Source organism: Pseudomonas pichavaramensis, from assembly GCF_050473265.1.
Classification (GTDB): domain Bacteria; phylum Pseudomonadota; class Gammaproteobacteria; order Pseudomonadales; family Pseudomonadaceae; genus Aquipseudomonas.
This window is the reverse complement of sequence record NZ_JBJKFJ010000008.1, coordinates 227853-279776: the sequence shown is the minus strand read 5'-3', so window position 1 is coordinate 279776 and position 51924 is coordinate 227853. Positions and strand designations below refer to the sequence as shown.

Below are 51924 nucleotides of genomic sequence, written 5' to 3'. Positions count from 1 at the left end.
CAGCAGAATGCGCGTCAAGCTTTAATTGCAGTTTTATTACTCGGCTTTAAGCGAGATCCGCGCAAAGGCCTTCTTACCGGCCTGACAGACATGGGCCGCACCTACTTTAAACAGGAAGGTACGATCCACCACCTCGCCATCGACACGCACGCCACCAGAGCCCAGCAGATCACGTGCCACCGCAGCATTCTTCACCAGCCCTGCCTTATTAAGAACAGAAGAGATAGGCATATCTTCTGCCGAAGTCAGTTCGACTTCCGGCAGATCTTCCGGTAGCTCACCATCCTTCATGCGGTTACCGGCGGAGCGGTGCGCATTGGCAGCTGCCTCTTCACCATGGAAGCGCGCGACGAGCTCTTCGGCCAGCTTGATCTTGATGTCGCGCGGATTGGCGCCCTGCTCGACGTCACGCTTGAACTGCTCGATCTCGTCCATGGAGCGGAAGCTCAGCAGCTCGAAATAACGCCACATCAGCGCATCCGGCATGGAGACCAGCTTGTTGTACATCACGCCCGGAGCTTCCTGAATGCCCACATAGTTACCCAGAGACTTGGACATCTTCTTCACGCCGTCGAGCCCTTCGAGCAAGGGCATGGTGACGATGCACTGCGATTCCTGACCGTAGGCACGCTGCAATTCGCGCCCCATCAGCAGATTGAACTTCTGGTCGGTACCGCCAAGCTCCACATCGGCCTTGAGCGCAACGGAGTCGTAGCCCTGCACCAACGGATAGAGGAACTCGTGAATGGCAATCGGCTGATTACTGGTATAGCGCTTGTCGAAATCATCACGCTCGAGCATACGCGCCACGGTGTACTGTGACGCCAGGCGAATGAAGTCGGCCGGCTTGAGCTGATCCATCCAGGTGGAGTTGAACGCCACTTCGGTCTTGGCCGGATCGAGAATCTTGAAGACCTGCTGCTTATAAGTCTCAGCGTTATCCAGAACCTGCTCGCGAGTCAGCGGCGGACGGGTAGCGCTCTTGCCACTGGGATCACCAATCATTCCGGTGAAGTCACCGATCAGGAAGACCACCTGGTGGCCCAGCTCCTGAAACTGGCGCAGCTTATTAATAAGGACGGTATGACCAAGGTGCAGATCCGGCGCAGTTGGGTCGAACCCTGCCTTGATCCGCAGTGGCTGACCACGCTTGAGCTTTTCGATCAGCTCAGCCTCAACCAGAACCTCTTCCGCACCGCGCTTGATCAGCGCCAGCTGCTCTTCGACCGACTTCATGACAGAACCCGCAACCACTGGAAATTGAAAGGGAACCAACCATACAAGATCGCAAACTAATTACAAGTTTTGCCCTAGGTCAGCCCAGCGGTGGCCTGGATGGCATGTCAAGGGTTGCCCCAAGGCGATTTTGGTTATATTTTATACAGTTAATGCACACTTCAAGAAAACGCCTCACGCCATGACGCAAAATATCCCTAAAGCCCCGCCCTACCCGAAGAGCCACATCCTGGCTGCTAGTGGTGTAGCCGCGCTGCTGAGCCTGGCTCTGCTGGTGTTTCCTTCGCGTGAAGTCGAAGCGCAGAAAACCTTCCTCGATCTGGACCTCGTCAGCGAAGCCGAGATGGTGCTAGAGGAAAAGGACGACCTCCGAGCGGGACAGCCAGACACTGGCGCCGCCTCTCCTTTCGCCAAGATCGAGCAGAGTGCGGATAGCGCCGAAAACAGCGCCGGACTCGACGCTGATGAGAAAAGCCCAGAAACAGCCGATACCCTCCCCACCGATCCCAACCATCACAACGTTACCGTCAGCAATGGCGATACGTTGTCCACTGTGTTCGCTAAGGTCGGCCTGAACGCCAACGATCTGCACGAGGCGCTCAACAGCAGCAAGGAGGCCAAACAATTCAGCCGTCTGAAGATTGGTCAGGTACTCGATTTCGAACTGGGTGAAGACGGCAAGCTGAAGACGCTGCAGAGCAAGCTCAGCGAGCTGGAAACCATCCGTCTGAGCCGCACAGACGAAGGCTTCGATTTCCAGCGCGACCAGGTCAAGCCTGAAGTTGTGTCGGCATACAGCCACGGCGTGATCAACAGTTCGCTGTTCCTTTCGGCAAAACGCGCCGGTCTGTCCCATGGACTGACCATGGATCTGGCCAACGTCTTCGGTTACGACATCGACTTCGCCATGGATATTCGCGATGGCGACGAGTTCGAAGTGATCTACGAAGAGAAGGTTGTCAACGGCAAGCGCGTCGGTACCGGCGATATTCTCTCCGCACGTTTCACCAACCGTGGCAAGACCTACACCGCCGTGCGTTACACCAACAAACAAGGCGCAACCAGCTACTACAGCGCCAACGGCGAAAGCATGCGCAAGGCCTTCATCCGTACACCGGTAGACTTCGCCCGCATCAGCTCGCGCTTCTCAAACGGCCGCAAGCACCCGATCCTGAACAAGATTCGCGCGCACAAGGGCGTTGACTACGCCGCCCCGCGCGGCACGCCGATCAAGGCTGCCGGTGACGGCAAGGTGGCTCTGGCAGGTCGCAACGGCGGCTACGGCAACACCGTGATCATCCAACACGGCCAGCGCTATCGCACGCTCTACGCGCACATGCAGGGTTTTGCCAAAGGCGTACGCAACGGTGTGAACGTCAAACAGGGGCAGATCATCGGTTACATCGGCACCACCGGCCTGTCCACCGGACCGCACCTGCACTATGAGTTCCAGGTCAATGGCGTGCACGTCGACCCGCTGAGCCAGAAGCTGCCGATGGCCGATCCTATCGCTGCCAGCGAGAAACAACGCTTCATGCAGCTGAGCAAGCCGTTGATGGCACGCATGGATCAGGAAAAGGCCACCATGCTGGCCAGCAACAAGCAGTAAGCCATGCCCCTCTATATTGGTGTGATGTCCGGTACCAGCCTGGACGGACTGGACATCGCACTGATCGAGCAAGACCACTCCCCTCGCCTACTCGCGACTCTCTACCGGCCAATGCCCGAGACCCTGCGCAGCGATCTGCTGGCACTCTGCGCGCCCGGCGAGAACGAACTGGCACGTGCCGCCATTGCCGAGCAGCATTGGGTCGAACAGGCCGCGCAAGCCATCAATGAACTGCTGCGTCAGCAGAACCTGAAGCCACAGGAAATTCGCGCCATTGGCAGCCACGGCCAGACCGTACGCCATGAGCCAACTCGCGGCTTCACTATCCAGATCGGCAACCCTGCACTGCTCGCCGAGCTGACAGGCATCTGCGTAGTCGCTGACTTTCGTCGCCGCGACGTTGCTGCGGGCGGCCAGGGCGCGCCGTTGGTGCCCGCCTTCCATCAGGACCTGTTCGGTGATACCGGGCGTCAGGTGGCGGTGCTCAACGTCGGCGGCTTCAGCAATCTCAGCCTGCTCTCTGCAGACGGACAAGTGCTGGGCTTCGACAGCGGCCCGGGAAACGTACTCCTCGATGCATGGATTCATCACTGCCAGGGGCTCAACTATGACCGCGACGGAGCCTGGGCAGCCAAAGGCAACGTCCACCCGGAGTTACTGAGCCGACTGCTGAGCGATCCCTTCTTCGTAACGCAAGGCCCCAAGAGCACGGGCCGCGAACTGTTCAACCTCGACTGGCTGCTCGGCCACCTGCAAGCATTGCCAGCGATACCGGAAGAAGATGTCCAGTCGACGCTGGTCGAGCTCACGGCGCGCAGCATCGTCAGCGCCTTGCGCAATGCACAGGCTTACACTGACGAGCTGCTGGTGTGTGGCGGCGGTGCGCACAACAGTTGCCTGATGCAACGACTGGCCACGATGCTGCCGGGAACCGAGGTACAAAGCACCGCGGCCAGAGGGATAGATCCAGACTGGGTCGAAGCCATGGCCTTCGCCTGGCTTGCTCACTGTGCCCTGGAAGGAATTCCCGGCAATCGACCGAGCGTTACCGGCGCTGCGGGGTTACGCGTTCTCGGCGCAATCTATCCGGCCTGAACGAAAACGCCGCGCATCGAGCGCGGCGTTTTTCTATCTTGCGAATGCTCAGATCGAGAAGGACGAACCGCAACCACAAGTAGTGGTGGCATTGGGGTTCTTGATCACGAAGCGCGAACCCTCGAGCCCTTCCTGATAGTCGACCTCGGAACCGACCAGGTACTGGAAGCTCATGGCATCGACCACCAGGCTGACGCCCTCGCGCTCGACGATGGTGTCATCCTCGGCCACATCTTCATCGAAAGTGAAACCATACTGAAAGCCCGAGCAACCACCGCCCGTGACGAACACGCGCAGCTTCAGTCGCGGATTGCCTTCCTCATCGACCAGGGTCTTCACCTTGCTGGCCGCACCCTGGGTAAAGTGCAAAGGGGCAGGGGTGAAGGTTTCGACGCTCATGCTGGACTCCCGGCGCCATGCGCCATACTGCGTAAGGCATGCATTATCCGCTTGCCCTACGAAACTGGTCAACTATTGCTCGGCTTCCACTGAAGCCGGCAACTCAAGAGGTTTGTCGCCGTCCTTGAGATGGTGAAGACGGCCTTCGATCTGCGCGCCCATGGCCATTTCCATCAGGCCGTAGTGCAGATTGCCGCGCACACGCGAGCGCGAACCGAGCTCCAGATGGCCACTGGCGAACACATCGCCGTTCACTTCACCGTCAATGACGATATGGGGGGCGCGTACCTCACCTTCAACCAGGCCGCCAACACTGACACGCACCAGCCCCTCGGTGGCCAAGAGGTTGCCGGTGACCTTACCGTCCACCTGCACCGCGCCCTGAAAGCGCATGTCGCCCACCAACTCAGCACCCGCCGCGATCAGGCTGGTCTTGCCGCTGAAGCGCTGCAGGTCGGGTTTGGCCTTGTCTTTACTCCACATGGGTGGCTATCACTCCTGATTTGATCCATTCGAACGTGCGACTCAGCGGCTTGTCGCCTTTGACTTCCGCCTGCACCTTGACCTGAAGTGGCTCGAAGCCTTCAGGCAGTTGTAATTCGCCAAAGCGACCAGCCTCTGGAAAAGACTGGAAATGCTTGAAGGAGAACGGGATGGGGTTGTCGCTGACATCATCGGAAAGTGCCGATAGCTCCAGTGAGGCAGGCTTGCCGCCCTGCCGCCCCTCGACAGTAACGCGCATCTGCCCCTGCAACGCCTCATCACTGGCGCCGACTCGACTCATCAGCAACTTGTAGCGGAATCGCTGCGGCACGTCCGTGGCTTGCAGCTCAAAGGCACGGATGCGCACACCTTCGCGACGACTGGCAGGCGCCAGTACCCCCTTGTAGAACGCCAGATCCTGCTGCTGCTTGAAGATCTGTTCTTCGAGCAGCTTGATCGTCAGCCGATTCTGCTCAATGGCCTGCTGACTCAACTTGTCGCTGCTGCCCACTACCGCCAGACGCTGACGCAGCAGCTCCAGCTCCTGTTCCTGCTCGGCAAGACGCGTCAATAATGACTGCGTCTGCTCGGTGCTCTGCTGAGGAGTCGCCTGCGGCCAGTACCACCCGAGGGCGAAGGCCGCTGGTACCGCGAGCACCAGCAGCAACAACAACCATCGACGGCGACGCTCTCGTCGCGGGTCGCTGAGGCGAACCTCCCAGCTCGCGGTCACGGCAAGAGAGCCGCGTGCGACAGGCCGAGATGTTCCTCAAGACCGAAGAGGATGTTCATATTCTGCACGGCCTGACCGGAAGCCCCTTTGACCAGATTGTCGATAACCGACAGCACCACCACCAGGTCACCGCCCTGCGGCCGATGCACCGCGATCCGGCAGACGTTGCCGCCACGCACGCTACGGGTTTCCGGATGGCTGCCAGCTGGCATCACATCGACGAACGGCTCGCCCGCATAACGTTCTTCGAACAGCGCCTGCAGATCCACCGAGGTATCGGCTACGCGTGCATAAAGCGTCGCATGGATGCCACGAATCATCGGCGTCAGGTGTGGCACGAAGGTCAGGCCGACGTCGCTACCCGCTGCCTGGCGCAGGCCCTGGCGAATTTCCGGCAGGTGGCGATGACCTTTGACCGAGTAGGCTTTCATGCTTTCGCCAGCCTCGCAGAACAGCGAGCCGACACTGGCACCACGTCCAGCGCCGCTGACACCGCTCTTGCAGTCAGCGATGAGGCTGCCCGTTTCCGCCAGACCGGCCTCGAGCAGCGGTATCAGGCCAAGCTGAGTCGCAGTCGGATAGCAGCCGGGCACGGCAATCAGGCGCGCCGTCTTGATCGCCTCGCGGTTGACCTCGGGCAGACCATATACCGCCTCGCTCAGCAGCTCCGGCGCGCCGTGCGGTTGGCCGTACCACTTGGCCCACTCTTCGGCATCCTGCAGACGGAAGTCGGCAGACAGATCGATCACTCGCGTGCCCGCAGCCAGCAGCTCGCCAGCAAGGGCATGAGCGACGCCGTGAGGCGTAGCGAAGAACACCACATCACAGGCCCCCAGCGTGGCGACGTCCGGCACACTGAATGCCAGGTCCGGGTAATGGCCACGCAGGTTGGGGTACATCTCGTCGACACGCAGGCCGGCTTCGGAACGGGACGTGATAACAGCCACTTCTGCCTGCGGGTGTTGCGCCAGCAGACGCAGCAGTTCGACACCGGTGTAACCCGTGCCGCCGACGATACCGACCTTGATCATCACATGCCCCTTCGCAAAAACCATTGGAAAGTTGCCGATGATAAAGCCGCATTGGCCAAGCTCCAACCGCGGAGGTGACGTAAAGCGTCGCCTGCCTCTACTATCGAGGGCATTTTTCTGCACGAGACACGCAAATGCTCTATCTCTGGCTCAAGGCCCTGCACATAGTCGCTGTGGTCTGCTGGTTCGCCGGTCTGTTCTATCTGCCACGCCTGTTCGTCTACCACGCGATGAGCGACGACAGCCTCAGCCGCGAACGCTTCTGCGTCATGGAGCGCAAGCTCTACCGCGGCATCATGGTGCCATCGATGATCGCCACGCTGGGCCTGGGTATCTGGCTGCTGAGCCTCAACCCCAGCTACTACTTTTCCCAAGGCTGGATGCACGCCAAGCTGACGCTGGTGGTCGCCCTGATCGTCTACCATCACCTGTGCGGCGCCCAGCTCAAGCGCTTCGCGCGAGGTGAGAACACACGCGGCCATGTATTCTATCGCTGGTTCAACGAAGCGCCGGTGCTGGCTCTACTGGGCATCGTCATTCTGGTCGTCGTCCGCCCCTTCTGAGGAAACCACCATGTCTCTGCCTACTCTGCTCGAGCAACGCCTGCGTCTGCCCTTGGTAGCCGCGCCGATGTTCCTGGTCTCCAACCCCGCCCTCGTCAGTGCCTGCTGCAATAGCGGAATCGTTGGCAGCTTTCCGGCGCTCAACCAGCGTGAAAGCAGTGGTTTTGCGGCATGGCTTAACGAAATCAAGACCAGTCTAGAGCCCGACGCGGCACCGTTCGCGGTCAATCTGATCGTGCATCAGAGCAACCCACGACTGCAGGCCGACCTGGCCATCTGCGTCGAGCATCGCGTACCCATCGTCATCACCAGCCTGGGCGCGGTAAAGGAAGTGGTCGATGCCGTGCATGGCTATGGCGGCCTGGTGTTCCACGACGTCACCACGCGTCGCCATGCCGAGAAAGCCGCGGAAGCAGGCGTCGACGGACTGATTGCGGTGGCCGCCGGTGCGGGTGGTCACGCTGGCACCTGGAGCCCATTCGCGCTGCTGGCCGAGATTCGTCAGTTCTTCGACAAGACCGTGCTGCTGTCCGGCTGCCTCAATCATGGCCATGAAATTCTTGCCGCACAGTTGTTGGGGGCAGACCTGGCGTACATGGGCACACGCTTCATCGCCACGACCGAGAACGATGCCTCCATGGCATACAAGGAGATGATCCTTGGCGCCCGCGCCGCCGATATCATCCACACGCCTGCGGTGTCCGGCGTTCCCGCCAGTTTCATGCGCCAGAGCCTGGAGCAAGCTGGCTACGACCTCAAGCAGCTGCAGAACAAGGCAGACGTCAACTACGGAGAGAAGCTCAAGCCCATGGATGACGAGGCCAAGGCATGGAAAACCGTGTGGTCGGCAGGTCAGGGCGTCGGCGGTATCGATGACCTGCCATCTGTATCGCAACTGGTATCGCGGCTCGATGAGGAATACCGCGCCGCACTGAGCCAAAGCCAGCGGCTGGGGCAGCACTGGCCACGATGAAACGCCGGCATCTGCTCGGCCTGGCGGCGCTGGGCCTGATTGGCGGCTGGGCAGTGCGTCCGCAGGACCGGGGTAGAGCGCACGATGCCTACTTCGCGGGGCTCAACAGGCAATTGCAGCGCGATGGAGACGGTATTCCCACCCTGCTGCTGGATCTCGATCGCCTGGACGCCAACGCCGACCTCCTGGCTGCACAGTTGCCGAATCGACTGGCGCTGCGTCTGGTCGCCAAGTCGCTGGCCAGTACCGGCCTGTTGGAGTATCTGGCCAAACGCCTGCAGACTCAGCGCTTCATGGTCTTTCACCAACCGCAGCTGAACCGGCTGGCGAGAAGCTTTCCCGAGGCCGACCTGCTACTGGGTAAACCCATGCCGGTCGAGGCTGCGCTGAACTTCTATCGCCAGCTACCGCAGCAATTGCCTTTCGACCCGAATCACCAGGTGACCTGGCTGATAGACAGCCAACAGCGCCTGCAGCAGTACGCCGAACTCGCCAAGGCGCTGAACCGGCCGCTGCGCATCGCTCTGGAAATCGACATTGGCCTGCAGCGTGGCGGCTTTGCCGATCCGCGAGCGCTCAACCAGGCCATGCAGCAACTCACCCATTACCCAGCTCTGCGGCTGCGGGGAATGATGGGTTACGACGCCCACGTCGCACACAATCCGCCCTGGGCGAGCCAGCAACAGGCGTTCGCTCACGCCGACGCACGCTATCGCGACTTCATAAACAGCGCACGCTCATTCACCGAACAGTGGCCCGGCATACCGCTGCTCAACGGTGGCGGTAGCCTGACCTACCGCCTGCACAGCCAACAGCCCAGCTCACTGAACGAGATTTCCGTAGGTTCTGCGTTGCTCAAACCCTCGGACTTCGACATCCCGATGCTGCAGGAGCTGCAACCGGCACTGTGGATCGCCACGCCGGTGCTCAAGGCTGTCGATGGCGCCCTGCCCTACCTGCAGCCGCTGCAACCCGCGCTCAGTGCCTGGAACCCGAACCGCCAGCATGCCTATTACCTGTATGGAGGCCGCTGGCCGGCGCAGCCTGTCTCGCCAGCGGGCCTTGACTACGACGCACTGTACGGCCGCAGCGCCAATCAGGAGCGCCTGGTGGGCAGCGACAGTACAGGTCTGAGCACGGGCGACTGGATATTTCTGCGCCCAGCCGTTAGCGAAGGCCTGCTGGCTGATTTCGGCGAAATACGTCTACTGCGCCGCGGCCAACTGGTCGGCCGCTGGAGCACAATAAGCGGCGCCTGAAAATTGCCGTACATAGTGCGTCAGGCCGCTTGTATAGTGCCCAGGCGTCACTCTAGGCTTAGCTCACCTCAACTTCCCGCAGACAAGGAAGCTCGCATGAATCAACCGCGCTACAAGATAGTGTTCGATGGCCAACTGATGCCGGAGATGACCCTGGAAACGGTCAAGGACAATCTCGCCCGCCTGTTCAAGAGCGACCCGGCACGCATCGACAGCCTGTTCAGCGGTAACCCGGTCGCACTCAAGCGCGATCTGGAGGAAAACGAGGCGAACCAGTACCTCAACGCCCTGCAGAAAGCGGGGGCCAATGTACGCAAGGAGCTGGACCAGAGCGCCAATCTTAGCCTGGTGCCCACCGAAGAAGAGTCCGAGGCGGGGCCGGTGGATAGCGCCCGCATGAGCTGCCCTAAATGCGGGCACGAGCAAGCCAAGGCGATCGAATGTTCGGCATGCGGCATCATCATCGAAAAGTATCTGGCACGCCAGGCGCAGCTGGCCGAGGCTGAGGTCGCACCTGCATCGGCACCGGCAGTTGCCATCAGCAGCGCATCGCCCTATGCCCCGCCTCAGGCGAACGTCGCCGAAACGCTGCCGGAATTCTCCGAGCTCAAGGTATTCAGCGTCAGCGGTCGGATCGGTCGTGTGCGTTACCTGGGCTGGAGCATGGCCATGTTGCTGTGCAGCATGCCAATACTGATGGTCCCCGCCGGCCTGTCGGCGATGTCCAGCGTACTGGGCGGCTTGCTGCTCATCGTCGCGATAGTCGCCATGCTCGCGGTTAGCGTCTTTATCGGCGTCCAGCGTCTGCACGATATCGGCTGGTCCGGCTGGTTGTGGCTAATCAACTTCGTCCCGGTCGTCGGCGGCGTATTTGCCCTGCTCATGCTGATCATTCCCGGCACTCAGGGAGCCAACCGCTACGGCCCGCCGCCACCACCTAACAGCACTGGCGTGAAAGTCCTGGCCTGGCTGATCCTGCTGGTTCCGGTGATCGGCATCATCGCCGCCATCGCCCTGCCCGCCTACCAGGGTTACCTCGGATAATGCCGACGATACGAGCACATTGACGTCTCTCCATGCGCAGCTATGCATTGATCACCGGCGCGTCCAGCGGTATCGGTCTGGCCATGGCCGAAGCCCTGGCGCGCCGTGGACGCCACCTTATTCTGGTAGCACGGCGGCGTGAGGCTCTGGAAAGCATTGCATGCGAGCTGGCTCAACGCTTTGGCGTCGAGGTGCTGTTCCGACTTTGTGACCTGAGTGAGCCCCTGCAACTGTCCGGGCTGCTGATCGAGCTGGAGCAGGGCCAGTGGCATATCGATCTACTGGTCAACAGCGCCGGGCTAGGCTGCGCAGGCCCGTTCCTCGAACAGGACTGGAGTCGCGAGCAGGAGCAGTTGGAAGTCAATGTGCTGGCATTGACGCGCCTCTGCCACGCTCTCGGCCAGCGCATGGCCGAACAGGGCGGCGGACAGATTCTCAACGTGGCCTCGGTCGCGGCTTTTCAGCCGGGTCCGTGGATGAGCAGCTACTACGCCAGCAAAGCCTACGTATTGCATTTCTCCGAAGGTCTGCGTGAAGAACTGCGCACGCGCGGCGTTCATGTGTCCGTGCTATGCCCTGGGCCGACGCACAGTGCGTTCTTCCGCACCGCGCGGATGGACGTTGGCCGTCTCGCTGGCAGCAAACTGATGATGAGCGCCGAGGAAGTGGCGCTGATCACCGTCCGAGCGCTGCAGAAGAACCGCAGCATCATCATTCCCGGCTGGCGCAACCGCCTGCTGGCGTTGAGCCCGCGCCTGGCACCGCGTTGGCTGGTACGCAAGATCAGTGCTCGACTGACACGTCCGTTCACCGGCGCCTGACTAGGCGCGCATTACCCCGCGTTGACCGTCCGCCCCTCCGCCCAGCTACGCAGGGCCGCCAGCCGCTCGGCCATCACCACCGACAGTGGCGCGGTGCCTTGCAGGACACGCAACACCAACGCCTGATCGACCGCCTGCTGCTGGGCCTGACCGGCATACAGCGCGCTGACAATCGCCTGCTCGATCTCTGCCCCGGAATAGCCGTCGCTGGCTGCGGCCAGTTGCGCCAGGTCGAACCCCGCTGGATCGAGCTCGCGCCGCTGCAGATGGATGCGGAATATCTCGGCGCGAATCTCCGCATTAGGTAGGTCGACGAAGAACAGCTCGTCGAAGCGGCCCTTACGCACCAGCTCGGGCGGCAGGCGATCGATGGCATTGGCCGTGGCCACGACGAACACCGGCGCCTTGCGCTCCGCCATCCAGGTCAGCAGAGTGCCGAACACGCGCTGGCTGACACCACCATCATGATCACCACTGGCCAGGCCCTTCTCCACCTCGTCCATCCATAGCACGCAGGGCGCCATCTGCTCGGCAAGGCGCAACGCTTCGCGCAGGTTGCGTTCGGTCTCGCCGAAAAACTTGTTGTACAGGCAGGCGAAATCCAGGCGCAGCAGTGGCAGCCCCCACAGTCCGGCAACCGCCTTGGCTGCCAGGCTCTTGCCACCACCCTGCACCCCGACCAGCATCACGCCCTTGGGCGCATCGATTTGTTTACCTTCAAGGAAGCCGGCTTGCCGCTCGGCCAGCCAGCGTTTGAGGTTGACCAGCCCGCCGACTTCGGCGAAACGCGCAGTGTCGTACTCGAAGCTCAGCACTCCCTCCAGATCCAGCAGCTGGAACTTGGTCTTGTTCAGCTCAGGGATGTCTTCCTGGGTAATTGCACCGTCATCGCAGATCACGTTACGCGCCAACGCACGTGCCTCGGCATGGCTGAGTCCACGCAGGTTCTTCACCACCTGCTGCAAGGTGCGGTTATCGGTACGCACCCGTGCACCGCGGTTACCCTCGCTCCAGCGCGTTGCCTCGTCGCGTACGATGCTCAGCAGCTCGTCTTCGGATGGCAGCGCCAGGCTGAAGCGCGCGGCATAACGCTGCACCTCGGGCGGTAGCTTGATGGCGTGCGACACCAGAACCAGCGTCGGCTTGTGCGCCCCCTCGCTCATGGCGATTTCCTTGAGCAGGCGCACCAGTCGCGGATTGTCATCGAGGAACGGATGCAGATCGCACATCACGTACAGATTGGGCTGCGGATCGACCTTGATCATGCGCAGCGCGGCATCCGGCTCCAGCGTAGGCGCCTCGTCCACTGCTGCACCGCCGAAACCGAGACGCTGCAGACCTTCGGTCACCGACCAGGTATGCAGCCCCAGACCCCGCTTGATGGCCAGCCCGGTCAGCGTTTCCAGCACGCGCAACTCGTCCCAGGATTCGATGACCACCAGTTTGACCTTGGAATCCAGTACCAGCCCCAGATCGTGAATATCGTTCTTCAACACCAGCTCCTTGTGAGGTTGGGTCTGCCGGGCGAGCAGGGTTAACATCCGCGTTTTGGCAGAATACGGAGGCCGCCGCATGGACCCTATAAACATGCAGATCGTCGCTGGAGGCAACGAACCGTGCAAGTGCTGAACCGCCGCGCTGTGACAGCGAAGCGTTCTCTCCGCCTCGCGGGCCTTATGCTGCTGGGCTTACCCGCCCTGGCCAGCGAGATGATCAGCGATCCGCTCGCCACTGGAGGCGTCGGGCCTGAGCTGGTGGTGATCCCCGCCGGGGAGTTCCTGCTGGGCGATGGCAGTGGCCGGGGCAACGACAACGAACGCCCTCAACGCAGCGTGACCTTCACAGTCCCCTTCGCAATCGGCCGCTACGAAGTCACCTTCGCCGATTGGCAACGATATGCCGAAGCCGCCAGCCTGCCGATGCCCGACAACGAGGGCTGGGGCCTTTCCGCGCAACGCCCGGTGATCCATGTTTCCTGGCGCGATGCCCATGCGTACACCCAGTGGCTGTCACGCCAGACTGGTGCTCGCTACCGCCTGCCCACCGAAGCGGAATGGGAATATGCTGCCCGCGGCGGCAGCCCGAGCTACTACTGGTGGGGCGACGCACTCGACAGCAGCGAGCAGGCGCCACGCGCGCACTGCCGCGGTTGTGCGACATCGCGCCTGTTGCGCAACAAGACGGCCGCCGTGGGCCAGTTTCCGGCCAACGCTTTCGGCCTGCACGATACGGCGGGTAACGTCTGGGAATGGACAGCCTCACGCTTCACCCAACACTTCGACGGCAGCGAAACACAAAGCGCCGGGCTGCTCGACGACAGCCCGCGCGTAGTCCGCGGCGGCGCCTGGAACAGCGGGCCGAGCTACCTGCGCAGCAGCATGCGTGACCTCAAGCAGCCGCATCATCGCGACTATGCCCTGGGCTTTCGCGTGCTGCGCGAACTACCCTGAGCACGGACGCTCAGCTCACTTTGCAGTAGACTAAAGGCGTTGTTCCATCTGGAGGTGCCCCATGGCCAGCGAACGCCAATATTCCCCCGTCGATCGCCTGCTGCTGCAAGCCGACGCCGCCCTGCGTACTCTTCTGCCCTTCAGCGGAGCTTCGGGCCGCCCCTCGCCTGCCGTCGTACAGAACGAAGCCGAGCTGAGCAGCGAGGAGTCGCGCCATGTGGCTGGGCTGATGCGCATCAACCATACCGGCGAAGTCTGCGCCCAGGCCCTCTATCAAGGGCAAGCCCTGACCGCCAAGCTGCCAGAGGTTCGCAGCGCCATGGAACATGCGGCCGACGAGGAAATCGACCACCTGGCCTGGTGCGAGCAGCGCATTCGCGAACTCGGAAGCCACCCCAGTGTGCTTAACCCGTTGTTCTACGGCCTGTCATTTGGCGTAGGCGCCGTCGCTGGTCTGGTCAGTGATCGGGTCAGCCTGGGCTTCGTCGCCGCCACCGAAGATCAGGTATGCAAGCATCTGGACGAACACCTGGAGCAGATACCCGAGCAAGATGCCAAGTCCCGCGCCATTCTTGAGCAGATGCGCATCGACGAGCAGCAGCACGCCAATAGTGCCTTGGCCGCTGGAGGCGTGCGCTTCCCCGCCCCCGTGAAGCTGGGCATGACCCTGCTGTCGAAGGTCATGACCAAGAGCACCTATCGCATCTGAACGAACGAGGGCGCCAATTGGCGCCCTCGTTCCATGCAGCAACGTCGCTTAGCCCAACTCGACGATTTCATAATCGTGGCTGATATCGACGCCGGCGCGGCCCAGCATGATCGAGGCCGAGCAATACTTCTCCGCCGACAGTTCCACCGCTCGCTTGACTTGGGCCTCCTTCAGACCACGCCCCTTGACCACGAAGTGCAGGTGAATCTTGGTGAACACCTTGGGCTCTTCGCCTGCACGCTCGGCATCGAGGAAGACCTCGCAACTTTCTACCGGCTGGCGGCCTTTGCGCAGGATGCTGACCACATCGAAATTACTGCAGCCGCCGAGGCCGATCAGCAACATTTCCATCGGTCGAACGCCAAGGTTGCGGCCGCCAGCATCAGGCGGCCCATCCATTACCACGGCATGACCACTGCCGGATTCCCCCAGGAACAGGGCTTCGCCGGCCCACTGCACGCGCGCTTTCATCTATCCAGGCTCCGTAGCTTTTGCAAAGGCACGCAGGTTAGCACAGCACCGCGACATCCCGGAGTGTGGCCAAAGCGTCAAAGTTCCACTGGGCTGTGTTAGCCAGGTCACAAAAAACACCCTTCACTTTGTGCGTCTGTTAAGCTGGCGCCGGAATGCTGGCACACTTGGCCGGATAACTAATAAGAAATTGCCTGTTGGACAAAGGCCTACTTTTCTATATTCGGGACTCGGGCATGGTCGCTATTACCCTTACACCTAAAATCAAACATCTGGACAAGCTACTCGCGCATTGTCATCGCCGACGTTACACGGCGAAAAGCACCATCATCTATGCGGGTGATCGTTGCGAAACCCTGTTCTTCATCGTCAAAGGCTCGGTCACCATCCTCATCGAAGATGATGACGGCCGCGAAATGATCATCGCCTATCTCAACGCCGGCGACTTCTTCGGCGAAATGGGCCTATTCGAGAAAGAAGGCGCAGAGAAAGAACGCAGCGCCTGGGTTCGTGCCAAGACAGAATGCGAGGTCGCGGAAATCAGCTACGCCAAGTTCCGCGAGCTGACCCAACAGGATCCGGACATTCTCTTCGCCCTCGGCAGCCAGATGGCCGAGCGCCTGCGCAATACCACGCGCAAGGTCGGCGACCTGGCCTTCCTCGACGTGACTGGCCGTGTCGCGCGTACCCTGCTCGACCTGTGCAAGCAGCCCGACGCCATGACTCACCCCGATGGCATGCAGATCAAGATCACCCGTCAGGAAATCGGCCGTATCGTCGGCTGCTCCCGCGAAATGGTCGGCCGCGTGCTCAAGTCCCTGGAAGAACAGGGCCTGGTGCACGTCAAGGGCAAGACCATGGTGGTGTTCGGCACTCGCTGAGCCACCCTGGAATGAAAAAGCCGGCACTCAATGCCGGCTTTTTTATGCGCTTTATTCGGGATCCTGGCCGATTACCGCAGCCCGCCCACGCTCGGGAAAGAACAAGCGCTGCAATTCACTGCCCGGACTTTCCGCACGCATAAAGGCTTCACCCACGAGGAAGGTGTAGACCTCGTTGATCTCCATCAGCTCAACGTCGGCGCGGTTAAGAATGCCGCTCTCGGTCACCACCAGGCGATCACGCGGGATGCGCGGCAGCAGATCCAAGGTGGTTTCCAGGCTGACATCGAAGGTGTGCAGGTTACGGTTGTTGATACCCACCAACGGCGTGTCCAAGGTATTCAGCGCACGATCGAGCTCGTCGCCGTCATGCACTTCCACTAGCACGTCGAGACCGACGTCCTTGGCTACCGAGGCCAGCTCGGCCATGCGCACGTCATCCAGGCAGGAGACGATCAGCAGCACGCAGTCGGCCCCAAGGGCACGGGCCTCAACGATCTGGTACGGGTCGACCATGAAATCCTTGCGAATCACCGGCAGCGCGCAGGCAGCACGCGCCTGCTGCAGGTACTGATCGGCGCCCTGGAAGAAGTCGATATCGGTCAACACCGACAGGCAGGTGGCGCCGCCGGCTTCGTAGCTGCGGGCGATGTCGGCCGGGACGAAATCGGCACGCAGAATGCCCTTGCTCGGCGAAGCCTTCTTTACCTCGGCAATCACTGCCGGCTGCTTGCGCGCGGCCTGTTCCAGCAGGGCACGGGCGAAGCCACGCGGCACATCGGCAGCGCGCGCAGCGGCCTCGACCTCGGCCAGGCTGACCTGCGCACGGCGGGCGGCCACTTCCTCGAACTTACGGGCGACGATCTTCTCCAGTACGGTTGGTACGCTCACCCTTCGTTCTCCTGTTGGAATACCGCAGTAAAGGACACCAGCTCTTCCAGCTTCTCGCGAGCCAGGCCAGTGTGCAGGGCATCATGCGCCAACTGCATGCCCTCGCGCAGGCTGCTGGCATGGTCGGCGGCATACAGTGCAGCGCCGGCGTTGAGCACAATCATCTCGGCGGCCTTCTGGCCGTTGTCGGTCTTGCGCCGACCCAGCGCATCTCGGATCAGCGCCAGCGACTGCTCGGCGTTGTCGACGGTCAGGCCGATCAGGCTCTGGCTCTTGATGCCGAAGTCCTCAGGCTGGATGCGGTACTCGCTGACTACGCCATCTTTCAGTTCGGCGACGAAAGTCGGCGCCGCCAGGCTGATCTCATCCAGGCCATCCTGCGCGTGCACCACCAGTACATGCTGGCTGCCCAGGCGCTGCAGCACTTCGGCCATCGGCCGGCACAGCGCCTGACTGAACACGCCGATGACCTGATGCTTGGCGCCGGCCGGATTGGTCATCGGGCCGAGCATATTGAAGATGGTGCGCAGGCCCAGCTCGCGACGCGGGCCGATGGCATGCTTCATCGCGCCGTGATGGGCCGGCGCGAACATGAAGCCGACGCCGACGCTTTCCACGCAGCGCGCCACTTGCTCGGGCTTGAGGCCGAGATAGACGCCAGCAGCTTCGAGCAGGTCGGCACTGCCGCTCTTGCCCGACACTGCACGGTTGCCGTGCTTGGCCACTTTGCCGCCTGCCGCCGCGACAACGAAGGCCGCGGCAGTGGAGACGTTGAAGATGTTCATGCCATCGCCACCGGTGCCGCAGGTGTCGACCATGCGCTCGGCGTCGATCACCACCGGTGCGGCCAGCTCACGCATGACGCTGGCGGCGCCGACGATCTCGTCGATGGTCTCGCTCTTCATGCGCATGCCCATGAGGAATGCACCGATCTGCGCGTCGGTGCACTGGCCGGTCATGATCTCGCGCATCACCGACTGCATTTCCTCAGTGGTCAGATCGAGCTGGGCGACAATGCGGTTGAGGGCTTCCTTGATGTTCATGCGCGCACGCCTCCGGTCTGCTTGAGGAAGTTGGCGAACAGTTCATGGCCCTGCTCGGTGAGGATGGACTCGGGGTGGAACTGCACACCTTCGATATTCAGAGTCTTGTGGCGCAAGCCCATGATCTCGTCGACCGAACCATCGTCGTGCTGCGTCCAGGCGGTCATTTCCAGGCAATCCGGCAGGGTCTCGCGCTTGACCACCAGAGAATGATAGCGGGTCACGGTCAGCGGCTTGTTGAGGCCAGCGAACACGCCCTTGTCCTCGTGGAACACCGGACTGGTCTTGCCGTGCATCACCTGGCGCGCACGCACGACGTCTCCGCCATAGGCCTGGCCAATGCTCTGGTGGCCCAGGCACACGCCGAGGATCGGCAGCTTGCCAGCGAAATGCAGGATGGCCTCGATGGACACACCCGCTTCGGTCGGCGTGCACGGGCCCGGCGAGACGACGATGCGCTCGGGCTTGAGGGCCTCGATCTCGGCAATGCTCAGCTCGTCGTTGCGGATCACATGAACGTCGGCACCCAGCTCACCCAGGTACTGCACGACGTTGTAGGTAAAGGAGTCGTAGTTATCAATCATCAAAAGCATGGTGCGGCGCCTCTTATTCCTGAGCCTGGGGAGCGGTCTGTTCAGCCAGCGCAACAGCGCGGAACATCGCGCGGCGCTTGTTCAGGGTTTCCTCCCACTCCAGGGCGGGCACCGAGTCGGCGACGATACCGGCGCCGGCCTGCACGTGCAGTTCACCATCCTTGATCACCGCGGTGCGAATGGCGATGGCGGTGTCCATATTGCCGTTCCAGGCGTAGTAACCGACCGCGCCGCCGTAAACGCCACGCTTGACCGGCTCCAGCTCATCGATAATTTCCATGGCGCGGATCTTCGGGGCGCCGGACAGGGTGCCGGCCGGCAGGATCGCGCGCAGCGCATCCATCGCCGACAGCTCGGGTTTGAGCTGGCCGGTGACGTTGGAGACGATGTGCATGACGTTGGAGTAGCGCTCGATGACCATCTTCTCGGTGAGCTTGACCGAGCCGATCTGCGACACGCGGCCGGTGTCGTTGCGGCCCAGGTCGATCAGCATCAGGTGCTCGGCCAGCTCCTTGGTATCGGACAGCAGGTCCTCTTCCAACGCCTTGTCGGCCTCCTCACTGGCACCACGCGGGCGGGTGCCGGCAATCGGGCGCACGGTGACCAGCCCTTCCTCGACGCGTACCAGCACCTCCGGCGAGCTGCCGACCACATGGAAGTCGCCGAAGTTGAAGAAGTACATGTAAGGCGTCGGATTGATGCAGCGCAGCGCGCGATACAGATCGATCGGTGCGGCCTTGAACGGAATCGACATGCGCTGGGAGATCACCACCTGCATGCAGTCACCAGCCAGGATGTATTCCTTGATGGAGCTGACTGCCGCTTCGTAGTCACCCTTGCTGTAGCTGGAGCGGAAGGCCGGCTCCTCACCCAGTTGCGCGGCCAGGTCAACACCAAGGCGTGGCGTGATCGGCTGACGCAGCTTATGCAGAATCTCGCGCAGGTGCGCATGGCCCTGCTCGAAGGCATCGGACTGGGACGGGTCAGCGAGGACGATGGCGTGCATCTTGCCAGCCAGGTTGTCGAACACCACCACGGCGTCGGACACCATCAGCAGGATGTCCGGCGTCCCCAGCGGATCAGGATTAGGGCAATTGGCCAGCTTTTGCTCGACATAACGCACGCTGTCGTAGCCAAAGTAACCAACCAGACCACCATTGAATCGCGGCAGACCGGCAATGGTCGGCACCTTGTAGCGCGCCTTGAACTGCTCGACGAACGCCAGCGGATCACTGCTGGTGTGGCGCTCTACCTCGACGCCATCGGTGGTCACCACGATTTCGTGACCCTGCACGCGCAGCACGGTGCGCGCCGGCAGGCCGATGATCGAGTAACGGCCCCACTTTTCGCCGCCTTGCACGGATTCGAGCAGGTAGGAGTTGGGCGCGTCAGCCAGTTTCAGATAGATGGACAGCGGCGTGTCGAAGTCGGCGATGGTTTCGCAGGCAAGCGGAATGCGGTTGTAGCCTTCAGCGGCTAAACGCAGGAATTCTTCATGGGTCATGATCAGCCTCATGGCTCGGGGAATACGGTCGGGTGCAAACGGGCCGCGCGCAGCGGCAGGACGAAATCAGGCGCGCCAGCGCCAACGGGCCAGAGCCTTGATTACTTTCATCCAGAGTTTGCAGCTAACCACCACGGTGCGATCTCGACAGGCGGGAAATGTACAGAGCGGCCAAGGTAGCGCAGCCGCTCGGGCTAAGCAACCATCAGAGCAGTTCGGCAAGGCTATCCACCACCAGACTCGGCCGCTCTTCGGCGATGGGGCGGCCATGGTTGTAGCCATAGCTCACCGCCACACAGGGTACCTGCGCTGCGCGAGCAGCGAGCACGTCATTACGTGAATCACCGACGAACAGCGCTTGCCCGGCGTCAACACCCGCCAGCTGCATCACCTGCAGCAAGGCCGCCGGATCGGGCTTCTGCTGCGGCAAGGTGTCACCGCCGATGATCCAGCGGAAATAGCCGCCTAGGCCGACCTGCTCCAGCAAGGGCGCGACGAAGCGCTCCGGCTTGTTGGTGACGATGGCCAGCTCCACCGCCGACGTGCTCAGTGCCTCGAGCAACTCGTGCACGCCTGGGTACAGCACGGTGAGGTGATGGCAATCGGCGTAGATCTCGAGAAAACGCGCCAGCGCCTGCTCCGTCTCGCCCTCACCGACGGCCGAATGATCCAGGCCACCGGCCAGCGCGCGCCGTACCAGCACCCGGGCACCGTTGCCGACCCAGTCGCGAACCTGTTCTACGCCTGCCGGCGAACGCCCCAGCTCGACCAGCATGCGGTCGACCGCTTCGGCCAGATCCGGCACCGAGTCGATCAGCGTGCCGTCCAGGTCGAACATCACCAGTCGCGGCAGCTCGCCACCGCACAGCTCGCGCAGTGGTTTCATCCACGCACCTGGGCCAATTCAGCGCGCATGGCGTCGATCACCACCTTGTAGTCCGGCTGATTGAAGATGGCCGAGCCTGCGACGAAGGTGTCGGCGCCCGCCTCGGCGATCTCGCGGATGTTCTGCACATTGACGCCGCCGTCGATCTCCAGGCGGATCTCGCGGCCGCTGGCATCGATCAGCGCACGCGCCTCGCGCAGCTTGTCGAGGGTGCCCGGGATGAACTTCTGCCCGCCGAAGCCCGGGTTGACGCTCATCAGCAGGATCATGTCGACCTTGTCCATCACGTACTTGAGTACGTCCAGCGGGGTGGCCGGGTTGAACACCAGGCCGGCCTTGGCGCCGCCGGCCTTGATCAGCTGCAGCGAGCGGTCGATATGCTCGGAGGCTTCCGGGTGGAAGGTGATGTAGCTGGCGCCAGCTTCGATGAAGTCACCGATGATGCGATCCACCGGCTTGACCATCAGGTGCGCATCAATCGGCGCGGTGATGCCGTACTTGCGCAGCGCACTGCAGACCATCGGGCCGATGGTCAGGTTGGGCACGTAGTGGTTGTCCATGACATCGAAGTGCACGATGTCCGCCCCGGCGGCGAGTACGTTGTCCACTTCCTCACCCAGGCGGGCGAAGTCGGCGGAAAGGATCGACGGAGCGATGGCGAAGGGTTGCATGGCGCACCTCTGAGTGCTTGGTCACGGTGGCGCGCATTGTAGCGGCTCGAACATCATCTGGCAGCGCCGCCTGACGGCGGCGCGCCCAAATGCCTCAGATACCGCCGAGACAGAGGTATTTGATTTCCAGGTACTCATCCAGGCCGTACTTGGAGCCTTCGCGGCCCAGGCCAGAGGCCTTCATGCCGCCGAACGGCGCCACTTCGTTGGAAATCAGGCCGGTGTTGATACCCACCATGCCGTAGTCCAACGCCTCGCCCACGCGGAAGGCGCGGCCCAGGTCACGGGTATAGAAGTAACCTGCCAGGCCGAACTCGGTATCGTTGGCCTGACGCACCACCTCGGCTTCGTCGCTGAAACGGAACAGCGGCGCCAGCGGGCCGAAGGTCTCCTCGCGGGCTACGCGCATCTCGGGCGTCACGCCTACCAGCACGGTCGGTTCGAAGAAGTTGCCGCCCAGCGCCTGGCCACCCTGCAGCACCTTGGCGCCTTTCTCCAAGGCGTCGGCCAGGTGGCTCTGCACCTTGGCCACGGCGTTGCCATCGATCAGCGGGCCGGTGGTCACACCCTCCTCGACACCCTGGCCGACCTTCAGTTTGGCCACTGCGGCGGCGAGCTTCTCGGCAAAAGCGTCATACACACCATCCTGCACGTAGATGCGGTTGGCGCAGACGCAGGTCTGCCCGGCATTGCGGTATTTGGCGACCATCGCGCCCTCGACCGCGGCATCCAGATCGGCATCGTCGAAGACGATGAAGGGGGCATTACCGCCGAGCTCCAGCGACAGTTTCTTCAGCGTCGGCGCGCATTGCTCCATCAGCTTGATGCCGACACCGGTGGAGCCGGTGAACGACAGCTTGCGCACGATCGGGTTGGCGCACAGCTCACCGCCAACCTCGCGGGAACGCTCGGCATCGGCCGGCAGCACGCTGAACAGGCCCGCCGGTATACCGGCACGCTCGGCCAGCACCGCCAGGGCCAATGCGCTGAACGGTGTTTGCGGCGCTGGCTTGAGCACCATGGCGCAGCCGGCCGCCAGTGCCGGGCCTGCCTTGCGGGTGATCATCGCCGCCGGGAAGTTCCACGGCGTGATCGCGGCGGTGACACCAACCGGTTCCTTGGTGACGATCAGGCGCTTGTCGGGCTGATGACCGGGAATGGTATCGCCATAGACGCGCTTGGCTTCCTCGGCGAACCACTCGATGAAGGACGCGGCGTAGAGCACTTCACCACGCGCTTCGGTCAGTGGCTTGCCCTGCTCGGCGGTCATGATCTGCGCCAGGTCTTCCTGGTTGGCCAGCATCAGTTCGTACCACTTGCGCAAACGCGCGGCGCGCTCCTTGGCGGTCAATGCACGCCAGGCCGGCTGTGCAGCCTGCGCCGCCTCGATGGCACGACGGGTTTCCGCTGCGCCCATGTTCGGCACGCGACCCAGCGACTCGCCGTTGGCCGGGTTGAAGATTTCCGTGCTGTCGCCCGCATCGGCATCGCACCACTGGCCATCGACGTAAGCCTGATGGCGCAACAGTTCAGGATCGTTCAGTTTCATGCAGTACTCCTGCAGCCGCAGGCTCACACCTGCGGCTATCGAGTGTGAAAGGAATCACTCTGCCGGCGGCAGATCCTTGGTGAAGGTCTGGTCGTTCTCGCCCCGGAACATGCGCGCGCCGTAGATCAATGCGCACAGACCGACGCCGATGGCAAAAGCCCAACCCGCGCCTTTGATCGCCAGCACCGCGCCGATTACCCCGGCGATGCCGAGGTCGCGCTGGCTGCGGGCCTCCATGATGCCCAGGCGCACACTAACGTAGCCCTGGATCAGCAGGGTCAGCGCCAGCGCTACACCAAGAATCGGCTGCAGCAGGGTCACCACCGGCAGCAGCAGCAGGCCGGTGTTGGTACCCCAGCGGAACGAGCCGACGCCGCCGTAGATGGACTTCATCGCCTGGGCGCCGCCCTTGAAGCGTTCGGTGATCACCACCTGCATGGCCGACCACTGCGGGCCGCACATGGCCACATCCGGGCCGAAGATGCTCATGAAGGCGTTGCGCCCGCCAAAGATCATGTGCGAACGGTTGGGGTTGAAATCGACCTTCTCGTCACTGCGGATATGGTCGGCCTCAGAAAGGATTGCCCTGGCGCCCAGCACGTCGCCGAACACCACCAGGTAGGCGGCGAATACGGTGGGGATGGCGGTGACGAACATCATCAGCGGCGGCATGCCGAGACCGAACACGGTGTACTCGCTCCACAAAGTGGCGAAGTCCGGCTTGCTGATGCCCCATTCGATATTCGGCCACGGTGCCTCACCGAAGATCGGCGCGACGAACACCGCCAGCAGGATGATCGGGAAGATGCCCAGCTTGGCGAAATTCCACCAGAAACGGCTGCGCTTCTTCAGTTCCTGGAAGTGCAGGGAGAACACCAGGTAGAAGGCGATGCCGACCGCGATGGAAATGGTCCAGGGGAACGTATCGAAGCGACCGCCCTCCTTGAACACCGTGACCACTGCACTGAGGCCGGCGCCCATGATGATGCCGGCCTTGAGTGCCGAGGGCACCAGCGACACCACCTTGCGTGCCATGCCCGTCATTCCCAGTCCTATGGAGAAGGCCCCCAGCATCAACTGGAAGGCAATCAATGCATGGATGCGCTCCTGCCCCTCCGGGAACTGACTGCAGTAGGCCATCAGCAGCGGAATCGCCGGGGTGATCCAGCCCGGCACGACCGGGTCACCCAGCAAGTGGTGAGTCAGGTACAGCAAGCCGTTGAGCATGACCACCGCCAGCGCGACCTCGAAGGGCATACCGAGGAATTCGGTCATCAGCGGGATTGCCGCCAGATCCACCGCGCACATGAGCAGCCCCTGCATGTAGTCGGAGGCTTCGAAGCGGTAATGAATGAAAGGCAGACGCACCTTGAATGGCCCCAGCGGCCAGTAAGGGGCTTCCACACCAAGTTCTTGTTGATGCAGTTCGGACATTTGAGTCACCCAGTTTTATTAGAGTTGTAAGCAGCGAGCCCCGGCATGACCGGGGCTGTCCATCGGTTTTGCAGAGTAATCAGTAGGCAGCGCGGTAGATCTGCTCGATGTCGCCGGCAGTCAGGCGACGCGGATTGTTGCGCATCAGGCGGTCGATCTTGCTGGCCTCTTCGGCCATCGCCGGAATGGCATCCTCGGGCACCCCGAAGCTGCGCATGCCTTTGGGAATGTCGACGCTGGCACACAGCTCGGCCATGGCTTCGACCGCCAGATCGGCCGCAGCCTTGTCGCTCAGACCATGGGTTTGCACACCCAGAGCGGTCGCGATCTCGGCCATGCGCTCGACGCAGGCCAGCTTGTTCCAGGCCATCACATACGGCAGCAGCAAGGCATTGCTGACGCCATGGGCGATGTTGAAACGCCCGCCGAGCGGATAGGCCAGCGCATGCACCGCACCGACCCCGGCGTTACCGAATGACATGCCGGCCATCAGGCTGGCGGTGGCCATGTCCTCACGGGCGGTCAGATCGGCCGGGTTGGCATAGGCTTTGGGCAGAGCCTTGGCGATCAGCTTGATGGCACCAATGGCCAGCGCGTCGGTGATCGGCGAGGCATTGACCGACAGATACGACTCCACCGCATGCACCAGCGCGTCGACGCCGCTGGCCGCGGTGACGCCACGTGGGCAGGTCAGGGTCATCACCGGGCTGACCAGGGCGACATCGGGCAGCAGGTAATCGCTGACGATACCCTTCTTCAGTTGCGCCTTCTTGTCGGACAGGATCGACACGTTGGTCACTTCCGAACCGGTGCCGGCAGTGGTCGGAATGGCGATCAGCGGCGGGCCCTTGCGCTTGACCTGATCGACGCCGAACAGCTCTTCCAGCGCGCCTTCATGACCTGCGTAGCCGGCCACGGCCTTGGCGATGTCGATGGCACTGCCACCGCCAACACCGATCAGGCCATCATGGCCGCCATCACGATAGGCCTTGGCACAGGCCTCGACGATGGCGATTTCCGGCTCGGGCTCTACACCGTCGAAAATGCCATAGGGACGCTCGCCCAGGTGCTTGAGCACGTGATCGACCGTACCGGATTTGATCAGGATGGCATCGGTGACGATCAGTGGATTGGTGATATTGAGACGGGGCAGTTCGACCGCCAGTTGCTCGACGGCACCCTGGCCAGTCAGCAGTTTGTTGGCGATCTTGAATGCAGCAATAGTCATCAGCAGGCCCTTTTATGCGTTGTTTTGCTGAACGGGGTTGGGCGCTGCCATAGCGATTCCTGTGCCAGCTCGCGCAAACCTGCGTTGTAGAAGGCTTGCGTCGATTTGTCACAGTGACCGCCGGCGATGTTTTGATCAAAAAGCCAATCAAAAACATCACCTTTGATCCATTTTTCAATCAGCCCTGTTCCCAGCGCTTCATTTTCTGCACCAGGGTCGCCTGGCTCAGGCCGAGCGCCTTGGCCGCCTCTCGCGTGGTCTTGTGCTGCACCAGAGCCTTGCGAATCAGCCGCCGCTCCAGGTTCTCCACCTGCTTGCGCAACGGCAACAGACTGTCGTCGTCGCTCTTGTCGCGCGCGGTACGCATTTCCTCGGGCAGGTCGAACAGCTCGACCGTGTCCGCACTGCAGGTGACCACCAGGCGCTCCACCAGATTGATCAACTCACGGATGTTGCCGGGCCAGCCGTAGTCGGTCAGTGCATCCAGCGCTTCCATCCCCCAGCTCAACTCGCGGCCATAACGCTGATTGAATTCAGCCAGATAGAAGTCCAGCAGCGGCTGGATTTCCTCCGGCCGCTCGCGTAGCGCCGGCACATGAATCGGCACGACGTTGAGGCGGTAATAGAGATCGGCGCGAAACAGCCCCTCGCTGACCATCTTGCGCAGGTCGTGGTGGGTGGCGGTGATGATGCGCACATCCACCTCCTTGAGTTCCAGCCCACCTACCGGGATAAAGCGGCTCTCTTCGATCACCTTGAGCAGCTTGACCTGCAGCGCCAGCGGCAGGTCGCCGATCTCGTCCAGAAACACCGTGCCCTGATGCGCCAGCTCCAACAAGCCGCGCTTGCCCTTGCTACCAGCACCGGTAAAGGCGCCAGCCACGTAACCGAACAGCTCGGCCTCGATCAGGTTCTCAGGCAGCGCGCCACAGTTGAGCGCCAGAAACGGCTGAGCCGCGCGCGGGCTGCTTTTGTGGATGTACTGGGCGATCAAGGTCTTGCCGACCCCGGTTTCACCCTGCAGCAATACCTTCACATCGCTGGCAGCCACCTGACGGGCCAGGCTGAAGACCCGCGCTGAAGCGGGCTGATTGGCCACCGGCGAGGCATCGAGCAGGTCATCGCGCTGGCCGGCATGCAACCTGGCGGTGCTGCTACGCAGCTGACGCAGTTGCTGCAACTCGTCACGCTCATGCTTGATACGCAGCAGCTCGGTCATGTCGCGCACGGTGCTGACCACGTACCGCACACGCCCGTCCTCGGCGAAGATCGGCGTGCCGCTGACCAGCAAGCGCTTGCCCTGGCTGACGCTCTGCATCAACGACAACGCCTTGCCTTCCTTGAGCACGCGCAGGGACACCGATTGCGAGATCACACCCTGCTCTACCAACTCCTGCATGTGCTGACCGACCACATCCTCGCTACGCAGCCCGGTCAGGCGCTCGTAGGCGCTGTTGACCTTGAGGGTAATGCCATCGGCATCGGTGATATAGACACCGTCATGCAGGGCATCGAGCAGCTCGCGAAATCCAGGATCATCGAAGTCCATCAGGGCGCCTCGGTACGACAGGAGAGGCGTCGTATTCTACGCCCAGAAACGAACAAGGCCCCGTAGGTTTCCCGACGGAGCCTGGGCCAGGCAATCAAAGCGCCTATGCGGGCGCCGAGGTACGCAATTTCTCGCTACGTCCGCGCAGCCACTCCAGCGTCAGCAGGAGCAGCACGGAAAAGCCGATCAGCAAGGTGGCAGCCGCCGCGATGGTCGGCGACAGGTTCTCGCGGATGCCGCTGAACATCTGCCGGGGCAGGGTCGCCTGCTCAGGTCCGGCAAGGAACAGCGTCACCACCACTTCATCGAACGAGGTGGCGAAGGCGAACAGCGCACCGGAGATGACGCCAGGTGCGATCAGCGGCAACGTCACGCGGCGGAAGGTGGTAATCGGTGAGGCCCCGAGACTGGCGGCGGCGCGAACCAGGTTGTGGTTGAAACCCTGCAGGGTGGCCGACACGGTAATGATGACGAAGGGCACGCCAAGCACCGCATGCACCAGGATCAGCGACAGGTAGCTGTTACCCAGGCCCAGCGGCGCGAAGAACAGGTAGCTGGCTACGCCGATGATCACCACCGGCACGATCATTGGTGAAATCAGCAGGCTCATGACCAACGCCTTGCCGCGAAACTCGCCACGGGTCAGGCCAATGGCCGCCAGGGTGCCGAAGCTCATAGCCAGGATGGTGGCAGCCGGCGCGATGATCAGGCTGTTCTTCAACGAGCGCATCCAGTCAGCGGACATGAAGAAGTCCTCATACCAACGCAGCGAGAAACCTTGCAGCGGGTAGACCAGGAAGGTGCCGGAGTTGAACGACAGCGGCACGATGACCAGCACCGGCAGAATCAGGAACAGCAGCACCAGGCCGCAGAGAATGCGCAGGCCGTAGTACCAGAGGCGCTCGACGGGTGACATGTAGGGGCTGAGCATGGCGGTGACTCCATTTAGCGTTTAGCTCCCCTCTCCCGCTTGCGGGAGAGGGGTTGGGGGAGAGGGCGCTCTTACTGCACCACTCTCCCGGGTTCGGTTACCGAGAGGCGGTGATGCCAAACTCAGCACCCTCTCCCGCCCTTCGGGCACCCTCTCCCGCAAGCGGGAGAGGGTCATCAGATGGTCTGCTACGCAGACCGGTTTTTAACCAAGCCGCAGCTTGCTCGCGCCGACCAGCCAGCTGTACACCACGTACAGCACCAGGGTCGCGGCCAGCAGCAGACCACCGAGGGCGGTGGCCATGCCCCAGTTGATGGTGGTGTTGGTGTAGAAGGCAACGAAGTAACTGATCATCTGATCATTCGGGCTGCCCAGCAGCGCCGGGGTGATGTAGTAGCCGATCGACAGGATGAACACCAGCAGGCAACCCGCGCCGACGCCGGCCAGGGTCTGCGGGAAGTACACCCGCCAGAAACTGGCGAACGGGTGGCAACCGAGCGACACCGCCGCACGCATGTAGCTGGGCGAGATGCCCTTCATCACGCTGTATATCGGCAGGATCATGAACGGCAGCATGATGTGCACCATGGCCACGTACACCCCACTGCGGTTGAACACCAGTTGCAGCGGTTGCTCGATGATGCCCAGCGACATCAGCGCGCTGTTGATCAGCCCCCCCGATTGCAAAAGCACGATCCAGGCCGCGACCCGCACCAGGATCGACGTCCAGAACGGCAACAGCACCAGAATCATCAGCAAGTTGCCAGAACGGGTCGGCAGGTTGGCCAGCAGATAGGCTAGCGGGTAAGCCAGCACCAGACAGATGGCGGTGATCACCAGGCTCATCCAGAAGGTGCGGACGAAGATGTCCAGATAGATAGCCTGATCCGGCGTGGCCTTGGCCAGCTCACCAAGATCGTCTATGCGGTGATCGAGCGCGGCCAGCAGGTAATACGGCGTGACCGACGAAGCATTACGCCGAATCACCTGCCAATAGGCGGGGTCGCCCCAGCGCTCATCGAGATTGAGGAAGGCCTCCTGATAAGAAGCAGGCTCCTCGCGCAGCGGCAGCTTGCGTGCGGTGCTGCTGACCAGACTGCGAAAGCCCGCCAACTCCATGTTCAGACGTTTGGACAGATCGCCCAGCGCCTGATTGCGGCGCGCTTCGGCGATATCCGTGGCAATCGCGCGATAAACCGCCTCATCCGGCAAGCCTCGACCATCCCATGCGGCAATCGCCTCGACGGTACGCGGCAGGCTGCCGACCACTTCCGGGTTGTCCACACTGCGCAGCAGCAAGGCGCCGATGGGCAGCAGGAAGGTCAGGAAAAGGAACAGCAACAGCGGCAGGATCAGCGCCTTGGATTTCAGGCGATTGAAGCGCTCGGCACGGGCCAGACGCTGCTTCAGGCTCAGCCCGGGCAAATCGTTGGCAGGCAGTACGGCGGCCATGGACAACTCCGCAAGCAAGAAAGAAATTCAGACGGCCCCGCCAGGAGGCGGGGCCGGATCGAGTCGCAGAACCTGTTCACGAGCTGGCGAGCTAGAGCGATGCAAGGCGCTACGTTAGTAACAGCCTTCGGCTGGTCAAAACACGTGAGGAACGGTCGGAGTCGCGGGCGACTTTACGAGCTGTAAATGAGCATTCCGAACGTGTTTTTAACGCAGCAGCGCCGACGCGCAGCAGGTCGTGAATAGGTTCTTAACGCGCGGCCCAGGCGTTGAAACGTTGCTCCAGCTGCTCGCCGTAGTCAGCCCAGAAGGTCACGTCGATGGCCACCTGGTTGGCGATGTTTTCCGGCGTGGTCGGCATCAGGTTCAGACGCTCCGGCGCCAGCAGCTCGATGGCCTGCTTGTTGGCCGGGCCGTAGGCGATGTTTTCCGAATAGGTCTTCTGCGCTTCGGGTTTCACCGCGTAGGCAATAAACTGCTTGGCCACTTCGGCGTTCTTCGCACCGCGCGGAATCGCCCAGGAGTCGAAGTCGTAGATGCCGCCGTTCCACACCACCTGAAGATTGCTCTCGGCCTGCACGGCCGCGATACGGCCGTTGTAGGCCGAACTCATGACCACGTCACCGGAGGCGAGGTACTGCGGCGGTTGAGCACCGGCTTCCCACCACTGGATGCTCGGTTTCAGCTCATCGAGTTTCTTGAACGCGCGATCCTGGCCTTCTTTGCTGGCCAGCACCTTGTACACGTCCTTGACCGGTACACCGTCAGCCATCAGGGCGAATTCCAGGGTGTACTTGGCGCCCTTACGCAGGCCGCGCTTGCCCGGGAATTTCTGCACGTCCCAGAAATCGGCCCAGCTGGTCGGCGCGCTGCTGAGTTTGTCGGCGTTGTAGGCCAGCACCGTGGACCAGACGAAGAAGCCCACGCCGCAAGGCTGAATGGCGCCGTCGATGAAGTTGGACTCGTCACCGAACTGCGCCGGATCGAGTTCCTCGAACAGACCTTCGTCACAGCCACGAGCGAGTTCCGGCGACTCCACCTCGACCAGATCCCAGCTCACGCTGCGGGTGTCGACCATGGCTTTGACCTTGGCCATTTCACCGTTGTATTCGCCACCAATCACCTTGTTGCCGGTGTCCTTCTCGAAGGGTTCGTAGAACGCCTTGACCTGCGCCGCCTTGTTCGCGCCGCCGAAGGAAACCGCGGTCAGATCCACCGCCAGTGCCGGCATGGCACAGCTAACGCCCAGGGCCAACGCCGCGAGCTTCAGGGATTTCGTCATTCTTATCAGCTCCTCTGTGTTACGGGGTAAAGGTGAAGCACTGCACGCAACACTCACTCGGCTTGGAGTGGATCCAGCGCGCGGACATGCTCGACAAACCAGCCGAGCGGAACCAGGTCACCAACCGCCAGGGTCGAGTCCAGCTCGGCCACGGGTTGCTTGACGTAGAAATCGGATTGGCCGCAGACCTCCATGCGGATGCGCACGTGGTCGCCGAGGTAGATGAACTCGGCGATGCGTCCGGAAAAGCGGTTCGGGCAGGCTTCGCTGTGGCCGTTGAGGCGAATGCGCTCGGGGCGAATCGACAGACTCACCGGCTCGCCGACGGCGCCAACATTGACCGCCGTGGCCTTGACCTGCTCGCCACGCGCCAGGCGCACCACGCACTGGTCGCCGTCGCGGCTGACCAGTTGCCCGGCGAGGCGGTTGTTCTCACCGATGAACTGGGCGACGAAGGTGTTCTGCGGGGTTTCGTAGAGTTCGCGCGGCGGGGCGATCTGCTGGATCTCACCCTGGTGGAACACCGCCACGCGGTCGGACATGGTCAGCGCCTCGCCCTGGTCGTGGGTCACGTAGACCACGGTCACGCCCAGGCGTTGATGCAGGTGCTTGATCTCCATCTGCATGAGCTCGCGCAGCTGCTTGTCCAGCGCGCCGAGCGGCTCGTCCATCAGCACCAGCTGTGGTTCGAACACCAGCGCACGGGCCAGCGCCACACGCTGCTGCTGGCCACCGGAAAGCTGGGCCGGATAACGGTTGCGGAAGCTGTCGAGCTGCACCATCGACAGCGCGCGCTTGACCCGCTCGCTGATGTCGGTGCGCGACATGCCGCGCACGCTCAGTGGGAAGGCCAGGTTCTCCGCAACGGTCATATGCGGGAACAGCGCGTAATTCTGGAACACCATGCCAATGTCGCGCTTGTGCGGCGGCAGTTTGTTCAGCGAGCGGCCATCGAGAAGGATCTCGCCGGCGGTCGGCGTCTCGAAGCCGGCCAGCATCATCAGGCTGGTGGTCTTGCCGGAACCGGACGGGCCGAGCAGGGTCAGAAACTCGCCCTTGCGGATATCCAGGTTGAGGTCTTTGACGATCAGCGTTTCGCCGTCGTAGCTCTTCTGCACGCCGCGGAAGCTCACCAGTACATCGTTTGCCATCACACCACACCCTTGTTCTTGTCTCAGGCCGATGACCACAGAGTAGGTCGGCGGGCAAGGGTGAAAAATCGGGCGGGATGACAAGCTGATATCAGGCGCGGGGAGAATTTCGTGTAGGGATCGCCCTACAAATTCCGAGTGATTGCCTCGGCTATCGGACTACAAAGCGTGGGAGCGGCTGCCTCAGACCAGGCGGTGCTCCATGGCGTAGCGCACCAGGTCGGCCACCGAATGCGCACCGAGCTTCTGCATCAGGCGCGCCTTGTGCGTGCTCACGGTCTTGTTGCTCACCGCCAGGTGCAGGGCGATGTCGTTGACCCCCTCACCACGCACCAGGCGCTCGAACACCGAGAACTCACGCTCGGACAATTGCGCATGCGGCGGTCGCGAATCGGTCAGGCCGACTTCGAAGACCATGCGGTCGGCCAGCGCCGGGTCAATGTAGCGCCCACCCGCGGCCACCTTGCGAATGGCGGTGATCAGCAGCGCCGGGTCACTGTCCTTGGTGGCGTAACCGGCCGCGCCAGCCTTGAGTGCGCGTGCCGCCATCTGCGCCTCGTCATGCATCGACAGCACCAGGATGGCCGGGGCGGCGCTAAGCGCACGAATCCGCGGAATGGCTTCCAGGCCGTTGACGCCCGGCATGGAGATATCCAGCAGCACCACGTCGCAGGGTGTACGGCGCAACACCTCGAGCAATTGCTCGCCATTGGTCGCCTCGCCCGCCACCTCGAGATCGCGAGCCATGCCGATCAGTTGTTTGATGCCTTCCCTTACGATGGTGTGGTCTTCGGCCACGAGTACCCGGATCACGCCGTGACCTCCTATTGCAAAGTGATACACGCATAAAGGGTAGTGCCCTCGCCGGGCCGGCTGTCAATCTGCAACTGTCCGCCGAGCATGAGCATGCGCTCCTGCATACCGACCAGGCCGAAGGATTGCCCAGGCTTACGCTGCGCGCAGTCGAAGCCCTTGCCGTCATCGGCCACCGACAGACACAGCTGGCCATCTTGCTCCCAGAGGCGCACCTCGACGCTGTGCGCGCCGGCGTGGCGCATCACGTTGGTCAATGCCTCCTGCAGGATGCGGAACAGACCGATGGCCTGGGCGTCCGGCAAGTGCACCGGATGCTCCGGCACGTCGACCAGACAGGGAATCTGCGTGCGCTCTTCGAACCGGCGTACCTGCCACTCGATGGCTGAGGCGATACCGGCATCGAGAATCGGCGGGCGCAACGCCGTGGCCACGTCGCGCACCAGTTGGAAGAGCTGCGCGATCAGCCGTTTCATGCTGGCCAGGCGCTCGTCCAGCGCGGGAATCTGCCCGGCACAGGCCAGCTCGCACATCGCCGTCTCCAGCTTGAGCACGGTCAGCACCTGGCCCAGTTCGTCATGCACCTCGCGGGCGATGCGTGCCTTTTCTTCTTCGCGTACGCTCTCCAGATGCGCCGACAACTCTCGCAGACGCGCCCGCGAGTCAGCCAGGGCCAGCTCTGCCAACTTGTTCTCGGTGATATCCCAGAGAATCCCATCCCAGACCACCCGGCCACCGCCCAGAGACCGCGCGGTGGTGCGAATGTCGGCCCACAGCACCTCATTCTCGCGAGTCAGGATGCGCCCCTGCCAGTACCAGTCACCCTCGCCCTGCAGCGCCAGGGTCTGACTGTTGAGGTAACTGGGCTGATCCTGCGGATGTACCAGGCTGCGAATGCCGCGGTCCTCGCGCTGCAGTTCGCGCGCCGGCCAACCGACCATGTCCTGACTCGCCTCGCTGATATAGGCGAAGTTGACCACCTGCCCTGGCGCGGCGCGCTCCAGACGAAACACCAACCCCGGAACGTTACCGGCGATCCCCTTGAAGCGCGCCTCGCTCTCTTCCAGTGCTGCCCGCGCACGGCGGCGCTCGGTGACATCGCTGAGAAACACTACCAGGTACTCGGCCTGGCGATAGCGCAGAAAACTCAACGACACATCCGCCGGCATGCGGCTGCCATCGGCGCGCAGACAGTCGACCTCGAACCCGGTCGAACCGCCGCCTTGCTCACGCACCTGCTTCCACAGGTTGAGCCAGCGGTCCATGTCGAGGCTCGGCTCCAGCTGACTGAGCGGCCTGTCCACCAACTCACCGGGACGGTAGCCGAGCATGCGTTCGGCCGCATCGTTGGCATAGCGCAGGTGGCTGTCCCAGTTGACCCAGAGAATGCCGACCGTGCTGTTGTCGATGGAGAACTGACTCAGGCGCAGTGCCTCGGCAGCCTGCTGATGCGAGTCGAGTTCGGCGCGTGCCCCCAGCAGGCCGCGCTCGAGCAGGCGCGTCTGCTGACGCTGGCGGTACAAGGCGGTCGCCACCAGGGTCAGCAGCAGGAAGAGGAACAAGGTGAGCGTCTTCCAGAAGCCAACGAAATCCGTGGACTGTGGATAACGCAGGGGCATCCAGGTTTCCCGCAGCTCTTCCAGCTCACGAGCCGGCAGCGCCTGCAGGGTCAGATCGACGATTGCCGACAGTTGCGGCTGGTCATGACGTGTCGCCAGACGCAGCAGCTGTGGCAAGCCGATGTCACCCACGATGCTCAGGTTGGAAAAGCGCGACTCGCGCAACAACAGACTCAGGCTGGCTTCGTCGAGTACCGCATAGCTGACTTCCTGATTCAGCACCTGTAACAGCGCAGCACGGTCGCTATTGGTGGATTTCATACGCAGGTTGGTGTGCGTACGCTCCAGGTACTCGGCGGCCTGGCTCGGCGCACGCACGGCAACCGTCTGCTCCAGCGGCAACTGATCGAGGTCTACCGAGCCACTGCCGCTACGCTCCCCCACGACCAGGTGCGGCACCCGCAGATAGGGCATGGAGTAGTGCCAGATACGCAGCCCCGCCGGGGTCTGTTGCAGGCCGGGAGCAAGGTCAACTTCACCCGCGGCAGCCGCACGCTCCAGTGCAGGCAAGTCCGGGTACAAATGCCAGTCGGGGGTGACACCCATGCCTTCAAGCAGACGCTTCATCAGGTCGACATTGGCGCCGACCAGCTGCCGATTCTGCACACGCTGCGCCCAGGGCACTTGCTGGATCAGCCCCACCTTCAGCACCGGATGCGCCTGCAGCCAGGCCTGCTGTTCGGCATCGAACGACGGACGCAGCGGCAGGCGCGTCGCATCCGCCGAAGAGCTCGAGGCGAACAGCATCAGCAGCAGGCAAAAGGAAGAGAGAAGGGACTTCATGCGCGGGGACAATCCGATGACGCGATCCCCTACCTTACTCCAGTCTTGCGCCAGTCGCCTGACAAAAGCGGAGCGCGGCATTAGGCTCTGTAGCAGATCATCAGGAACTCGACCGATGCGCCCTACCTCACTTTTTCTGCTCGGACTCTGCCTGTTCTCCAGCCCCGCCATCTGGGCCGAAGAACCCAGCGATGCGGCCGCAAGCGAAAGCGCTGATGGCGCCACGAGCAGCAGCGAGCGTCCGACGCTGCCCGAGCGTAGCGTCAGCGAAGCACTGGCCCTGGAGCAGCGTCTGGACAAACGCGAGCAGCAGATGCTGCAGGCGGGCGACGAGAGCTTTCTGGCACTGTGGCTCCCGGCCAACGTCGGCGACCCCAGTGGCGCCGTGATTCTGCTACCGGGCGACGTGGAGAACGCTGACGGTGCAGCCGCCGTCGGCCCGCTGCGGCGCAAGTTCCCCGATGCCGGCTGGCACAGCCTGAGCCTCACCTTGCCAGATCCGGACGGCGACCCTGTCCCGCTGCGCAATGAATCCTCCGACACGTCCACGCCGGCAGCAGAAGGCTCGGACGCCACACTGGCAACCGACGAAGCAACCGGTGCCGCTGCCGCCGACGGCACTCAGGAGCCGGATGCAAACACGACGAGCGAAATCGGCCCGCAAGAGCGACGCCAGCAGCATGTGGAACGGGTGATGGCGCGCATCGACGCCGCCATTGCATTCGCACAACAGCAGCAGGCCAAGGAAATCGTATTGCTCGGCCACGGCAGCGGTGCTTACTGGGCAGCGCGCTATCTCAACGAGCGCAAGCCGGCCAACGTGCACAACCTGTTGATGGTGTCCGCCGAACTGCCCGCCGGTTTCACACCGCCGCTGGACGAGTTGGTCACACAATTGCCAGTGGCCGCGGGCGATTTCTACTACAAGGACCAGGCCACCGAACGCAGCGCCGCCCTGAAACGTCTGCAAGCCAGCAAGCGCGCCAAACTGCCTACTTATATCCAGGTGGCGATGAAGGCTCTGCCCGGAAACCTTGCGGTACAGGACGAGCAGCTGTACCGCCGCCTGCGCGGCTGGCTGCAACTGCACATCCGCGCCAGCAGCGGCTAACGCAGACCTCGGCGCTGACGAATCAGCGCATAGGCCTGGTGCAGTTGCCGCGTGGTTTCGGTCGCTTCGCGGATGCGCTCGGGCGAAGCGCCGGAACCGGCCAACTTGTCCGGATGGTGGCGGCTGAGCAAACGACGATAAGCTCGCTTGATCTGCTCGGGCTCGCTGCCCTCGTTGACACCGAGCAAGCGCAGCGCCTCCTGATAGCTGCCTCCCGCCGGAGTCGGCTGCTGGCTGCGCCGCGGCGCATATTCCTCGCCCAGACTCTCCAGGCGCGCGCTGTCCCAGCCGAGCCATTTACCCCAGAGCAGGATCAGCTCATGCTCACTGGGCGACACCCGCCCATCGACCCAGGCCATGCGCCAGCAGGCCCGTAGCAACGCGTCGGCGCGCTCGCGCTGACGCTGCAATGGCGAACGCAGGTTGTCCCGCCCGGTCTTGCCCCGGGCGAAGGCCTCGATGGCGCGACGCTGCCCCGCCTCATCCAGCCCCAGGCGCTGCATCTCCGAGCGCGCCTGCTGGATATGACGCTGCACCACCCGGCCGTCGCTCTTGGCCAGGCGCCCGAGCATCAGGAACAGCAGGTCATCATCGGCAGGTGCGGCGCGCCCACCCAGCCGCTCACGCAAGTTATCCCAGCTCTGTAAACGCAAGCGCCGGTCCAGCACCTGGCCAAGCAGTCCGCCCAGCAACGCTCCGGGGATGCTGGCCAGGGCGAATCCGGCAGTCGCGCCCAACAGTGTCGCCGGCCACAACACTTAGCTCGACTCCTGCAAAAGGCGCTCGACCTCGGCCAGGCGCTCGTGCGTGCCAACGTCGACCCAGCGACCCGAATGTCGCTCACCACTGACTCGCCCCTGCGCCATTGCCTGACGCAGCAGCGGCGCCAACTTGAACGCACCCGATTCACAGTCTGCGAACAGCTGTGGACTCAATACTGCCAGTCCGCTGTAGGTGAGGCGCTCACCTGCTCCCTGCGCGTCGGAGACCTGGCCGGCGGCCAGGAGGAAATCGCCCTGCGGGTGATGCGCGGGGTTGTCCACCAGCACCAGATGCGCCAGCCCGGCCAGTGGCTTGCGTAGTTGCGCAAAAGCGTAATCGGTGAAGATATCGCCATTGACCACCAGAAACGGCTCATCGCCCAGCAGCGGCAAGGCCTTGAAGATACCGCCGCCAGTTTCCAGTGGCTCACCTTCCGGCGAATAACGGATGCCTACACCGAAGCGCGAACCATCACCGAGGTAATCCTCGATCTGCTGGCCAAGCCAGGCGTGGTTGATCACCAGTTCGGTGAAGCCAGCAGCCGCCAGCGCACGCACGTGATACTCGATCAAGGGCACGCCGGCTGCACGAACCAGAGGCTTGGGCGTATGCAGGGTCAACGGGCGCAGTCGCTCCCCTTTGCCTGCGGCCAGAATCATCGCCTTCATGCGCCCACGGCCTCTTTGGATTCCAGGCTGGCGAGCAATTCGCCCAACTCGGCCAGTTCCGGTCGACGCGCCAGCACCGCCTGAATGTAAGCAAAGAAGCGCGGCACATCGCCCAGGTATTTGGGCTTGCCATCACGGTGACAGATGCGCGCGAAGATACCGATGACCTTGAGGTGACGCTGCACACCCATCAGGTCGCTGGCGCACAGGAAGTCCTCCAGCGATGCCTGCACCGGGATGCCGGCAGCCCCCGCGCGCTCCCAGTAGCCCCGCAGCCAGGCCTGTACACGCGGCTCGGGCCAGCTGAGGAAGGCATCCTTGAACAGGCAGGTAATGTCGTAGGTCACCGGGCCGTAGACAGCATCCTGAAAATCCAGCACCCCAGGGTTGGGAGTGCTCTGCATCAGGTTGCGCGGCATGAAGTCGCGGTGTACCAGCACCTTGGGCTGCGCAAGGGCACTGTCGATCAGACAGCGGCTGATGCGCTGCCAGGCGGCCTCCTGCTCGGCCGTGAATTCACGCCCCAACTGCCGCTGCACGTACCACTCAGGGAACAGCTGCAACTCCCGACGCAACAAGGCCTCGTCGTAATGCGGCAGATCCTGGTCGAGCGGCAGGCGTTGCTGCAGCAGCAGCGCCTCGATGGCATCGTCGAACAGTGCATCGGCATTGTCCTGATCGATCACATCCAGATAAGTCTGGCGTCCCAGATCATCGAGGATCAGGAAGCCTTGCTCGATATCCGCCGCCAGGACCTGCGGCACATGCACGCCGGCGCCGGCCAGCAGCGCGGCGATGCGGACGAAAGGCGCGCAGTTCTCCTGCGGCGGTGGCGCATCCATCAGAATCAGGCTGCGTTCACCTGCCTGCCAGCGGAAGTAACGGCGGAAACTGGCGTCGCTACTCGCCGGGCTCAACTCGGCGACAGGCACCGTCCCCCAGCCTTTGGCGGCGAACAGAATGGGCAATTGCTCGGCGAGCCAGCTTTGCAGTTGTTGCAGACGTACATCGTGTTCAGACATCAAGGGGTCTCCGACGGCGCTAGCCGTTGCGCGGGTCATGCTTTATTATCCAGCATCTTTTTCAGCCCATCGAGAGGCGTGCGGCCCCTGGGCCGATAGCGCGCAGGAAGCCCGGACTAACAAGATGGCAGTAAAACATCCCGCGTTCCGCAAGAAATTCCCACTGCTGGTTACCGGCAGTTTTCTGGCCTTACAGCCCGTATTCAGCCTACAGTCCTTTGCCGCCGAGCAATACGATTGCCAGGTCTCGCCTTCGGGTGGCTGGGCCTGTGCGCCGAAGACGGCAGCCGGCGCCCTGCCCCCACGCCCCGTGCACAGCGGCAGCGCTGTCAGCGTTACGCCGGGCGCGAGCAGCGAGACCGTAGTCAAGCAGGATGCCGCTCCGGTGCTGGTCACCGAGAGCAAGGGCCGTGCACTCGCCTCACGCAGTGCCGACTACAGCCACTTGGACTGGGTGCCGCGCGATAAGTTGACCGCAGCGCAGATTGCCGAGGCGGGTCCTTATTGCGCAGGCGCCTATATCGAGCCGCTGCGCCCAGGCATGGATGACACCACGCCACTGGACGAGTCGCCGATGTATGTATCGGCCAAAGCGTCGCGCTTCGAGCAGGAAAAACAGGTCGCCACACTCGCTGGCGATGTCGTCCTGCGTCAGTCCGGCTTACAAGTGGAAGCCGACGAAGCCAGCCTGCACCAGACGGAAAACCGTGGTGAACTGGTTGGCAACGTGCGCTTGCGCGACAAGGGCACGCTGGTAGTCGGTGATCGTGCCGAACTGCAGCTCGATAACGGCGAAGCCAAGATCGACAATGCCGAGTACGTGATGCATCAAGCTCACGTACGCGGCAGCGCGCTCTACGCCAAACGCGAAGAGACCGCGATCATCCGCCTCAAGGACGGCACCTACACCCGCTGTGAGCCGGGTGACAATGCCTGGCACCTGAAAGGCAACAACATCACGCTGAACCCGGCGACCGGCTTCGGTACCGCAACCAACGTGACGCTGCGGGTCAAGGACATTCCGGTGTTCTACACCCCGTACATCTATTTCCCGATCGACGACCGCCGCCAGTCCGGCTTCCTACCGCCAAGCATCGGCACGTCGAGCGGCGATGGTTTCTCGCTACAGACGCCTTACTACTTCAACCTGGCGCCGAACTACGACGCCACGCTGTACCCCACCTATATGGCCAAACGCGGCCTGCTGATGGAAGGTGAGTTCCGCTACCTGACCGAAAGCAGCGAAGGCCAGGTCGGCGGCGCCTGGCTGAACGACGACGAGGACGAGCGCAAGCTGCAGTCCGAGTACGAAGACCAGCGCTGGATGTACAGCTGGCAGCACAAACAGGGCCTGAACTCGCGTCTGCTGGCGGAGGTTGATTACACCGACATCAGCGACCCCTACTACTTCCAGGATCTGAATACCGACCTGGGTATCGAGACAGCGACTTACGTCAACCAGCGCGGCACTCTCACCTACCGCGGCGACAGCTACACTGCACGCCTGAATCTGCATGCCTACGAACTGGCCAACATCACCGATGTGACGCCTTATGATCGCCTGCCGCAGATCACCCTGGACGGCAAACTGCCGTTCAACCCGGGCGGTCTCGACTTCACCTACGGCACCGAATACGTACGTTTCGACCGTAATTTGCGCTCGGGCTATTTCGTCGACAAGGACGGGGTAACCGGCCGGCCACAGGACCTTTGGTATGACGAACGCCTCACCGGTCTGAACCGCGCCGACGGCGAGCGTCTGCATCTGGAGCCTGGCGTCAGCCTGCCGCTGAACTGGAGCTGGGGCTTCGTCAAGCCGCAGGTCAAGTACCTGCAGACGCAGTATCAGGTTAACCTGGACGGCCGGGGCAAGGCCGATATCGCCGGTGCTACGAATGATTTGAACGACCCGAATCGCCAGTGGTTCGGCGTCGACTACAAGAACTCGCCGAACCGTGGCGTAGGTCTGTTCAGCGTCGACAGCGGCCTGTACTTCGACCGCAATACCCAGTTGTTCGGCAAAGAATTCCGCCAGACCCTGGAACCGCGAGCGTTCTACCTCTACGTGCCGGAAGAAGACCAGACCGATATCCCGATCTTCGACACTGGCGAGCCGACCTTCAGCTACGCCTCGTTGTGGCGTGAGAACCGCTTCAGCGGCAAGGATCGCATTGGCGACGAGAACAAGCTGTCGCTGGGCGTGACCAGTCGCTGGATCGAGCCGAATGGCTTCGAACGCCAGCGCATCAGCGTCGGCCAGGCTTTCTACTTCGAAGACCGCAAGGTACAGCTGGCAGGTATCGACTACCGCGACCGCGAGGAGTCGACCGCCGACGTGTCGCCCTATGCACTGGAGTATCTGTACCGTTTCAACCGCGATTGGCGCTTCAGCTCCACCTTCAACTGGGACCCGGACCAGCACGCCACCCGTTCGGGCAGCGCGATGTTCCACTATCAGCCGGAGGCCAACCCGAACAAGGTGGTCAACCTCGGCTATCGCTATCGTAACGACACCGTGCGTTATGACCGTGACAGCGGTACCTGGACCACCAATCCGGACTACGGCAACGAGACACTCGCAGACGGCTCGCCGAACCCGAACTTCATCAAGGACTACTACAAGATCGACCAGCATGACTTCTCCGTCATCTGGCCGCTGGCTCCGCAGTGGAGCCTGATCTCGCGCTGGCAGTACGACTACGGTCGCAACCGTACGCTCGAGGCCTTCGGTGGCTTCGAGTACGACAGCTGCTGCTGGAAGCTGCGCCTGATCAATCGCTACTGGATCGATTACGACGAAGTCAGCCTCGATCCGGCGCGCAACGATGAGGCGGATCGCGGCATCTTCCTGCAGATCGTCCTCAAAGGCCTCGGCGGTGTCGTAGGCAACAAGGTGGAATCTTTCCTCGACCAAGGCATTCAAGGTTACCGTGAACGTGAAGACCAAGCTTTCTGATTGCCTGCGCCCCCTGCTATTGGGCGCAGCACTGCTGGCGGCAACGGCTCAGGCCCAGGTTCGCCCGCTGGATCGCGTCGTGGCCATCGTCGACAACGACGTGGTCATGCAAAGCCAGCTCGACTCGCGCCTGCGCGAAGTCCAGCAAACCATCGACAAGCGCGGAGGCGCGCTACCGCCTGAGCACGTGCTCAGCCAGCAGGTACTCGAGCGTCTGATCATCGAGAACATTCAGCTACAGATCGGCGAACGCTCCGGCATTCGCATCACCGACGAAGAGCTGAACCAGGCCATGGGCACCATCGCTCAGCGCAACGGCATGTCGTTGGAACAGTTCCGCCAGGCGCTGGCGCGTGACGGCCTGTCCTACGACGACGCCCGTGACCAGGTACGCCGCGAGATGATCATCAGCCGTGTACGCCAGCGCCGCGTTGCCGAACGCATCCAGGTTACCGACCAGGAAGTGCAGAACTTCCTCGCCTCCGATCTGGGCAAGATGCAACTGTCGGAAGAGTTCCGTCTGGCCAATATCCTGATTCCGGTTTCCGAAGGCGCCTCCTCCAGCGAAATCCAGGCCGCCGACCGCCAGGCGCAGGAGCTGTATCAGCAACTGCAACAGGGTGCGGACTTCGCCCAACTGGCCGTGGCTCGCTCGGCCAGTGAGAACGCCCTGGAAGGCGGCGAGATGGGCTGGCGTAAAGCCGGCCAGCTGCCGCCGCCGTTCGATAGCATGATCAGCGCCCTAAACCCGGGCGAGGTGACCGAGCCGGTCCGCACCCCAGGCGGCTTCATCATCCTCAAGTTGATGGAAAAGCGCGGCGGCGACACTCAGGTACGTGACGAAGTGCATGTGCGTCACATTCTGATCAAGCCCAGTGAAATCCGCAGCGAAGAAGAAACCCGTCGCCTGGTCGAGCGCCTTTATCAGCGCATCCTGGCAGGCGAAGACTTCGCCGAACTGGCGAAGAACTTCTCCGAAGACCCGGGCTCCGCCCTCAATGGCGGCGACCTGAACTGGATCGACCCGAACGCCCTGGTGCCCGAGTTCCGCGAAGTGATGAACAACACCCCCAGCGGCGAGTTGTCCAAGCCATTCAAGAGCCCCTATGGCTGGCACGTTCTGCAGGTGCTGGGCCGTCGCGCTACCGATAGCAGTGCCGAGTTCCGCGAGCAACAGGCCGCCAACCTGTTACGCAACCGCAAGTACGACGAGGAGCTGCAGGCCTGGCTGCGTCAGATCCGTGACGAAGCCTACGTCGAGACCAAACTGTAACGGCAATGCGATTCGAACCAGCCCGGCCCTGCGCCGGGCTTTTTCGTTATTGGCCCTGCGGCGTACACTGAGCCCCCTCACAGGCCCAGAGCCCCCTGCCATGACGCAACCTTGCTTTGCCCTCACCCCTGGCGAACCCGCCGGTATCGGCCCCGATCTCTGCCTCCTCCTCGCTCGCGAGGCGCAGCCTGCGCCACTGGTCGCCGTCGCCAGTCATGAGCTACTGGCCGAGCGCGCCAGGCAGCTGGGGTTGCAGATCGAGTTGCTGGCAGCCGATCCGCAACAATGGCCGGATACTCCGGCACCTGCGGGCAGCCTGTATGTCTGGGATACGCCACTGGCTGTCGCCGCCGAACCGGGCCAACTGGCTCCCGCCAACGCGAGCTACGTCCTGCAGACGCTGACCCGAGCCGCGCAAGGTTGCCTGGATGGCAGCTTCGCCGGGATGATCACTGCCCCCGTGCACAAGGGCGTGATCAACGAGGCCGGTATCGCCTTTTCCGGTCATACCGAATTTCTCGCCGACCTGACCCAGACCGGGCAGGTGGTGATGATGCTGGCAACCCGTGGCTTACGCGTAGCCCTGGTCACCACTCACCTGCCGCTCAAGGATGTCGCAGCGGCGATCACCAGCGAGCGCCTCGAGCGTGTCACCCGCATCCTCTATGCCGATCTGCAAAGCAAGTTCGGCATCGCCAAACCGCGCATCCTGGTCTGCGGGCTCAACCCTCATGCCGGCGAAGGCGGCCATCTGGGACGTGAGGAAATCGAGATCATCGAGCCGACGCTGCAACGCCTGCGCGCTGAAGGCATGAACCTTATCGGTCCATTGCCGGCCGATACTCTGTTCACCCCCAAATATCTGGACCAGGCCGATGCAGTACTGGCCATGTATCACGACCAAGGCTTGCCTGTGCTGAAATTCAAGGGCTTCGGCGCCGCGCTGAACGTCACGCTGGGCCTGCCGATCATCCGCACCTCCGTGGACCACGGTACCGCACTGGACCTGGCCGGCACCGGCAAGGTGGAGATCGGCAGCCTGCAGGTGGCCCTGGAAACCGCCTACCAGATGGCCGCCAGCCGCAAGTCCTGAGCCGCCCGCGCCGCAGCCGTACCCGCGGCGCCATTCGCTGGTAGACTGTGCGACTTCCTTTTGTATCCAGCCTCGAGCCAAGCGCCGAGCTGCTCCGCGGAGCCGTACATGTCCGAATACCAACACCGTGCGCGCAAGCGCTTCGGCCAGAATTTCCTGCATGATGCCGGTGTGATCGACCGTATCCTGCGCGCCATTCGCGCCAAGGAAGGTGAGCGCCTGCTGGAGATCGGCCCGGGCCAGGGCGCCCTGACCGAGGGGCTGCTGGGCAGCGGCGCGCAACTCGACGTGATCGAGCTGGACCTCGACCTGATTCCCATCCTGCAGAGCAAGTTCGGCGACAACCCGCGCTTCCATCTGAATCAGGGCGATGCACTGAAATTCGACTTTACCCGCCTCGATGCAGAGCCGCGCAGCCTGCGCGTGGTCGGCAACCTGCCCTACAACATCTCCACGCCGCTGATTTTTCACCTGCTGGACAACGCGCCACTGATTCGCGACATGCACTTCATGCTGCAGAAGGAAGTGGTCGAGCGCATGGCCGCCGGACCAGGCGGTGGCGATTGGGGGCGCCTGTCGATCATGGTGCAGTACCACTGCCGCGTGGAGCACCTGTTCAATGTCGGGCCTGGCTCGTTCAACCCGCCACCCAAGGTCGACTCCGCCATCGTGCGTCTGGTACCCCATGAAACCCTGCCGCACCCAGCCAAGGATCACCGCCTGCTGGAGCGGGTGGTGCGCGAAGCCTTCAACCAGCGCCGCAAGACCCTGCGCAACACGCTCAAGCAGCTATTGCCGACCGAGGCCATCGAAGCCGCCGGCGTCGACGGCAGCCTGCGTCCAGAACAGCTGGATCTCGCCGCCTTCGTCCGCCTGGCCGATCAGCTGGCCCTGCAACCAGGTGCTTCTCAGGGCTAAACTGCAGTCAAGTTCAACAGGTTTTCCGCATGTCCGACCCTCGTTATCAGATCGACGTCAGCGTCACCACACGCTACCTGGCGGCGCAATCGCAGCCGGAGCAGAACCGCTTTGCGTTCTCCTACACGGTGACCATCGTCAACAACGGCGAATTGCCAGCACAGCTGCTATCGCGCCACTGGCTGATCACCGATGGCGACGGCCGTGTGCAGGAAGTACGCGGCGCAGGCGTGATCGGCCAACAGCCACACATCGAGCCGGGCGCCAGCCACACCTACAGTAGCGGTACGGTAATGGCCACTCAGGTCGGCACCATGCAGGGCAGCTACCAGATGCTGGCGGAAGACGGTAAACGCTTCGATGCGACCATCGCGCCATTTCGCCTGGCAGTACCAGGGGCTCTGCACTGATGGCTGTGTATGCCGTAGGGGATCTGCAGGGCTGCCTCAAGCCATTGCAGTGCCTGCTCGACCGGGCGTCCTTTGACCCTGCCAAAGACCAGCTGTGGCTGGTAGGCGACCTGGTCAACCGCGGCCCGCAGTCACTGGAGACTCTGCGTTTTCTCTACAGCATCCGTCACGCCGTGACCTGCGTTCTCGGCAACCATGACCTGCACCTGCTCGCCGTCGCGCACAATATCGAGCGCTTGAAGAAAGGCGACACCCTGCGCGAGATACTCGATGCCCCGGATCGCAACGACCTGCTCGACTGGCTGCGCCTGCAGAAACTGGTACACCACGATGTCGAGCGCAACGTCACGCTGGTGCACGCCGGCATTCCACCGCAGTGGACACTAAGCAAGGCACTGCGCCGCGCCGCCGAGGTCGAAGAAGTCCTGCGCGATGATGCCCGCCTGCCGCTATTCCTCGACGGCATGTACGGCAACGAACCCGCCAAATGGAACAAAGAGCTGCACGGTGTGACACGCCTGCGGGTGATCACCAACTATTTCACCCGCATGCGTTTCTGCAAGGCCGACGGCACGCTGGACCTGAAGACCAAGGAAGGCATCGACAACGCGCCACCCGGCTTCGCCCCCTGGTTCAGCCACCCGCAGCGCAAGATGCGCGGTGAGAAGATCATCTTCGGTCACTGGGCAGCGCTGGAAGGCAACTGCACCGAACCCGGCCTGTACGCCCTGGATACCGGTTGCGTCTGGGGGGGAGCAATGACCCTGCTCGATGTCGACAGCGGCGAACTGCACCGCTGCACCTGTCCCAAGGAATGAGCGCCAGCAGCGCCCCAACGATTCACGCAAAGGCCCCGAACATGAGCGAATTCAAGCGAATTTCCCCACAACAGGCACAAGAGCTGCGCGCCCAAGGCGCCGTGGTGGTCGACATCCGCGACCCACAGAGCTTCGCCAATGGTCATATCAGCGGCTCGCGCCACCTGGACAACCACTCGCTGCATGACTTCATCACCCATGCAGACCTCGACGCGCCGCTGATCGTGTCCTGCTACCATGGCAATTCCAGCCAGGGCGCTGCCGCCTACCTGGTCGGCCAGGGTTTTTCCGACGTTTACAGCCTGGATGGCGGTTTCGAGCTGTGGCGCGCTACTTATCCAAGCGAGACCGCACAAAGTTCCGAAGAATAAATTTCTTCAGGCGGCAGACCGCGCCCGCTCTGGCCTGCCGCCATTTCCCGACGCACGGTAACATCCAGTTATCGTTGTCCCGCCCTTGACCCTCTGCAGAACGAACTATTCTGTTACTCAGGCCATCCCATTGAAGGTAGAGCCGGCCAACCGGCATCGGGCCATCGGTAACGACCTTTAGGTTTGGGGGATTATTCCCGGCTTGTCTCTAAGCCGGGGTCACCCAGTACCTGTACGCACGACCGATCCCGAGCCAGCTTTCAGCATCGAGCGAGGTGAAGTCATGAGTATTTTCAGTCACTTCCAACAACGTTTCGAGGCGACCCGCCAGGAGGAGTACTCGCTGCAGGAGTACCTCGAACTGTGCAAGCAGGATCGCAGCGCTTACGCCACTGCGGCCGAGCGCCTGCTGATGGCCATCGGCGAACCCGAGTTGCTCGACACCTCAAGCAACTCGCGACTGTCCAGAATCTTCTCCAACAAGGTGATCCGCCGTTACCCGGCCTTTGCCGACTTCCACGGCATGGAAGAATGCATCGACCAGATCGTCTCCTACTTCCGCCACGCGGCGCAGGGCCTGGAAGAGAAGAAACAGATCCTCTACCTGCTGGGCCCGGTGGGCGGCGGTAAATCCTCGCTGGCGGAAAAACTCAAGCAACTGATGGAGAAGGTGCCCTTCTATGCTATCAAGGGCTCGCCGGTATTCGAATCACCCCTGGGGCTGTTCAATGCCACCGAGGACGGCGCCATCCTCGAAGAGGACTACGGCATCCCGCGCCGCTACCTCAATTCGATCATGTCGCCCTGGGCGACCAAGCGCCTGCAGGAATTCGGTGGTGATATCAGCCAGTTCCGCGTGGTCAAGCTGTACCCGTCGATCCTCAACCAGATTGCCGTAGCCAAGACCGAACCAGGTGACGAGAACAACCAGGACATCTCGGCGCTGGTCGGCAAGGTGGATATCCGCAAGCTGGAAGACTTCCCACAGAACGACGCTGACGCCTACAGCTATTCGGGCGCGCTGTGCCGTGCCAACCAGGGCCTGATGGAATTCGTCGAGATGTTCAAGGCGCCGATCAAGGTGCTGCATCCATTGCTCACCGCCACCCAGGAGGGCAACTACAACAGCACCGAAGGCCTTGGCGCGATCCCCTACAGCGGCATCCTGCTGGCTCACTCCAACGAATCCGAGTGGCACAGCTTCCGCAACAACAAGAACAACGAAGCCTTCATCGACCGTATCTACATCGTCAAAGTGCCGTATTGCCTGCGCGTCAGCGACGAGGTGCGCATCTACGACAAGCTGCTGATCAACAGCTCGCTGGCCAAGGCGCATTGCGCACCGGACACGCTGAAGATGCTCGCTCAGTTCAGCGTGCTGAGCCGGCTGAAGGAGCCGGAGAACTCCAACATCTACTCGAAGATGCGCGTCTACGACGGCGAAAACCTCAAGGACACCGACCCCAAAGCCAAGTCCATCCAGGAATATCGCGATAGCGCGGGCGTCGATGAGGGCATGAACGGCCTGTCGACCCGCTTCGCCTTCAAGATCCTGTCCAAGGTGTTCAACTTCGACCCGCACGAAGTGGCCGCCAACCCGGTGCACCTGCTCTACGTGCTGGAACAGCAGATCGAACAGGAACAGTTCCCGGCCGAAGTGCGCGAACGCTACCTGCGCTACATCAAGGAATACCTGGCGCCGCGCTACATCGAGTTCATCGGCAAGGAAATCCAGACAGCCTACCTGGAGTCCTACAGCGAGTACGGACAGAACATCTTCGACCGTTACGTCCTGTACGCCGACTTCTGGATTCAGGACCAGGAATACCGCGACCCGGAAACCGGCGAGATTCTCAACCGCGTGGCTCTAAACGAAGAACTGGAGAAGATCGAGAAACCGGCCGGCATCAGCAATCCGAAGGACTTCCGCAACGAGATCGTCAACTTCGTGCTACGCGCCCGCGCCAACAACAACGGCAAGAACCCGACCTGGCTCAGCTACGAGAAACTGCGCGTGGTCATCGAGAAGAAGATGTTCTCCAACACCGAGGATCTGCTGCCCGTCATCAGCTTCAACGCCAAGGGCAGCAAGGAGGATCAGCAGAAGCACAACGACTTCGTCAAACGTATGGTCGAGCGCGGCTACACCGAGAAGCAGGTGCGCCTGCTGTCGGAGTGGTACCTGCGGGTTCGCAAGTCTCAGTAAGCCCTGAACGGCGCCCCTGCGCGCCGTCTCATTCGCTGCACGCCTGCGGCTGCAGGCGTGCTAGGGAGACGTCATGAGCTACGTGATCGACCGACGCCTCAACGGCAAGAACAAGAGCACGGTCAACCGCCAGCGCTTCCTGCGGCGGTACCGTGAACACATCAAGAAGGCCGTGGAAGAAGCCGTCAGCCGCCGCTCCATCACCGATATGGAGCATGGCGAGCAGATCAGCATCCCCGGTCGCGACATCGACGAACCGGTGCTGCATCATGGTCGCGGCGGCAAGCAGACCATCGTTCACCCCGGTAACAAGGAATTCACCACCGGCGAACGCATTCCGCGCCCGCAAGGCGGTGGCGGCGGGCGCGGTAGTGGCAAGGCGAGCAACTCCGGCGAAGGCATGGACGAGTTCGTCTTCCAGATCACCCAAGAGGAGTTTCTCGACTTCATGTTCGAGGATCTGGAGCTGCCCAACCTGGTCAAACGCCACCTGACCGGCGCCGACACCTTCAAGACCGTACGCGCCGGTATCAGCAACGAGGGCAACCCGTCACGCATCAACATCGTCCGCACCCTGCGCTCGGCACACGCCCGGCGCATCGCTTTGTCCGGTTCCAGCCGCGCCAAACTGCGCCAGGCGAAGGCAGAACTGGAGCGGCTACGACGGGAAGAGCCGGACAACTTCGGCGATATCCAGGAAATGGAGGCGGAGATCGAGCGGCTCAGCGCGCGTATTCACCGCGTGCCTTTCCTCGACACCTTCGACCTCAAGTACAACCTGCTGACCAAGCAGCCCAACCCCAGCTCCAAGGCCGTGATGTTCTGCCTGATGGACGTGTCCGGCTCCATGACCCAGGCCACCAAGGACGTGGCCAAACGCTTCTTCATCCTGCTTTACCTGTTCCTCAAGCGTAACTACGACAAGATCGACGTGGTATTCATTCGCCACCACACCAGTGCCAAGGAAGTGGACGAGGAAGAGTTCTTCTACTCCCGCGAGACCGGCGGCACCATCGTTTCCAGCGCCCTGAAGCTGATGCAGGAAGTGATGGCCGAGCGCTACCCGATCAACGAGTGGAACATCTATGCCGCCCAGGCGTCGGACGGCGACAACTGGAACGACGACTCCCCCGTATGCCGGGATATATTGATCAACCAGATCATGCCGTTCGTGCAGTACTTCACCTACGTCGAGATCACCCCGCGTGAGCATCAGGCACTGTGGTTCGAATACGAACAGGTGGCCGAGGCGTTTGCCGACAGCTTCGCTCAGCAACAACTGGTGTCGGCAGCCGATATCTACCCGGTGTTCCGCGAACTGTTCCAGCGCCGCCTGGTGAGTTGAGGAGTGGCCATGAGCACTGCCGAAAAGAAACGCCAGCCGATCTCCACCGGCTCGGAATGGACCTTCGAGCTGATCCGCCAATACGACAAGGAAATCGCGCGCATCGCTGAGCGCTACGCGCTGGACACCTACCCCAACCAGATCGAAGTGATCACCGCCGAGCAGATGATGGATGCCTACGCCTCGGTCGGTATGCCACTGGGTTATCACCACTGGTCCTACGGCAAGCACTTCCTCGCCACCGAGAAAGGCTACAAGCGCGGGCAAATGGGCCTGGCCTACGAGATCGTGATCAACTCCGACCCGTGCATTGCCTACCTGATGGAAGAAAACACCATCTGCATGCAGGCACTGGTGATCGCCCACGCCTGCTACGGCCACAACAGCTTCTTCAAGGGCAACTACCTGTTCCGCACCTGGACCGACGCCAGCTCGATCATCGATTACCTGGTGTTCGCCAAGCAGTACATCATGCAGTGCGAAGAGCGTTACGGCATCGACGCAGTGGAGGAACTGCTCGACTCCTGCCACGCCCTGATGAACTACGGCGTCGACCGCTACAAGCGCCCCTACCCGATCTCCGCCGAGGAGGAGCGCAAGCGCCAGAAAGATCGCGAAGAACACCTGCAACGGCAGATCAACGACCTGTGGCGCACCATTCCGCGCAGCGCAGACAAAGGCGGCGAGAAGGACAGCAAACGCTTCCCGGCTGAGCCACAGGAGAACATCCTCTACTTCCTGGAAAAACACGCGCCGCTGCTGGAGCCCTGGCAGCGCGAGGTGATCCGCATCGTGCGCAAGATCGCCCAATACTTCTACCCGCAACGCCAGACCCAGGTGATGAACGAAGGCTGGGCCACCTTCTGGCACTACACCCTGATGAACGACCTGTATGACGAAGGCCTGGTTACCGACGGTTTCATGATGGAGTTTCTGCAGTCGCATACCAGCGTGGTCTATCAACCGCCGTTCGACAGCCCCTACTACAGCGGCATCAACCCCTATGCACTGGGCTTCGCCATGTACCGCGACATCCGCCGTATCTGCGAGGAGCCCACCGAAGAGGACAAACGCTGGTTCCCCGACATCGCCGGCAGTGACTGGCTGACCACCCTCAAATTCGCCATGACCAGCTTCAAGGACGAAAGCTTCATCCTGCAGTTCCTCTCGCCCAAGGTGATTCGCGAATTCAAGCTGTTCGGCATCCTCGACGACGACCAGAAGGATGAACTGCTGGTGCCGGCCATCCATGACGAATCTGGCTACCGCACCATCCGCGAATTGCTTGCCGCGCAGTACAACCTGGGCAACCGCGAGCCCAACGTGCAGATCTGGAACATCGACCGCCGTGGCGATCGCTCGCTGACCCTGCGCCACCAGCAGCACGACCGCAAACCGCTGGGCGAATCCACCGAGGAGGTACTCAAACACCTGCACCGGCTCTGGGGCTTCGACATCCACCTGGAGGTCTGCCAGGGCGACCAGTTGATCACCACCCAGCATGTACCGCCACGCAGCAGCGCCGAGGGTGATAGCGATTACCCGCGGCTGGACCTGGTGATACCACCCATTTGATCGGTTGCCGAGGATGGCGCCAGACACCAGCATCGCAGGCAGACTCCGCGAGAAACACTGCATGCGAATATTTCTGGTGCTCCTCTTGTGCCTGGGGCTGGCGACCTGCGCCAGCCACGTGCCTCAGGCGCGCATACTCAGTGCCGCCGACGCCTCGCTGGCCGGCCGTCATAGTTATGAGCTGATCGATCCACAGCACAGCCTCGAAGGCGCCACGCCCTATGCCGAGCGTTATCGCCAATTACCACCTTTGTTGCGTC

General features: G+C 62.3%; 47 protein-coding genes and 1 pseudogene (1 of these 48 cut by a window edge). 22 read left to right on the top strand and 26 right to left on the bottom strand.

The window, feature by feature from the left end; genetic code table 11:
• Positions 1–36: 36 nt before the first annotated feature.
• Positions 37–1236 carry a tyrosine--tRNA ligase gene (gene tyrS, locus ACJRW5_RS15460; RefSeq protein ID WP_484571384.1) on the bottom strand — a complete coding sequence of 400 codons (1200 nt, stop codon included), beginning with the start codon at positions 1234–1236 and terminating at the stop codon, positions 37–39.
• 181 nt (positions 1237–1417) lie between these two features.
• Between tyrS and ACJRW5_RS15455 the strand changes: the two genes are divergently transcribed.
• Complete coding sequence (locus ACJRW5_RS15455; protein ID WP_484571383.1) at positions 1418–2845, top strand: peptidoglycan DD-metalloendopeptidase family protein; 1428 nt, start codon at positions 1418–1420, stop codon at positions 2843–2845.
• 3 nt (positions 2846–2848) lie between these two features.
• Complete coding sequence (locus tag ACJRW5_RS15450) at positions 2849–3940, top strand: anhydro-N-acetylmuramic acid kinase (RefSeq protein WP_484571382.1); 1092 nt, start codon at positions 2849–2851, stop codon at positions 3938–3940.
• 48 nt (positions 3941–3988) lie between these two features.
• On the opposite strand, the gene erpA is transcribed toward ACJRW5_RS15450, so the two are convergent.
• The 4 genes from erpA to argC all read right to left on the bottom strand — a co-directional run bounded on the left by erpA (position 3989) and on the right by argC (position 6586).
• Positions 3989–4339: an iron-sulfur cluster insertion protein ErpA gene (erpA, locus tag ACJRW5_RS15445; protein WP_004373465.1), complete on the bottom strand. Its 351-nt coding sequence runs from the start codon at positions 4337–4339 to the stop codon at positions 3989–3991.
• 72 nt (positions 4340–4411) lie between these two features.
• Entirely contained in the window at positions 4412–4822 is a 411-nt protein-coding gene (locus ACJRW5_RS15440; RefSeq protein ID WP_484571381.1) for a bactofilin family protein, read from the bottom strand.
• A complete protein-coding gene (locus ACJRW5_RS15435) occupies positions 4812–5555 on the bottom strand; it encodes a DUF6776 family protein (RefSeq protein ID WP_484571380.1) in 744 nt (247 codons plus the stop codon). Before ACJRW5_RS15435 ends, ACJRW5_RS15440 begins: the two co-directional genes overlap by 11 nt.
• A complete protein-coding gene (gene argC / locus ACJRW5_RS15430; RefSeq protein ID WP_484571379.1) occupies positions 5552–6586 on the bottom strand; it encodes an N-acetyl-gamma-glutamyl-phosphate reductase in 1035 nt (344 codons plus the stop codon). The genes ACJRW5_RS15435 and argC overlap by 4 nt, the downstream gene beginning before the upstream one ends.
• Before the next feature lie 134 nt (positions 6587–6720).
• Between argC and hemJ the strand changes: the two genes are divergently transcribed.
• The 5 genes from hemJ (at position 6721) to ACJRW5_RS15405 (ending at position 11246) form a co-directional block, all read left to right on the top strand.
• A complete protein-coding gene (gene hemJ / locus ACJRW5_RS15425) occupies positions 6721–7149 on the top strand; it encodes a protoporphyrinogen oxidase HemJ (protein WP_484571378.1) in 429 nt (142 codons plus the stop codon).
• A 10-nt stretch (positions 7150–7159) separates the two neighbouring features.
• Positions 7160–8122 carry an NAD(P)H-dependent flavin oxidoreductase gene (locus ACJRW5_RS15420; protein WP_484571377.1) on the top strand — a complete coding sequence of 321 codons (963 nt, stop codon included), beginning with the start codon at positions 7160–7162 and terminating at the stop codon, positions 8120–8122.
• Positions 8119–9381, top strand: a complete 1263-nt coding sequence (locus ACJRW5_RS15415) for an alanine racemase (protein ID WP_484571376.1) — start codon at positions 8119–8121, stop codon at positions 9379–9381. The genes ACJRW5_RS15420 and ACJRW5_RS15415 overlap by 4 nt, the downstream gene beginning before the upstream one ends.
• Positions 9382–9477: 96 nt before the next feature.
• Positions 9478–10425, top strand: coding sequence for a DUF805 domain-containing protein (locus ACJRW5_RS15410; protein WP_484571375.1), 948 nt, complete (start codon positions 9478–9480; stop codon positions 10423–10425).
• Between the two features lie 32 nt (positions 10426–10457).
• Complete coding sequence (locus ACJRW5_RS15405) at positions 10458–11246, top strand: SDR family NAD(P)-dependent oxidoreductase (RefSeq protein ID WP_484571374.1); 789 nt, start codon at positions 10458–10460, stop codon at positions 11244–11246.
• A gap of 11 nt (positions 11247–11257) precedes the next feature.
• On the opposite strand, the gene ACJRW5_RS15400 is transcribed toward ACJRW5_RS15405, so the two are convergent.
• Complete coding sequence (locus ACJRW5_RS15400) at positions 11258–12739, bottom strand: AAA family ATPase (RefSeq protein ID WP_484571373.1); 1482 nt, start codon at positions 12737–12739, stop codon at positions 11258–11260.
• Between the two features lie 183 nt (positions 12740–12922).
• Between ACJRW5_RS15400 and ACJRW5_RS15395 the strand changes: the two genes are divergently transcribed.
• A complete protein-coding gene (locus ACJRW5_RS15395; protein ID WP_484571372.1) occupies positions 12923–13696 on the top strand; it encodes a formylglycine-generating enzyme family protein in 774 nt (257 codons plus the stop codon).
• Between the two features lie 61 nt (positions 13697–13757).
• Positions 13758–14405 carry a 2-polyprenyl-3-methyl-6-methoxy-1,4-benzoquinone monooxygenase gene (coq7, locus tag ACJRW5_RS15390; protein WP_484571371.1) on the top strand — a complete coding sequence of 216 codons (648 nt, stop codon included), beginning with the start codon at positions 13758–13760 and terminating at the stop codon, positions 14403–14405.
• A 48-nt stretch (positions 14406–14453) separates the two neighbouring features.
• Here the strand turns inward: coq7 and ACJRW5_RS15385 are convergent, their stop codons facing one another.
• Positions 14454–14876: an OsmC family protein gene (locus ACJRW5_RS15385; protein ID WP_017675647.1), complete on the bottom strand. Its 423-nt coding sequence runs from the start codon at positions 14874–14876 to the stop codon at positions 14454–14456.
• A gap of 236 nt (positions 14877–15112) precedes the next feature.
• On the opposite strand from ACJRW5_RS15385, the gene crp reads away from it, so the two are divergent.
• On the top strand, positions 15113–15757 hold the full coding sequence (crp, locus tag ACJRW5_RS15380) for a cAMP-activated global transcriptional regulator CRP (RefSeq protein WP_159970595.1): 645 nt from the start codon (positions 15113–15115) through the stop codon (positions 15755–15757).
• A 51-nt stretch (positions 15758–15808) separates the two neighbouring features.
• On the opposite strand, the gene trpC is transcribed toward crp, so the two are convergent.
• From trpC to ACJRW5_RS15300, 16 genes and pseudogenes are all read right to left on the bottom strand, one after another.
• On the bottom strand, positions 15809–16648 hold the full coding sequence (gene trpC, locus ACJRW5_RS15375) for an indole-3-glycerol phosphate synthase TrpC (protein ID WP_484571370.1): 840 nt from the start codon (positions 16646–16648) through the stop codon (positions 15809–15811).
• On the bottom strand, positions 16645–17691 hold the full coding sequence (gene trpD / locus ACJRW5_RS15370) for an anthranilate phosphoribosyltransferase (RefSeq protein WP_484571369.1): 1047 nt from the start codon (positions 17689–17691) through the stop codon (positions 16645–16647). The genes trpC and trpD overlap by 4 nt, the downstream gene beginning before the upstream one ends.
• On the bottom strand, positions 17688–18284 hold the full coding sequence (locus tag ACJRW5_RS15365; RefSeq protein WP_484571368.1) for an aminodeoxychorismate/anthranilate synthase component II: 597 nt from the start codon (positions 18282–18284) through the stop codon (positions 17688–17690). Before ACJRW5_RS15365 ends, trpD begins: the two co-directional genes overlap by 4 nt.
• Before the next feature lie 13 nt (positions 18285–18297).
• Positions 18298–19788 (bottom strand): anthranilate synthase component I, encoded by a 1491-nt coding sequence (gene trpE / locus ACJRW5_RS15360; RefSeq protein ID WP_484571367.1) that lies wholly within the window; start codon positions 19786–19788, stop codon positions 18298–18300.
• A gap of 66 nt (positions 19789–19854) precedes the next feature.
• Positions 19855–20674: pseudogene (locus tag ACJRW5_RS15355) on the bottom strand (phosphoglycolate phosphatase).
• The gene (gene rpe, locus ACJRW5_RS15350; protein WP_484571366.1) at positions 20671–21345 is read right to left on the bottom strand and encodes a ribulose-phosphate 3-epimerase; all 675 of its coding nucleotides are present in this window, start codon (positions 21343–21345) and stop codon (positions 20671–20673) included. The pseudogene ACJRW5_RS15355 and the gene rpe overlap by 4 nt, the downstream one beginning before the upstream one ends.
• A gap of 94 nt (positions 21346–21439) precedes the next feature.
• Positions 21440–22894: an NADP-dependent succinate-semialdehyde dehydrogenase gene (gabD, locus tag ACJRW5_RS15345; protein WP_484571365.1), complete on the bottom strand. Its 1455-nt coding sequence runs from the start codon at positions 22892–22894 to the stop codon at positions 21440–21442.
• Between the two features lie 54 nt (positions 22895–22948).
• Positions 22949–24328: a hypothetical protein gene (locus ACJRW5_RS15340; protein ID WP_484571364.1), complete on the bottom strand. Its 1380-nt coding sequence runs from the start codon at positions 24326–24328 to the stop codon at positions 22949–22951.
• A 79-nt stretch (positions 24329–24407) separates the two neighbouring features.
• Positions 24408–25556, bottom strand: a complete 1149-nt coding sequence (locus ACJRW5_RS15335) for an iron-containing alcohol dehydrogenase (RefSeq protein WP_484571363.1) — start codon at positions 25554–25556, stop codon at positions 24408–24410.
• Between the two features lie 178 nt (positions 25557–25734).
• Complete coding sequence (locus ACJRW5_RS15330) at positions 25735–27105, bottom strand: sigma-54 interaction domain-containing protein (protein WP_484571362.1); 1371 nt, start codon at positions 27103–27105, stop codon at positions 25735–25737.
• 103 nt (positions 27106–27208) lie between these two features.
• Positions 27209–28036: an ABC transporter permease gene (locus ACJRW5_RS15325; RefSeq protein ID WP_484571361.1), complete on the bottom strand. Its 828-nt coding sequence runs from the start codon at positions 28034–28036 to the stop codon at positions 27209–27211.
• A gap of 204 nt (positions 28037–28240) precedes the next feature.
• Positions 28241–29488: an ABC transporter permease gene (locus tag ACJRW5_RS15320; protein ID WP_484571360.1), complete on the bottom strand. Its 1248-nt coding sequence runs from the start codon at positions 29486–29488 to the stop codon at positions 28241–28243.
• Between the two features lie 250 nt (positions 29489–29738).
• Positions 29739–30770 carry an ABC transporter substrate-binding protein gene (locus ACJRW5_RS15315; RefSeq protein ID WP_484571359.1) on the bottom strand — a complete coding sequence of 344 codons (1032 nt, stop codon included), beginning with the start codon at positions 30768–30770 and terminating at the stop codon, positions 29739–29741.
• Positions 30771–30823: 53 nt separating this feature from the next.
• Complete coding sequence (locus ACJRW5_RS15310) at positions 30824–31921, bottom strand: ABC transporter ATP-binding protein (protein WP_484571358.1); 1098 nt, start codon at positions 31919–31921, stop codon at positions 30824–30826.
• 183 nt (positions 31922–32104) lie between these two features.
• Positions 32105–32734, bottom strand: a complete 630-nt coding sequence (locus ACJRW5_RS15305; RefSeq protein WP_484571357.1) for a response regulator — start codon at positions 32732–32734, stop codon at positions 32105–32107.
• Between the two features lie 11 nt (positions 32735–32745).
• Positions 32746–35136: a PAS domain-containing sensor histidine kinase gene (locus ACJRW5_RS15300; protein ID WP_484571356.1), complete on the bottom strand. Its 2391-nt coding sequence runs from the start codon at positions 35134–35136 to the stop codon at positions 32746–32748.
• Positions 35137–35251: 115 nt separating this feature from the next.
• Here ACJRW5_RS15300 and ACJRW5_RS15295 point away from each other — a divergent pair, with 115 nt between their 5' ends.
• The gene (locus tag ACJRW5_RS15295; RefSeq protein ID WP_484571355.1) at positions 35252–36247 is read left to right on the top strand and encodes an alpha/beta hydrolase family protein; all 996 of its coding nucleotides are present in this window, start codon (positions 35252–35254) and stop codon (positions 36245–36247) included.
• Here ACJRW5_RS15295 and ACJRW5_RS15290 read toward each other — a convergent pair.
• The 3 genes from ACJRW5_RS15290 to ACJRW5_RS15280 are packed head-to-tail and all read right to left on the bottom strand — an operon-like array spanning position 36244 to position 38699.
• Entirely contained in the window at positions 36244–37005 is a 762-nt protein-coding gene (locus ACJRW5_RS15290) for a DnaJ domain-containing protein (protein ID WP_484571354.1), read from the bottom strand. The genes ACJRW5_RS15295 and ACJRW5_RS15290 overlap by 4 nt on opposite strands.
• Positions 37006–37677, bottom strand: a complete 672-nt coding sequence (murU, locus tag ACJRW5_RS15285) for an N-acetylmuramate alpha-1-phosphate uridylyltransferase MurU (protein ID WP_484571353.1) — start codon at positions 37675–37677, stop codon at positions 37006–37008.
• A complete protein-coding gene (locus tag ACJRW5_RS15280) occupies positions 37674–38699 on the bottom strand; it encodes an aminoglycoside phosphotransferase family protein (RefSeq protein WP_484571352.1) in 1026 nt (341 codons plus the stop codon). Before ACJRW5_RS15280 ends, murU begins: the two co-directional genes overlap by 4 nt.
• A gap of 124 nt (positions 38700–38823) precedes the next feature.
• On the opposite strand from ACJRW5_RS15280, the gene ACJRW5_RS15275 reads away from it, so the two are divergent.
• The 11 genes from ACJRW5_RS15275 to ACJRW5_RS15225 form a co-directional block, all read left to right on the top strand.
• Positions 38824–41655, top strand: coding sequence for an LPS-assembly protein LptD (locus ACJRW5_RS15275; protein WP_484571351.1), 2832 nt, complete (start codon positions 38824–38826; stop codon positions 41653–41655).
• Positions 41636–42928 (top strand): peptidylprolyl isomerase, encoded by a 1293-nt coding sequence (locus ACJRW5_RS15270; protein WP_484571350.1) that lies wholly within the window; start codon positions 41636–41638, stop codon positions 42926–42928. The genes ACJRW5_RS15275 and ACJRW5_RS15270 overlap by 20 nt, the downstream gene beginning before the upstream one ends.
• 100 nt (positions 42929–43028) lie before the next feature.
• A complete protein-coding gene (gene pdxA, locus ACJRW5_RS15265) occupies positions 43029–44021 on the top strand; it encodes a 4-hydroxythreonine-4-phosphate dehydrogenase PdxA (RefSeq protein ID WP_484571349.1) in 993 nt (330 codons plus the stop codon).
• Positions 44022–44129: 108 nt separating this feature from the next.
• A complete protein-coding gene (gene rsmA / locus ACJRW5_RS15260; protein ID WP_484571348.1) occupies positions 44130–44939 on the top strand; it encodes a 16S rRNA (adenine(1518)-N(6)/adenine(1519)-N(6))-dimethyltransferase RsmA in 810 nt (269 codons plus the stop codon).
• A gap of 29 nt (positions 44940–44968) precedes the next feature.
• The gene (gene apaG, locus ACJRW5_RS15255; RefSeq protein WP_484571347.1) at positions 44969–45349 is read left to right on the top strand and encodes a Co2+/Mg2+ efflux protein ApaG; all 381 of its coding nucleotides are present in this window, start codon (positions 44969–44971) and stop codon (positions 45347–45349) included.
• The gene (locus ACJRW5_RS15250; protein ID WP_484571346.1) at positions 45349–46167 is read left to right on the top strand and encodes a symmetrical bis(5'-nucleosyl)-tetraphosphatase; all 819 of its coding nucleotides are present in this window, start codon (positions 45349–45351) and stop codon (positions 46165–46167) included. The genes apaG and ACJRW5_RS15250 overlap by 1 nt, the downstream gene beginning before the upstream one ends.
• A 41-nt stretch (positions 46168–46208) precedes the next feature.
• Entirely contained in the window at positions 46209–46538 is a 330-nt protein-coding gene (gene glpE, locus ACJRW5_RS15245) for a thiosulfate sulfurtransferase GlpE (RefSeq protein ID WP_484571345.1), read from the top strand.
• Between the two features lie 283 nt (positions 46539–46821).
• Entirely contained in the window at positions 46822–48744 is a 1923-nt protein-coding gene (locus tag ACJRW5_RS15240; protein WP_484571344.1) for a PrkA family serine protein kinase, read from the top strand.
• A 73-nt stretch (positions 48745–48817) separates the two neighbouring features.
• Positions 48818–50089, top strand: a complete 1272-nt coding sequence (locus ACJRW5_RS15235) for a YeaH/YhbH family protein (protein ID WP_484571343.1) — start codon at positions 48818–48820, stop codon at positions 50087–50089.
• Between the two features lie 9 nt (positions 50090–50098).
• Positions 50099–51664, top strand: a complete 1566-nt coding sequence (locus tag ACJRW5_RS15230) for a SpoVR family protein (protein ID WP_484571342.1) — start codon at positions 50099–50101, stop codon at positions 51662–51664.
• 61 nt (positions 51665–51725) lie between these two features.
• On the top strand, positions 51726–51924 hold the 5' end (the start) of the coding sequence (locus ACJRW5_RS15225) for a DUF4136 domain-containing protein (protein WP_484571341.1). The gene runs 314 nt beyond the window's last position; only the first 199 of its 513 coding nucleotides appear in the window; the start codon lies at positions 51726–51728; its stop codon lies beyond the right edge, outside the window.

Coding starts and splice junctions, on each gene's coding strand:
- tyrS (WP_484571384.1), bottom strand. CDS start 1,236: ATGAAGTCGGTCGAAGAGCAGCTGGCGCTGATCAAGCGCGGTGCGGAA.
- ACJRW5_RS15455 (WP_484571383.1), top strand. CDS start 1,418: ATGACGCAAAATATCCCTAAAGCCCCGCCCTACCCGAAGAGCCACATC.
- ACJRW5_RS15450 (WP_484571382.1), top strand. CDS start 2,849: ATGCCCCTCTATATTGGTGTGATGTCCGGTACCAGCCTGGACGGACTG.
- erpA (WP_004373465.1), bottom strand. CDS start 4,339: ATGAGCGTCGAAACCTTCACCCCTGCCCCTTTGCACTTTACCCAGGGT.
- ACJRW5_RS15440 (WP_484571381.1), bottom strand. CDS start 4,822: ATGTGGAGTAAAGACAAGGCCAAACCCGACCTGCAGCGCTTCAGCGGC.
- argC (WP_484571379.1), bottom strand. CDS start 6,586: ATGATCAAGGTCGGTATCGTCGGCGGCACGGGTTACACCGGTGTCGAA.
- hemJ (WP_484571378.1), top strand. CDS start 6,721: ATGCTCTATCTCTGGCTCAAGGCCCTGCACATAGTCGCTGTGGTCTGC.
- ACJRW5_RS15420 (WP_484571377.1), top strand. CDS start 7,160: ATGTCTCTGCCTACTCTGCTCGAGCAACGCCTGCGTCTGCCCTTGGTA.
- ACJRW5_RS15415 (WP_484571376.1), top strand. CDS start 8,119: ATGAAACGCCGGCATCTGCTCGGCCTGGCGGCGCTGGGCCTGATTGGC.
- ACJRW5_RS15410 (WP_484571375.1), top strand. CDS start 9,478: ATGAATCAACCGCGCTACAAGATAGTGTTCGATGGCCAACTGATGCCG.
- ACJRW5_RS15405 (WP_484571374.1), top strand. CDS start 10,458: ATGCGCAGCTATGCATTGATCACCGGCGCGTCCAGCGGTATCGGTCTG.
- ACJRW5_RS15395 (WP_484571372.1), top strand. CDS start 12,923: ATGCTGCTGGGCTTACCCGCCCTGGCCAGCGAGATGATCAGCGATCCG.
- coq7 (WP_484571371.1), top strand. CDS start 13,758: ATGGCCAGCGAACGCCAATATTCCCCCGTCGATCGCCTGCTGCTGCAA.
- ACJRW5_RS15385 (WP_017675647.1), bottom strand. CDS start 14,876: ATGAAAGCGCGCGTGCAGTGGGCCGGCGAAGCCCTGTTCCTGGGGGAA.
- crp (WP_159970595.1), top strand. CDS start 15,113: ATGGTCGCTATTACCCTTACACCTAAAATCAAACATCTGGACAAGCTA.
- trpD (WP_484571369.1), bottom strand. CDS start 17,691: ATGAACATCAAGGAAGCCCTCAACCGCATTGTCGCCCAGCTCGATCTG.
- ACJRW5_RS15365 (WP_484571368.1), bottom strand. CDS start 18,284: ATGCTTTTGATGATTGATAACTACGACTCCTTTACCTACAACGTCGTG.
- trpE (WP_484571367.1), bottom strand. CDS start 19,788: ATGACCCATGAAGAATTCCTGCGTTTAGCCGCTGAAGGCTACAACCGC.
- rpe (WP_484571366.1), bottom strand. CDS start 21,345: ATGCAACCCTTCGCCATCGCTCCGTCGATCCTTTCCGCCGACTTCGCC.
- gabD (WP_484571365.1), bottom strand. CDS start 22,894: ATGAAACTGAACGATCCTGAACTGTTGCGCCATCAGGCTTACGTCGAT.
- ACJRW5_RS15340 (WP_484571364.1), bottom strand. CDS start 24,328: ATGTCCGAACTGCATCAACAAGAACTTGGTGTGGAAGCCCCTTACTGG.
- ACJRW5_RS15335 (WP_484571363.1), bottom strand. CDS start 25,556: ATGACTATTGCTGCATTCAAGATCGCCAACAAACTGCTGACTGGCCAG.
- ACJRW5_RS15330 (WP_484571362.1), bottom strand. CDS start 27,105: ATGGACTTCGATGATCCTGGATTTCGCGAGCTGCTCGATGCCCTGCAT.
- ACJRW5_RS15325 (WP_484571361.1), bottom strand. CDS start 28,036: ATGCTCAGCCCCTACATGTCACCCGTCGAGCGCCTCTGGTACTACGGC.
- ACJRW5_RS15320 (WP_484571360.1), bottom strand. CDS start 29,488: ATGGCCGCCGTACTGCCTGCCAACGATTTGCCCGGGCTGAGCCTGAAG.
- ACJRW5_RS15315 (WP_484571359.1), bottom strand. CDS start 30,770: ATGACGAAATCCCTGAAGCTCGCGGCGTTGGCCCTGGGCGTTAGCTGT.
- ACJRW5_RS15310 (WP_484571358.1), bottom strand. CDS start 31,921: ATGGCAAACGATGTACTGGTGAGCTTCCGCGGCGTGCAGAAGAGCTAC.
- ACJRW5_RS15300 (WP_484571356.1), bottom strand. CDS start 35,136: ATGAAGTCCCTTCTCTCTTCCTTTTGCCTGCTGCTGATGCTGTTCGCC.
- ACJRW5_RS15295 (WP_484571355.1), top strand. CDS start 35,252: ATGCGCCCTACCTCACTTTTTCTGCTCGGACTCTGCCTGTTCTCCAGC.
- murU (WP_484571353.1), bottom strand. CDS start 37,677: ATGAAGGCGATGATTCTGGCCGCAGGCAAAGGGGAGCGACTGCGCCCG.
- ACJRW5_RS15280 (WP_484571352.1), bottom strand. CDS start 38,699: ATGTCTGAACACGATGTACGTCTGCAACAACTGCAAAGCTGGCTCGCC.
- ACJRW5_RS15275 (WP_484571351.1), top strand. CDS start 38,824: ATGGCAGTAAAACATCCCGCGTTCCGCAAGAAATTCCCACTGCTGGTT.
- pdxA (WP_484571349.1), top strand. CDS start 43,029: ATGACGCAACCTTGCTTTGCCCTCACCCCTGGCGAACCCGCCGGTATC.
- rsmA (WP_484571348.1), top strand. CDS start 44,130: ATGTCCGAATACCAACACCGTGCGCGCAAGCGCTTCGGCCAGAATTTC.
- apaG (WP_484571347.1), top strand. CDS start 44,969: ATGTCCGACCCTCGTTATCAGATCGACGTCAGCGTCACCACACGCTAC.
- ACJRW5_RS15250 (WP_484571346.1), top strand. CDS start 45,349: ATGGCTGTGTATGCCGTAGGGGATCTGCAGGGCTGCCTCAAGCCATTG.
- glpE (WP_484571345.1), top strand. CDS start 46,209: ATGAGCGAATTCAAGCGAATTTCCCCACAACAGGCACAAGAGCTGCGC.
- ACJRW5_RS15240 (WP_484571344.1), top strand. CDS start 46,822: ATGAGTATTTTCAGTCACTTCCAACAACGTTTCGAGGCGACCCGCCAG.
- ACJRW5_RS15235 (WP_484571343.1), top strand. CDS start 48,818: ATGAGCTACGTGATCGACCGACGCCTCAACGGCAAGAACAAGAGCACG.
- ACJRW5_RS15230 (WP_484571342.1), top strand. CDS start 50,099: ATGAGCACTGCCGAAAAGAAACGCCAGCCGATCTCCACCGGCTCGGAA.